The organism is Paraburkholderia sp. AV2, from assembly GCF_054968425.1.
Genome location: NZ_JBANLK010000041.1, coordinates 1 through 56,335 on the forward strand (window position 1 = coordinate 1; position 56,335 = coordinate 56,335).

A 56,335-nucleotide genomic window follows, 5' to 3' on the forward strand; every position below is an offset into this window, starting at 1 on the left:
GGAGTTCACGGTGCAGTATCAGGGCGCGTTCGACGAGCCTTCGCCGCTGTTCCGCCGCCGTCTGGCGCAGCAAGGTGCCGCAGCATGAGCACCGTCGAAAGCACGATCACGGCCGAGTTGCAGGCGAAGATCGGGCGCCTCGACGCGCTGCTCGATTCGATCGCCGCACGCCACGCCGACGTGAAGCTGGCGAGCAGCCTCGCGGCCGAGGACATGCTGCTCACGCACGCGATCCTCTCGCGCGGGGTGAAGATCGGCATCTTCTCGCTGAACACGGGTCGCCTGCATGCGGAAACGCTCGGCATGATCGACCGCGTGCGCGAGCGCTACGGTTACGAGATCGAGCAATTCCACCCGCAACAGGACGCCGTGGACGAGTACGTCGCCCAGCATGGTTTGAACGCCTTCTACGAAAGCGTCGATCTGCGCAAGCGCTGCTGCGAGATCCGCAAGGTCGAGCCGCTGAACCGCGCGCTCTCGAACGTTTCGGCCTGGGTGACCGGCCAGCGCCGCGAGCAGTCCGTCACGCGTGCGGAGCTGCATGAGGAAGAGCACGACGGCGCGCGCGACATCGCCAAGTTCAATCCGATCGCGGACTGGACCGAAGCGGAAGTGTGGGCCTATCTGCGCGCCTTCGACGTGCCCGTGAACCCGCTGCACGCACGCGGCTACCCGAGTATCGGCTGCGAGCCCTGCACGCGCGCCGTGCGCCCCGGCGAGGATAGCCGGGCAGGCCGCTGGTGGTGGGAGTCGCGCGACACGAAGGAGTGCGGCCTGCATATCAGCCCGATTTCGGCGATTCCGGTGGTCGAAGTGCAAGCCACAGGGCACGCGAGTTAAAATTGAAAGCTGGCGCGCCGCAGGGCTGGTTCCTGCAGGCGCGCTGTCGTAGAGCAAGCAAGTCGCACTGCCTTCGCGATTTTCGGCGGCGGTGTGAATCAACGAAGGATCTCAACATGAGCACGACGCTCGAACCGACCGTGAATGCACCGCTTCAAGTGACCGCGAACCGCATGGACCACCTCGACTGGCTCGAAGCCGAGTCGATTCACATCCTGCGCGAACTGGTTGCCGAGTGCAGCAAGCCTGCGCTGCTGTTCTCGGGCGGCAAGGATTCGGTGGTCGTGCTCGCGCTCGCACTGAAAGCGTTCGGCCTGGGCGCCAACCGCAAGACCTCGTTGCCGTTCCCGCTCGTGCACATCGACACGGGCCACAACTACGACGAAGTGATCGACTTCCGCGACCGCCGCGCGGCCGAAATCGGCGCCGAGCTCGTGGTCGGCCACGTCGAAGACTCGATCAAGCGCGGCACCGTGCGCCTGCGCCGCGAAACGGATTCGCGCAATGCCGCGCAGGCCGTCACGCTGCTCGAAACCATCGAGCAATACGGCTATACGGCGATGATCGGCGGCGCGCGCCGCGACGAAGAGAAGGCCCGCGCGAAGGAGCGCATCTTCTCGTTCCGCGACGAATTCGGCCAGTGGGACCCGAAGGCGCAGCGCCCCGAACTCTGGAGCCTGTACAACGCGCGCCTGCACAAGGGCGAGCACCTGCGCGTGTTCCCGATCTCGAACTGGACCGAACTCGACGTGTGGCAATACATCGAGCGCGAAAAGCTCGAACTGCCGTCGATCTACTACGCGCACCAGCGCGAGATCGTGCGCCGCAATGGCCTGCTCGTGCCGGTCACGCCGCTCACGCCGATGAAGGAAGGCGAAACGAGCGAATCGGCGCTCGTGCGCTTCCGCACGGTGGGCGACATCAGCTGCACGTGCCCCGTGGAAAGCGATGCCGACACCGTCGAGAAGATCATCGCCGAAACGGCGGTGACCGAAATCACGGAGCGCGGCGCGACGCGCATGGACGATCAGACGTCCGAAGCCGCGATGGAACAGCGCAAGAAGCAAGGTTATTTCTAAGAGCACGCAGAGGAAGAGGATCGATTCATGAGTACTACGTATCAACCTGAAGACCTCGGCGTGCTGCGCTTCATCACGGCGGGCAGCGTGGACGACGGCAAGAGCACGCTGATTGGCCGCCTGCTGTACGACAGCAAGGCGGTGTTGAGCGACCAGCTCTCGGCGCTTTCGCGTGCGAAGAACAAGCGCACGGTGGGCGACGAGATCGACCTCTCGCTCTTGACCGACGGCCTCGAAGCCGAGCGCGAGCAGGGCATCACGATCGACGTGGCGTACCGCTACTTCGCCACGGCCAAGCGCAAGTTCATCATCGCCGACACGCCGGGCCACGAGCAGTACACGCGCAACATGGTCACGGGCGCCTCCACGGCGCACGCCGCGATCATCCTGATCGACCCCACGCGCGTGACGGTCGAGAACGGCGTCACGCAACTGCTGCCGCAGACCAAGCGCCATAGCGCGATCGTCAAGCTGCTCGGCCTGCAGCACGTGATCGTCGCGATCAACAAGATGGACCTCGTCGACTACAGCGAAGCGGTCTTCAACCAGATTCGCGAGGCCTATGTCGAACTCGCGCGCCAGCTCGGCCTCGAAGACGTGCGCTTCGTGCCGGTTTCGGCGCTCAAGGGCGACAACATCGTTTCCGCGAGCGAGCGCATGCCGTGGTACGCGGATGCGCCGCTGCTCGACGTGCTCGAGGCGCTGCCGGTCGAGCAAGCCGGCGGCGACGCCCTGCGCTTCCCGGTGCAATGGGTCGCGCGCCAGGACGGTTCGAGCGCCGACGACTTCCGCGGCTACATGGGCCGCGTCGAGGCGGGCGAAGTGAAGGTTGGCGACGCCATCACGGTGCTGCCGGCTGGCCGCAGCGCGACGGTTGCCGAAATCATCGCGCCGGTGCCGGGCGGCACGGCGCAGGTGAATCGCGCGTTCGCGGGCCAGACCGTCACGATCCGTTTCGCGGAAGACGTGGACGTCTCGCGCGGCGACACTTTCGTGCCGGCCACGGATGCCGCGCAGCCCGCGAAGAAGCTCGAAGCGGACCTCTGCTGGTTCGACGAAGAGCCGCTTTCGCCGCAGCGCAAGTATCTACTCAAGCAGACCACGAACACGGTGTTCGCGAAGATCGGCGCGGTCAAGCAGGTGCTCGACGTGCATACGCTCTCGCACGCCACCGACCGGCACGACCTCGCGATGAACGACATCGGCCGCGTGGCGCTCACGCTGCAAAAGCCGCTCGTCTGCGACCTGTATGATTCGCATCCCGGCACCGGCGCGTTTGTCCTGATCGACGAAGCCACGCACCACACGGTGGCGGCGGGCATGATCCGCGCGTTCTCCGCCTGAGTGGAGCCCCGTGCCGCGCCGCCCGGGCAGCGGGGCGCGAGCGGCAACAGGATTCGGGAAAGCATATGGGCAAGGTATATCTGATCGGCGCGGGACCCGGCGCTGCGGACCTCATCACGGTGCGCGGCGCGCGCCTGCTTGGCGAGGCGGACGTGGTGCTGCACGACGCGCTCGTCGAGCCGGCCATGCTCGACTATGCGCCGAAGCACGCGAAGTTCATCGCGGTCGGCAAGCGCTGCGGGCAACGCTCGACGGCGCAGCATTTCATCAACAAGCAGCTTGTCGATGCGGCGCGCGAGCACGCCGTGGTCGTGCGCCTGAAGGGCGGCGACCCGATGCTGTTTGGCCGCGCCGACGAAGAGATGCGCGCGCTGGAAGCCGCGGGCATCGACTACGAGATCGTGCCGGGCATCACGGCGGCGCTCGCGGGCGCGGCGACGCTGCACCGCTCGCTCACGCTGCGCGGCGTGGCGCGCAGCGTCGCGCTCGCGACGCATTCGCGCGCGGCCGACTCCGCCGAAATCCGCGAGCAGGTGAAGGCGGATTCGCTCGTGTTCTACATGGGTCGCGACAGCGCGCCCGAAATCGGGCGCGAGCTGATCGAAGCGGGGCGCGCGGGCACGACGCCGGTGGCGATCGTCGAGGCATGCAGCACGGCGCGCGAGCGCACGCTCACGCTGACGCTCGCGGAACTGGCAGCAGGCCGTGCACAGGATTGGCTTGACGCGACGCAGCCGAGCCTGCTGATGATCGGCGAAGCGTTTGCCGCGCGGGCCGGTCAGCACCGCTCGGCGGATGCCGGGCCGGATGAGGCACAGGTGGCCGGTCGGCGCGCTGCTGCCTGAAACGCAAAAGAACGAAAAAGGGGCGCCCGCTGGTATCCCCCTGTCGCCCCCTTCATTTGAGCGCCATTGGCGCTTTTCCTTCGCTTCGCGCCTGGCAGTCCAGCCACTCAGTCGCGCACCACGCCCAGACAGTACTGCACCACCGCGTCGAGCACGCCATCGTCCTCGCCGACCGCGCCGGCGCAGCGCAAGCGCACGCCGGGATGCGCGGCCTGGCAGCGCGCGACGATTTCCGGCAGGTCGCGGCGCACATGCCCGCCCTGACCGAAAAACACCGGCACGACCGTGATCGTTGCGCAGCCCGCGGCGGCCTGCTCCGCCACCGCGGCCGGCAGGTCAGGCGCCATGAGTTCGAGGAAGGCGAGGCTGACCGGGCCCGCATCGCCGCGCACCGCGGCGAGCTTCGCGGCGAGCCGCGTGAACGGTTCCTGCCAGCGCGCGTCGCGTGCGCCGTGGCCGAAGAGAATCACGCCGTGCTTGCCACTCATTGCCCTCTCCCCGCTAGTGCCGGTCGACCCATTTGAGGCCCACCAACCCGAGCGCGAGATAGATGAGGCCGGGTGTGGCCGCCGTGAGCGGCGCGGGCCAGGTGTTCAGCGTCCCCATGTGCGAGAACAGCGTGTTCAGCAGCTGGAAACTCATGCCGAGCATGATCCCGCCGAACACCTTCACGCCCACCACGCCCGCGCGCGTATGCAGATACGCGAACGGCAGCGAGAGCACGAGCATCACGAACACCGCGAACGGGTAGAGCAGCTTGCGCCAGAGCGCGATGTTGTAGCGCTGCGCGTCCTGATGGTTTTCGTTCAGATGCTGGATATAGCGGAACAGGTTGAACATCGACATATTGTCCGGCGACACGAGCAGAACCGAAAGGATCTGCGGCGTGAGCTCGGAGCGCAGCGAATATTCGGGCGTCGTGGTCTGCACGGCGCGATAGACCGGGTTGAGCGCGTCCGCGGGCTGGTTTTGCGGCGGCGGCACGCCGACGAGCTCGGTGTCGGTGACGTCCTTGAGCAGCCAGTGGCCCGGCGACTGATAGCGGCCCGACTGCGCGAGCCGCACGTTCGTGAGCCGGAACAGCGAGTCGAATTCGTAGATGCGCACGTCGGTGATGGTCGCATCGGGCTGCAGCTTGCCGACGTTCACGAAGCGCGTGACCTGCTCGCCGTCCGCGCGCTGGGTGAGCGTGTCCTTCACCCAGACGCCCGACTGGAAGTCGCTGGACACCGCGGAGCCGAGCGCTTCGAGACGCACGCGCTCCGAGAGCTGGTCCGTGTACGGGCCGATCACTTCGCCGATCACGTAGGTCACGAGCACGAGCGGCACGCCGATCTTGAGCAGCGACCACAGCGCCTCGCGCGTCGCGAGGCCCGAGACGCGGAAGATCGTGTACTCGGAATTGGCGGCCATCTGCGCGAACACGTAGATCGAGCTGATGAGCGCCGCGACCGGGATGATTTCGTAGAAGCGCGAAGGCGTTTGCAGCGCGACGCGCAGCACGGCATAGCTGAACTTGTAGTTGCCGTGGCCCACCGAGTTCAGCTCGTTGATCAGGTCGAAGAAGAAGAACAGGCCCGAGAACGCGAACAGGATGAAGACGAAGGTCACGTAGACCTGGCGTGCGAAATACTTTTCGTAGATGCGCATGGGTCACCCCTGCGACGCGCGCTGGAACATGGCGCGGCTGAAGAGCGGCCGGTTGCGCACGCGCAGCCAGAAGATGAACACGACGAGCGCGAGCACGACGATATGCAGGCCGACGAGGCCGACGCCGAACGACATCTTGGCCTGCTCGATCTGCGACTGCACGACGTTCAGCAGGTTCGAATAGGTGAGGTAGATCAGCACGGCCATGACGAGGTTGATGGTGCGCCCGCGCCGCGGATTTTGATAGGCGAGCGGAATGGCGAGCAGCATCAGGTTGAGGGCGATGAGCGGCAGGCCGCAGCGCCAGGCGAACTCGCCGAGATTGTCGTTGGTCGGATGGCGCAGCAGGCCCAGCGTGGACGTGGTGCTGGCCGTGGGCACCGAGACCACGGGCTGGCTCTGGATCTTCACGCCGTAGCGCTGGAATTCCATGATGCGGAAGTCCGGCTGGCCCGGCTGCCCGTCGTAGCGGCGGCCGTTCTCCAGTACGACGAAGCGGTCGCCGCCCTTCATGGTTTCGGTGTGGCCCGTCTTCGAGACGATCACGCTGACCTTGCCGTTGTCCGTGCTCGTGACGAACACGTTCTCCACGTGCGACTGGTCGGGCGTCATGTTCTGGATGAAGAACACGCGGTGCGTGGTGGGCGACTCGCGGAACTGGCCGGGCGCGAGCAGCGACACTTCATCGCGCTGCTGGAAGCGCGCGCGGATCAGCTTGCTCTGCGCATTCGACCACGGCCAGCCGATGAACGCGAAGAACACGATCAGCGCGAAGATCGGCGCCGTGAAGAGGGCGATCGGCTTGATGAGGCGCGTGAGGCTCACCCCGGAGGCGAGCCAGACCACCATTTCCGAATCCTTGTACCAGCGCGTGAGCACGAACAGGATCGACACGAACAGGGTGACGATGAGCATCACGGCCATATAGCCGATCACGGTCAGCCCGATCAGGACGAGCACGTCCCGCGGGTCGACCTGGCCCGACGCGGCAAAACCGACGATGCGGATCATCATCGTCGTCAGCATGATCGTGAGCAGAACCATGAACACGGCGCCGGCCGTGTACGCGAGTTCGCGCTGCAGGGAACGTTCGAAGATCATTCTTGATGAGTGGGGCGGGTGGCCCGTACCGGACGCCGCGTAGCTCGCGCATCCGACCAGGAGCCGCCGCGGGAAAAATAGCGGATAATTGCGGCTTTCATCCTAAGCCCAGATTTTATCCGAGGACAAGCGCGATGGACTTTAGCATAAAAGCCTGTGACTGGAGCAAAGGCGGGGACGGCTCGTTCCTGACCGGCAAGTCGGATTGCATCGTGGTCGGCGTGTTCGAGGCCCAGACCTTGTCTGGCGCGGCGTTCGCGATCGACAACGCTATCGGCGGCACGATCGCGCGTGTCGTCAAGGCCGGCGACATCGACGGCAAGGCCGGTTCGACGCTGTTTTTGCCGGAGGTGACGGGTATCGGCGCCTCGCGCGTGCTGCTGGTCGGCCTCGGCAAGCAGGACGCCTTCGGCCAGAAGGCCTACGGCGAGGCCGTCAAGGCCGCCTGGCGCGCGATCCTCGGCACGAAAATCGCCCAGATCACGTTCACGCTCGCGCAACTGCCCATCAAGGAGCGTTCGAGCGACTGGGCCGTGCGCGCCGCCATTCTGGCGCTGCGCGGCGAGGTCTACCGCTTCACGCAGATGAAGAGCAAGCCGGACACCACGGCGCGCGCGCTCAAACGCACCGTCTTTAGCGTCGACGCCGGCGACGAGAAGGCGGCCAAGCTCGCCGCCAGGCAGGCCACCGCGATCGCCAACGGCATGGACCTCACGCGCGACCTCGGCAACCTGCCCGGCAACGTCTGCACGCCTACCTACCTTGCCGCCACCGCGAAGAAGCTCGCGCGCGACTGGAAGCTGAAGGTCGAGGTGCTGGGCCAGCGCCAGATCGAGGCGCTCAAGATGGGCTCGTTCCTTTCGGTGACGAAGGGCTCGGTCGAGCCTCCGCAGTTCATCGTGCTGCACTATCAGGGCGCGCCCGCCAAGGCCGCGCCTGTCGTGCTGGTGGGCAAGGGCATCACCTTCGACACGGGCGGCATCTCGCTCAAGCCCGGCGAGGGCATGGACGAAATGAAGTACGACATGTGCGGCGCGGGCTCGGTGCTGGGCACGCTGCGTGCTGTCGCCGAAATGGGCCTGAAGCTCAACGTGATCGGTATCATCCCGACCTGCGAGAACATGCCCGCCGGCAACGCGACCAAGCCGGGCGACATCGTCACGACGATGGCGGGCCTGACCGTGGAGGTGCTCAACACCGACGCCGAAGGGCGCCTGATCCTGTGCGACGCGCTCACCTACGCCGAACGCTTCAAGCCGGCCGCCGTGGTCGACATCGCGACGCTCACGGGCGCGTGCATCATCGCGCTCGGTCACCACAACAGCGGTCTCTTCTCGACGGACGACGCGCTGGCGGGCGAGCTGCTCGACGCCTCGCGCGAGGCGAACGACCCGGCCTGGCGCCTGCCGCTCGACGAAGAGTACCAGGAGCAATTGAAGTCGAATTTCGCCGACCTCGCCAATATCGGCGGGCGTCCGGCGGGCAGCGTGACGGCGGCGTGCTTCCTGTCGCGCTTCACGGAAAGCTATCCGTGGGCCCACCTCGACATCGCGGGCACCGCCTGGAAGAGCGGCGCGGCGAAGGGCGCGACGGGCCGCCCCGTGCCGCTCCTGTCGCAGTTCCTGATCGATCGGGCCGCGGACGGTCGCGCGGGCCAATGACGCGAGCGGCAGCGGGCACGGTTCTGGCGCAAGCGCGGAGCAGGCGATGACGCGCATCGACTTTCACACGAACGTCGGCGATTCGCTGGCGTACGCGTGCCGGCTCGTGCGCAAGGCGTACCAGGCCGGCGAGCAGGCGGTCGTGCTGGCCGAGCCGGCGCGCCTGCGCGCTTTCGACGCGATGCTGTGGACCTTTTCGGCGCTCGACTTCGTGCCGCACTGCATGGCCGAGAGCCCGCTCGCCGCGGGTACGCCTGTCGTGCTGACGGCGGACCTCGAACGGGCTCCGCATCACCGCGTGCTGCTCAATCTCGGCGCGGCGGTGCCGCCGCAATTCGCGCGCTTCGAGCGTTTGCTGGAAGTGGTCGGCGATGCGCCGGACGAACTGGCGTCTGGCCGCGAGCGCTATCGCTACTACCGCGATCGCGGCTACGCGCTGAACAACTACAAGCCCGGCGGCTAAGGCCGCGCGGGCTTTCCCGATCGCCGGAGGTTCTCATGTCGGACGTTCATGACATCAACGACGCCTCGATTCCGCTTTTGACGGATACCCTCGTGCCCGGCAATCCGCTGCGTGCCGCTGTGCCGCCGGCGCAGACCCTCGCAACGGCGGCCCTAGCGACCGCCACGATGCCGGCAGCGGAAGACGGCCTGTTCGCGCACGACGCCGACGCGCTCGTCGAGCGCCTGCGCGGACGCTGCCTGACCTGGCTCACCGGCGAAGGCCGCAATGTGATCGAGGCGCGCTGCAACGCCGCCTTGCAGGAACACACGCATTGGCTCGTGGGCCATGTATCGCGCGAGATCGGCCTCGCACTCGAAACGGAGCTCAAGGGCTGGGTGCGGGCTGCCGTGCGCGAGGAACTGGCTGCGCGCTCGGGGGTTCCGCCCGAGCCGGGCGGAAACTGATCCGCCGCCTCCGGGGGCAACGCGGGCGTAGCGCCGCAGGTTTTTACTTCAGCGTGAGGACCCAGTGCGCGAGCGTCGCCGCCTGACCGGGGCTGAGCTGCGTGTTCGCGGGCATGGGCACGGTGCCCCATACCCCGTTGCTGCCTTCCATGATCTTGTGCGAGAGATAGGTCTGCGCGTCGGGCTTCGACGCGTATTTCGACGCCACATCGCGCAACGCAGGCCCCATGAACGCGCGGTTCACCGAATGGCAGCTCATGCAGTTCTGCTGCTGGGCGAGTGCGAGGCCCGTTGGCGCGGGCGGGGCCGCTTGTGCTTCTTGTGCGCCTTGTGCCGTTTGCGGTGCCGTCTGGGCGAGCTGGGCCGCCGGCTCCGATTGCCCCGCCGGTTCGTTCTGGGCGCAGGCCATCCCCGCGGCAAGCGCCAGGGGAAGTGCGGCGGCGAGCGTCGCTGTTATCTTTCTCGCTTGCGACTTCTGGTTCATGCTGGTCTCCGCCAGCGTGAGCGCCGGCTGCTGTAGTGTGGTCGCATTATAAAAGCAAAGGGCGCACGATTTTCTGTGCGCCCTGAATCACATCGCCGATTAGGATTACCGCCGTAATCGGCCGGGACCGGCTGTAAGCATGCCGCAAGAACGGTTAGCCGTCAGCCGGTCACCGCCCCCTCGTTCGCCGGCCGCGCGAGGGCCGCGTACTTGGCCATCACGCCGCGCGTGTAACGCGGTGCGGGTTGCCGCCACGCCGCGCGGCGGCGCGCGAGTTCGGCTTCGTCCACGTTCAGTTGCAGGAGCAGCTTGTGAGCGTCGATGGTGATCGAATCGCTTTCCTGCACGAGCGCGATGAGGCCGCCTTCGAACGCCTCCGGCGCGACGTGCCCCACCACCATGCCCCAGGTGCCGCCCGAGAAACGGCCGTCGGTGATGAGGCCGACCGATTCCCCGAGTCCCTTGCCGATGATGGCCGAGGTCGGCGCGAGCATCTCCGGCATGCCCGGCCCGCCCTTCGGGCCGAGGTAGCGCAGCACGACCACGTCGCCGGCCTGGATCTTGTCCGCGAGGATCGCCTCCATCGCGCTCTGCTCGTCGTCGAACACGCGGGCGGGGCCGGTGATGACGGGATTCTTCAGGCCCGTGATCTTGGCGACGGCGCCCTGGGTCGCGAGATTGCCCTTGAGGATCGCGAGGTGGCCCTCCTTGTACAGCGCCTGCTCGATGGGGAAGATCACCTTCTGGTCCGCGCGCGGCTTCGAGGGCACGTCCTTCAGCTCTTCCGCGATCGTCTTGCCTGTGATCGTCACGCAGTCGCCGTGTAACAGGCCCGCGTCGAGCAGGATCCTTAGCACTTGGGGAATGCCGCCGGCCTGGTGCAGGTCGGTCGCGACATACTGGCCCGAGGGCTTCAGGTCGCAGATCACGGGCACTTTCTTGCGCATGCGCTCGAAATCGTCGATGGTCCAGTCGATCTCGGCGGCGTGCGCGATGGCGAGATAGTGCAGCACGGCATTGGTCGAGCCGCCCGTCGCCATGATGAGCGCCACGGCATTCTCGATCGACCGCTTCGTGATGATGTCGCGCGGCTTGAGGTCCTGCTTGACCGCATCGACGAGCACGCGCGCCGACTCCGCCGCCGAGTCGACCTTTTCCTGATCGGGGTTGGCCATCGTCGACGAATACAGGAGCGACATGCCGAGCGCCTCGAAGGACGAGCTCATCGTATTCGCCGTGTACATGCCGCCGCACGATCCCGTGGACGGGCACGCGTTCTTCTCGACCCCTTCGAAGTCCTCTTCGGACAGGCGCCCGGCCGTGAATTCGCCGACGGCCTCGAACGCGGAAACGATGGTGAGGTCCTTGCCCTTCCAGCGGCCCGGGCGGATCGTGCCGCCGTACACATAAATGCCCGGCACGTTCATGCGCGCGAGCGCCATCATGCCGCCCGGCATGTTCTTGTCGCAGCCGCCGATCACCACTACGCCGTCCATCCACTGGCCTTCCACGCAGGTTTCGATGCAGTCGGCGATCACTTCGCGCGAGACGAGCGAGTACTTCATGCCCTCGGTGCCCATCGACATGCCGTCCGAGATCGTCGGCGTGCCGAAGGTCTGCGGATTCGCGTCCGCGCCCTTGACGGCGGCGACGGCCGCGTCGGCGAGGCGCTGCAGCCCCGCATTGCAGGGCGTGATGGTGGAGTGGCCGTTGGCGATGCCGATCATCGGCTTGTCGAAGTCGGCCTTCTCGTAGCCGAGCGCGTAATACATCGAACGGTTCGGCGAGCGGGCGACGCCTTGCGTGATGTGCTTCGAACGACGGTTGTAGGGCATGGGGACCTCCTGGGGACAGTGTCTCGAATGCCGGCCTGTGCGGTGGGTTTCTGGTGTCCTGGCGAGGACGCGCCGGCATGTCTGCTGCAGATTGCAGTTTCGCGAGCCGAATGTCCAATATATTATTCAAGCCTGATTGAGTCGAAAAAAGTATCAATGACCAGCCCGAATCTTCCCGATCTGCGCCAGTTGCGCTATTTCGTGGCCGTTGCCGAGGAGCAGCACTTCGGCCGCGCGGCGGCGCGCCTTTCGATGACGCAGCCGCCGCTTTCGCAGGCAATCCGGGCGCTGGAGGACGTGCTGGGCGTCGAGCTTTTCGCGCGCACGCGCCGTTCGGTCGAGTTGACGGCAGTGGGTGCCGATCTGCTGCCCGAGGTACGGCGCCTCCTCGCGGCCGCCGAGGCGCTGCGCCCGCTCGCACAGAGCCTCGCGCGCGGCGAGGCAGGCACGCTGGCGCTCTCGTTCGTCTCGACGGCCGACTATGGCCTCCTGCCGCTTCTGCTGCGCGATTTCGGCGCACGCTATCCGCGCGTGCGCCTGCAACTGGCCGAGGCGACGAGCGACGTGCAGGTGGAGGAACTGGTGGCGGGGCGCATCGACGCGGGCCTCGTGATCGGGCCCCTGCCGCCGCGCCATGCGGCACAGCTCGCCTACCTGCCGGTGGCACGTGAGCCGCTCGTGGCCGCCATGCCGGGCGCCTTGTCGGCGCGCACGGGCGGTCCCGCCGTGGACGGCTGGAGCGACGCACCCGTGAGCCTGCGCGATCTCGCCGAGGTGCCGCTCGTCGTGTTTCCGCGCCAGCTGGCGCCAGGCTTCTACGACGCGATCATGGACTGCTACGGCGCGGCCGCGCTGGTGCCGCGCGTGGGCCAGGAGGCGATCCAGATGCAGACCATCGTGAGTCTCGTTTCGGCGGGCATGGGCATCGCGCTCGTGCCGCGCTCGCTGCGGCATCTGCGGCGCACGGGCGTGGTTTACCGGCCCCTGGCCGGAGACGTGCGCAGCATCGAAACGGGACTCGTGTGGCGCTCGGGGGACGTGAGCCCGGTGCTGGCGGCCTTCATCGACATCGTGCGCGCCCACGCGGCGAACGTGGAGGCGCCTCCCCACGCCTGAGCCGCCGCTGCGCGGCGGCGTGTCCCGACCGTCTCGTTCATGTTCGCGTGCCAGAATGCGCGTCGCGGCGCCCGCGTCGGCGATAATGTTGCGCCGCGAACCCCGCCGGCCCGCAGGCGTCCAATGCACGCGCAGCCCGCGTGGCCGCTCCCGCCCACCGGATATCTTTTTATCGCTGAAACGGAAGAACTGATCTCACGATGCTCATCCACCCGAACCTCGACCCCGTCGCCATTCACCTGGGGCCGCTCGCCGTGCGCTGGTACGGCCTCATGTACCTCGTCGGCTTCATTCTCGCGATCGTGATTGGCCGTCTGCGCCTGCGCCTGCCGTACGTGGCCGCGCAGGGCTGGACCGCGAAAGACATCGACGACATGCTGTTCTACGGCGTGCTGGGCACGATCCTGGGCGGCCGTCTCGGCTACGTGCTGTTCTACAAGGCGGACTGGTACTTCGCGCATCCGCTCGACATCTTCAAGGTGTGGGAAGGCGGCATGTCGTTTCACGGCGGCTTTCTCGGCGTGACCTTCGCGATGGTCCTGTTCGCGTGGCAGCGCGGCCGCACGTGGCTGCAGGTCACCGACTTCGTCGCGCCGATGGTGCCCACGGGGCTCGCCGCGGGGCGTCTTGGCAACTTCATCAACGGCGAACTGTGGGGCCGCGTGACGTCGCCCGACGCGCCCTGGGCCATGATGTTCCCGAGCGCATCCAGCGAGGACGCGGGATGGCTCGCAGCGCATCCGCAGCAGGCCGCCGCATGGCATCTCAACGAAGTCTTCGCGCAGTACCACATGCTGCCGCGTCATCCTTCGGAGCTCTATGAGATCGCGCTCGAAGGCATCGCGCTCTTCTTCGTGCTGATCGTCTTCTCGCGCAAGGAGCGTCCGGTGGGGGCGATCTCGGCGATGTTCCTGATCGGCTATGGTCTTGCGCGCTTCACCGTGGAATTCGCGCGCGAGCCCGACGACTTCCTCGGCCTGCTCGCGCTCGGTCTTTCGATGGGGCAGTGGCTTTCGCTGCCGATGATCATCGCGGGCGTGATCATGATGATCTGGGCCTACCGCCGCGCGGCGGGCCGCAAGGGCACGCAGACCGCCAACGCGAAAAGCTGAGCGATCCTCCTCGCCCCTATGAAAAAGCCCCGCTTCGAGCGGGGCTTTTTCGTTGCGTGCGCATCGGGTATTGCGGTGCGCTTCACGGTGACTTCACAGTCACTTCCGCAGTCACTTCATCTGCACCGACCCTGACACGGTGACGGTCACGGTCGACGTGCCGCCCTCCAGCGGCACCGGCGGCGCGGCCTTCGCATCGGCCGACATCGCACGCGCGGCCATCATCATCATCGGACGCGGCGGTACGCCCGCATGGCCCACGTTGACCTCGCGGATCGTATAGCTGCCGTAGCCGAACGCGCGCGCGGCCGCCGTGGCCTGCTCGCGGAACGAGGCAATGGCCTCGCCCGAGAGCTTCTGTTCGGCGGCGCGCTGCGCTTCGGGCGAAAGCGAGAACTGCACGTTGCCCACCTGCATGATCGACGAGATGTCGCCCGCGAGCTTCGAGGCGGCCGCGAAGTCATGCGATTCGATCACGACCTCGGTACGCCCGCGCCATGCGGAGATGCGGCCGTCGCGGTCGGTGGACGGAAAGATCGAGAACTGGCCCGAGCGCGCGCTCACGCCTGCCACGCCCTTGGCCTTCTGCAATGCGGCGTCGGCGCGCTGGTTGAGGGTCGTGGTCAGCGAGGCGGGGTCGCTGGCTTCCTGCTCGTAGAACAGCGTGATCGTGACGACGTCCTGCGGGACTTCGTCACTGGCCTGCGCGGACAGCGACAGCACGCCGGCCGGCTGGTAGCGCGCGTCGCTCTGCGCGAACGCGGCGCCGGGCGCAAGCGTGAGCGCGATGGGCGCGGCCACGGCGAGTGCGGCGGCGAGTGTCACGACAGCTTTTCTCTTCATTGTTGGCTCTCCTTGCAGAACGGGTTCGCAACCGGCGCGCGCGAATTCATGCGGTCATGCTGCGCTTTGCGCAGGATTGTGCGGCACGTGCGCCGCGCGCGTGGTTTGCGTGCCCATTAGTCGGGCTTCGCAGTGCGCGGGTTCCCTTCGGGTGTAAGGATTTTTAAATCTTTAACGCCGGCGGCTCGCCGATGCAATCGTCGCGATTACATCAGACGCTTCGTGATGAAGTTCCATTCGGCCAGCGTGACGGGCGTGATCGAAAGACGATTGCCTTTCGCCAGCACGCGCATGTCGGCAAGCGCTTCGTACTCGCGTAGCGCGGCGAGCGGAATCAGCGGGCACTTCTTTTTGAACACGACGTCGACGAGCATCCAGCGCGGATTCTCCTGCGTCGATTTCGCGTCGTAGTAGGGGCTCTTCGCGTCGAACTGCGTGGGGTCGGGATAGGCCGTCGAGGAGACTTCGGCAAGCCCCGCGATACCGGGCTCGGGGCAGCTCGAATGATAGAAGAGCACGCCGTCGCCAATCTGCATCGTGTCGCGCATGAAATTGCGCGCCTGATAGTTGCGCACGCCGGTCCACGGCAGCGTGCGATGCGCGGCGTGAGCGAGATCGTCGATGCTTGCTTCGTCGGGTTCGGACTTCATCAGCCAGTAGCGCATGAGTCGGAGATCACGAAGAAAGAGAAGGGGAGCCGCAAAGAAAAACGGCACCGGACTGGTGTCCGATGCCGTTCGAATAGGTCCCCGCCATAGCCGCTAGGCCGGCATCCTGAACCGGGGGTTCAGAATTGGTCGCAGTTAGCAGCACTTCGGGTACATCAGACAGAGTGACGCGCACGCCCGTGCTACAAATTTCCGCAACCGTGCACATGGCATTGGTTCAAGGAATATATGACCTTGGCGAACCAGGCAGGGAAGCTGATTAAACCTTTTAAAACATGTTGCTTTTAAAACCGTACTGCTGCAGGGAGCCGATAACTAACCAACAAACGTTATTGCACGTTGTGCTGCTGAATCACGGCGCCGAGCTGTTCATTCATTTGGCGCATTGTACGACGGATTTCTTCCGCTGGGAATGCTTCGCCGTGCCGCACGCTGCTCTGCAGGCGCAGCAGTTCCGAGGTGATCGAGAGCGCGGCCATCACGGCGATGCGATCGGTGCCGCGCACGTTGCTGTGCGTGCGGATCTTCAACATTTCCGAATCGACGCGCGCCACGGCTTCGAGCAGGGCCGCTTCGGTTTCCGGCGAACAGGCGAGGCGATAGGTCTGGCCGAGGATCGTCGCTTCGATCTGTTTGGTCGTCATGCATTTTCTCCGTGGCGGGTCGCGTTGCTATCGTCGCTGGCGGGGGAAGACGGTTCGAGCAGATCGAGCTGGTTGTCGGGCTCGGCATGCGCGCGCGCGCGGGGCAGTTTTTCGAGGATCGCGTTCAGACGCACCTGGGCATCGTCGATCTTCGCGGAGAGGGCATCGCGCTCCGCTTGCAGCGCATTGCGCTCTTCGCGGACCTGATCGAGTTCGGCCTGTGTCGCTTCGCACTGCGCGCGTGTCTGCACAAGTTGCTCTTCGAGCGCGAGGCGTGCTTCATGGTGGCGCTGATTGATCTCGATCAGCCGCCCGATATTCTGTGAGAGTGTTTCGAGTTCGTTGAGCATGTGCTGCGTCCTCTAAAGACAGGCATTCTAGCGCGGATTAACGGCTATTCCGACAATTGTGTCGTTTCCAGACGTAACAGCACCGCTTCTTGCCGGTAACGGTAGCGAGCGCGCCCGGCAGGAATACGTTTTGCCTGTGCGAGGCGGGCCATGCGCTGGACCTGGCGCCGGGTCATGCATTGGTCTCGCGCTGGTCTCGTGCCGGTCTCGCATGGACCGGCTTGACCGGGCCATTTCTTGACGCTCCCTCAGGTGCCTCCTACACTTGCGGCACTCTGGCACCGTGTGCTGCCCGACCGCGAAACCAGAGGGAAAACCCGGGTAAACAGGGCGCGACCTCCCGCCGCGAACCTGCGCTATCCAGCGCGCCGCCGGCACACGACCACAACGACCCGACCCATGAATTCGCCTGCCCGCATGACGCACCATGCCGCGCCGCTGCGCCCGTCGATGAGCGCTCGCCGTGCGTGCGCGATCTGGGGCGCGCTGACGCTCGCGACGCTCGTGGTGTTCGCGGCGTCGCTCGCGACCGGCAGCGTGACCGTGACGTTTCGCGAGGCGCTGGCCGCGCTGTCCCCCGCGCATATGGGCGCTGCCGATATGACGACGGAGATCGTCCGCACGCTGCGCCTGCCGCGCGCGCTGAGCGGCTTTGCGTGCGGCGCGCTGCTCGCGCTCGCCGGGGCGCTGCTTCAGGTGCTGCTGCGCAACCCGCTCGCCGAACCGTACGTGCTCGGCGTGTCCGGGGGCGCGGCTGCGTTCGCGCTCGTCGCAATGATCGTCGGCGCGGCCTGGTGGGCCGTGCAGGCGAGCGCGTGCGCCGGTGCGTTTGTCTCGATCCTGCTCGTGCTGGGACTCGCGCGCGGCGCGCTATGGCGCGGCGAGCCGCAGGATAGTTCGCCCCGTCTGCTGCTGACCGGCGCGGTGACGGCGGCGGGCTGGGGCGCGCTAATTACGCTGCTGCTCACGCTCGCGCCCGACACGCGGCTGCGCGGCATGCTTTTCTGGCTCACCGGCGATCTGAACGGCGCAGGCATGCCGTGGGCCGCGCTTGTCGCGCTGGCCGGGGTGCTTGCCGTCATGGTGCCCATGGCGCCGCAACTGAACGTGCTGCTGCGCGGCGACGCCGCCGCTCAGGCGCTCGGCGTGCCGGTGCTGCGCCTGCGTCTTGCCGTCTATCTCGCCGCCTCCGTCGCCGCCGCGGCCGCGGTCACGACAGGCGGCACGATCGGCTTCGTCGGGCTCGTCGTGCCGCATATGCTGCGTCTCGGGTTCGGCAACGATCAGCGTATGCTGATGCCGGCTGCCGCGCTTGCGGGCGGCCTCGCGGTGATGGCCGCCGACCTCGCGGCGCGCACGCTGGCCGCGCCCACGCAATTGCCGGTGGGTGTCGTGACCGCGCTCGCGGGTGTGCCCGTGTTCCTCTGGATGCTGCTGCTGCGGCGGGCGCGATGAGCGATGCGTTGCGCCCGACCCCGCTCGTTGCGGCCCATGCGCTCACGTTGCGCGCGGGTGCGCGTACGCTCGTCGAGTCGCTTACGCAGGACTTCGGCGCGGGCGAGATCTGGTGCATCGCGGGCGCGAACGGCGCGGGCAAGACCACGCTGATCGGCGCACTGGCAGGTCTCCATGCGGGCGCGGCAGGGCATGTCGAGGTCGAAGGGCGCGCGCTTGCCGCCTGGCCGGCCGCGCAGCTCGCGCGGCGCCGCGCACTGATGCCGCAGGACACGCGCGACGCCTTCAGCGCGAGCGTGCTCGACATCGTGCTGCTCAACCGCTATCCGCATCTCGCGGGCTGGGGCTGGGACCGCGACGAGGATCGCGCGGCCGCGCAGGCGGCGCTCGCGATGCTCGGCCTCGAATCGCTCGCTGCGCGCGACGTGCTTTCGCTTTCGGGTGGCGAGCGGCAGCGCGTAGGCATCGCCGCGGTGCTGTGCCAGGCGGCGCCGCTGCTGTTGCTCGACGAGCCGCTCGCGCATCTGGACCTGCATCATCAGATCGCGTGCCTCGACGCACTGGCGCACTGGGTGGACGCGGCGCCGCGCACGATCGTGTTTTCCTGTCACGATCTCAACCTGGCGCGCCGCTATGCGACGCATGCGCTGCTGCTCGACGGGCGCGGCGGCTTTCATGCGGGGCCGGTGCGCGAGGTGCTGACACCCGAACGCGCGAGCGCGGCGTTCGGCCATCCGCTCGTGCTGATACGCGATGGCCAGCACGAAGCGTTGGTGCCCGCGCTGGTGTCTCCACTAGCGGGCAAAAAGGCGTCGCTGCCCGACAATGATGTCTGACTGGGCATTGCCCGATCCCGAACTCTCTGAATGAACCGAAGATGAAGTCGCCTCTATCCGATCTGCTCGCCATCGAACCGCTGGACCTTTCGCTGCGCGACGCGCTGCAGCACCTCATCGATACCCGGACCAAGCCGCCCGGCAGCCTCGGGCGCCTCGAAGCGCTGGCGCGCCAGCTCGGCATGATCCAGCGCACCACGCGGCCCACGGTCGAGCGGCCCGCGATGATCGTCTTCGCCGGCGACCACGGTATTGCGAACGAAGGCGTGAGCCCGTATCCGCAGGCCGTGACCGCGCAGATGGTGGCGAACTTCCTTGCGGGCGGCGCCGCCATCAACGCGTTCAGCGGCGTGGCGGGCCTCGAACTGGAAGTCGTCGACGCGGGCGTCGCCATGCCGCTGCCGTCTTCGTCCTCGCTCGTGTCGGTGCCCATCGCGCGCGGCACGCGCAACTTCGCGCACGAACCGGCGATGACGCGCGACGAGGCCATCGCCGCGCTCGAAGCGGGCGCGGCGCGCGTGCGTCATCACGCGGCGCTCGGCACGAACGTGATCGGCTTCGGCGAGATGGGCATCGCGAACACGTCCTCGGCCGCGTGCCTGATGAGCCGTCTGTGCAACGTGCCGGTCGACGAATGCGTGGGGCGCGGCACGGGCCTCGACAACGCGGGCCTCGCGAGAAAGCGCAACGTGCTGGCTGCAGCGCTCGCGCGGCATCCGAACGCACGCGAACCGCTCGACGTGCTGGCGACCTTCGGCGGCTTCGAGATCGCGATGATGGCGGGCGCCTGCCTCGAAGCGGCGCGCTCGCGCATGGCGATACTCGTGGACGGCTTCATCGCGACTTCGGCGCTGCTCGTGGCCGATGCGCTCGCGCCCGAAGTGCGCGGCTACTGCGTCTTCGCGCATGCCTCGAACGAGGCAGGGCATCGCCGCATGCTCGATCACTTCGGCGCACGCGAGCTGCTTGCGCTCGATCTGCGGCTAGGCGAGGGCACGGGCGCGGCGCTCGCGGTGCCGCTCCTGCGCGCGGCCTGCGCGTTTCTGAACGAGATGGCGAGCTTCGAGTCGGCCGGCGTCGCCAACCGCGGCGAGCGCGGCGCGTGATGCGCCGGCGCAGCGTGACGTTCGCGCCGGGCGCGTGTCTGGCCAGGGTCGTCCGATGAATCCGCTCGCCGAACTGCGCTATTTTTTTACGGCGCTCGGCTACTTCACGCGCGTGCCGGTGCCGCGCTGGGTCGGCTTCGAACCCGCCTGGCTCAACGCGGCGGCGCGTTACTTCCCGCTCGTCGGCGTGCTCGTGGGCGCGCTTGCGGCGCTTGTCTATCTCGTTGCGCTGCGGGTGTTCCCGCCCGGTGTGGCCGTGCTGCTTTCGATGGCCGCGACGCTTCTTGCCACCGGTGCGTTTCACGAGGATGGGCTGGCCGATTGTTGCGATGCGTTCGGCGGCGGATACCAGCGCGAGGACGTGCTGCGCATCATGCACGACTCGCGCATCGGCGCGTTCGGCGCCATCGCGCTCGTCGTGGCGCTCGCGCTGAAGTGGCAGACGCTCGCCGCCTTGCCGCCGATGCGCGCGGCGACGCTCATGATCGCCGCGCACGCCGCAAGCCGAGCCTGCGCGATCAGCTACCTCGTCACGCTCGACTACGTGCGTGACGAAGGCAAGGCCAAACCCGTCGCGCAGCGCATGAGCGCGGCCGCGCTGCTGTGCGCCTGCGTGTCGGGTTTGCCGTGGCTCTTCTGGCCCGACTGGCGCGCGGGACTTGCGACACTCGTCGTCCTGGCGGTATTGCGTTATGGGCTTGGGCGCTATTTCGTGAAGCGCATCGGCGGCTATACCGGCGATTGTCTGGGCTTCGCCCAGCAGGTGTTCGAGCTGGCGATCTATCTGATGGGGCTTGCGTGGATCTCGTTCTGATCCGGCATCCCGCCGTGGCCGTGGAAGCGGGCGTGTGTTACGGCGCAAGCGACGTGGCGCTCGCGGGCGACGCCGCGCAGGAAGCCTCCGCACTGGCAGGCCGGCTCGACACGCTCGGCGCACGCGCGCCTGCCCGTATCGAATCGAGTCCGCTGACACGTTGCGCGCACGTTGCAAACGCGCTGGGGACGACGCATGGCGTTGTGCCCAGGATCGACGCGCGGCTCGCGGAGATGGATTTCGGCGCATGGGAATTGCAGCGCTGGGATGCGATCGGGCGCGAGCAGATCGACGCCTGGGCCGCCGATTTCGACCATGCGCGGCCGCATGGCGGCGAGAGTGTCGCGCAGTTCGAGGCGCGCGTGCGCGCGTGGTTCGATGAGGGCGCTAGCGTGGCGGCGCCCGGCAGACCGCTGCCATTGGAAGACGTGGCCTGGGTCGTGACGCATGCGGGGGTGATCCGCGCCATGACGGCGTGTGCGCTCGGGCTGTCGCTGTCGCGCTGCGTGCGCTGGCGGCTGGAGTACGGCGCGCTCGTTTGGCTACGAAGAGAAGCGCGCGGCGGTCCATGGTTATTGGTCCGCTGGAACGCCTGAGCGCCTGATTCGGATAACGAATCAACGGGCCGGGGCGGCGTCGCGCGTACGGGCGAGATCCAGATCCTTGCAAAGCTCCGCGGCGCCTTGCGCGATGCGCGGGGCGGGCCGCGTGAGCAGGTCGCCGTCGATGGCGAAGAGGTTGTCGTGCGCCACCGCCGTCAACGAGGGCCACGCGCGCCAGCGGTCGAGCCCGGGGAGCGGCTTGTCCGGCGCCGTCGCGCCTTGCGACGACGTGACGATCGCGTCGGGATTCGCGGCGAGGACGGCTTCCGTGGAGACGGTCGGCACGAGCGGCTGCAGCGCCGCGAACACGTTGCGCCCGCCGCATAACGCGATCACGTCGCTGATCATGTGCTCGCCGTTGAGCGTCATCAGCGGTTGATCCCAGACCTGGAAGAACACGCTGACCGGCGTGCGCCCCGCGTAGCGCTCGCGCAGTTGCGCGATGTCGTGGCGATACGCGCTGGCGGCGCGTTGCGCGACGCTCGACGTATCGAGCAGCACGCCGAGGCGCGTGAGCGAGGTCGCGACATCGTCGAGGTGATGTGGTTCGCTGAAGAAAAGCGGGATGTGCAGTTCGCGCAGCCGGTCGAGCTGCTGCTGGGCATTGCCGTGCCGCCAGACGACGATCAGGTCGGGCTTGAGCGCGACGATGCGTTCGAGGTCGAGCGCGCGGTTGTCGCCCACGCGCGGGACGTGCTGTGCGGCCGGTGGGTAATCGCTGTAGCTCACGGTGCCCACGAGCTTGTCACCGCCGCCCGCAGCGTAGATCAGTTCGGTGATGTGCGGCGAGAGGCTGATGACGCGCTGCGCCGGTGCGGCCAGCGTGACGGTGTTGCCGGCGTCGTCCACGGCGCTCACGGTGGCGTGTGCCGTAGGCGCGCAAAGCAATGCTTGTGCGCAGAGCACGAAGGCAGCGAGTGTGCGTGCGTTCATGAGGCGCCGCCGTTTTGTCCGCCGATCTCGCGCACGGCTTCGCGCAGCGCGGTTTCGAAGCGTTGCCATTCGCCTTCCGATGCGGGCAGGCCGATGCGCAGGCTGGCCGGCGCTTCGAAGCGGCGTGTCCAGACGGCGCGCCGCGCGAGCGCATCCTGGAGCGCGTGGGCGCGGGTGTCGGCTATCCAGGCGAAGAGCGGCGTCGTGTGTGGTGTGAAGCCATGCGCGCGCAAGAGCGCGTCGAGGCGCTCGCTTTCGTGTGCAAGCTGCGCGCGCATGGCGGTCTGCCATGCCGTGTCGCCAAAGGCGTGCGCGACGGCGTGCCGCGCCGGGCCGCTCACCGTCCACGCGCCGAGGCTCGCGCGCAGTGCCTCCAGCAGCGGCGGCTGTGCGAGCGCGAAACCGCAGCGCGCGCCTGCCAGCCCGAAGAACTTGCCGGGAGAACGGAGCACGACGAGTCCTTCGCGCGCGACTTCACCCGCGAGCGAAGCGGTGCGGGCCGGCGCGAAGGCATCGGCGAACGCTTCGTCCACGATCAGCGTGCCCCCGCGCATGGCCAGTTGCGCATACCAGCGCAGCAGTGTGACTGTGTCGAGATGCCCCGCCGTCGGATTGTTCGGATTCACGACGACCGCATGCGTGACGTTCTCGGGCAGCGTATCGTGCGCGACGTCGAGCGTGACCGTTTCATGCCCCGCCTGGACGAACGCGGGCGCGTATTCGCCGTACGTGAGCGGCGCAATTGCCACGTGCGCGCGCGGCAGCAGCGCAGGCAGCGCGCGGATCGCGGCCTGGCTGCCCGCCACGGGCAATACGTGTCGCTCGTCCGGGGCGCCGTAATAGCGGGCGGCGCAGGCGGCAAAGCCGTCGCCGTCCTCGGGCAGGCGGCGCCAGGCACTGGCCGGGACCGGCGGCACTGGATAGCCGTGCGGGTTGATGCCGGTGGACAGATCGATCCACGCCTCCCACGCGATACCGTAACGGCGCGCGGCCTCGTGCAGGTTGCCGCCGTGCGCGACAGGGCGCGGCAGCGCGTCGACGCGCTTAGACATGGCTCGCCACGCTCACGAAAGCCAGGGCGATCAACACGGCGAGCCACAGGATCGTCGCGCGTTCGACGAGACGCAGCGCGGCGTCCACATCCTGCGCGCGCGGCGGCGTGCCCGCGCCGAGCGTCGGCCGTTGCTCGATCGCACCGTGATAGACGGCCGCGCCGCCCAGCAGCACGTTCAGCGCGCCCGCGCCCGCGGCCATCACCGGGCCGGCATTCGGACTGTCCCAGCGGCGCGCCTGCTCGCGCCAGCAGCGCAGCGCCACGCGCGTGTCGCCGAGCAGCGCATAGCTCGTGGCCGTGAGGCGCGCGGGAATCCAGTTGAGCACGTCGTCGATGCGCGCCGCCGCCCAGCCGAAGCGCAGATAACGTGGCGTGCGATAGCCCCACATCGCATCGAGCGTATTGGCGAGACGAAACGCGAGCGCCCCCGGGCCGCCCGCGACGGCGAACCAGAACAGCGCGCCGAAGATGGCATCGTTGCCGTTCTCCAGCGCCGATTCGACGGCGGCGCGCGAGAGGGCGGTGGCGTCGGCCTGGGCGGTGTCGCGCGAGACGATGCGCGACGTGAGCTCGCGGGCGCGCGCGAGGTCGCGTTGCGCGAGCGCGGCGCCGATGGGCGCGATGTGATCGGCGAGACTGCGTGCGCCCAGCGCGAACCACAGCAGCGCGACATGCAGCGCCGCGGCGAGCGGCCACGGCAGGATGGCGACGAGGAACGCGGCGGCGAGGACGGGCGGCGCCACGGCGGCGAGCCAGGCGACGAGACCGAGCGGGCGGCCGCGCCGTCCGGTGTTCAGACGTTCTTCGAGGCGATTCGCCAGCTTGCCGAACGCAATGAGCGGATGGGCGCGGCGCGGCTCGCCGAGCCAGTGGTCGACGACGACGCCTGCAACGGCGAGCGCGGCGGTGACGGGCAGGGTCAGCATGAAAGCGGCATCAGGATGTCTTCAAGCGGTCTTCACGGTGTCTTGAGCGCGAGCGGCAGGCCGGCGGCGACGAGCGTGGCGCGGTCGGCGAGCGCGGCGATGCGCTGGTTCAGCCGCCCGAGTTCGTCGACGAACAGTCGCGTGGCCGCGCCGAGCGGCACCACCCCCATGCCGATCTCGTTGCTCACGACGAGCACGGTGCCCCGCGCGCGTTCGCAGGCGGCGGCGAAGGCGTCGATGCGCGCGGCCCAGTCGTCGCGCGGTGCTTGCGCATCCGGCGGGCAGAGCAGATTGGCGAGCCAGAGCGTGAGGCAGTCGATCAGCACGCACTGGCCGGGCGCCGCGGCGGCTTCGAGCGCGCCGGCGAGATCGAGCGGCGCCTCGACGAGCCCCCACTGAGCGGGCCGGCGCGCGCGATGATGCTCGACGCGCTGCGCGAACTCGCTGTCCCCCACGCGCGCGGTGGCGATATAGGTGACGGGCAAGCCGCTCTCGCGGGCGAGGCGCTCGGCATACGCGCTCTTGCCCGAGCGTGCACCGCCGACGATGAAGGTGAGGTCGCGCGAAATCATCGCGTGATTGTACCGGCTTGTTCCTGCCTCACTCACTGCCCGGGTGCCTCGCCGCTTCGTTGCCGTGCTGCCTGGGCGCGCGCGATGGGATAATGCGCGCTCGCCCGCCAGAGAGTTTTTTTCGAACGATGACCGCACCGATTCCCGCCGTGCCGCGCGGCACGCTGATGATCCAGGGCACGACCTCCGACGCCGGCAAGAGCACGCTCGTCGCGGGGCTGTGCCGGCTCGCGCGGCGCGCGGGCGCGCGCGTGGCGCCGTTCAAGCCGCAGAACATGGCGCTCAACAGCGCGGTGACCGTCGACGGCGGGGAAATCGGGCGCGCGCAGGCGCTGCAGGCGCTCGCCGCGGGCATCGACGCCCACACGGATCTCAACCCCGTGCTGCTCAAGCCGAACAGCGACCTCGGCTCGCAGGTCATCATCCACGGCAAGGCGCGCATGAACCTCAACGCGCGCGCTTACCAGGACTACAAGCCGCTCGCGCGCGAGGCCGTGCTCGAATCGTATGCACGGCTGCGCGAGCGCTACGACACGGTGTTCGTGGAAGGGGCGGGCAGTCCCGCGGAGGTGAACCTGCGCGCCAACGACATCGCGAATATGGGCTTTGCCGAGGCCGTGGACTGTCCGGTGCTGCTCGTCGCGGACATCGACCGCGGCGGCGTGTTCGCGCATCTGATCGGCACGCTCGCGTGTCTTTCGGAGAGCGAACGAACGCGCGTGAAGGGTTTCGTCATCAACCGCTTTCGCGGCGATCCCGCGTTGCTCGCGCCGGGCCTCGAATGGCTCGAAGCGCAGACGGGCAAGCCCGTGCTGGGCGTCGTGCCGTATCTGCACGGCCTCACGCTCGACGCGGAGGACATGCTGCCGACCGCCCCGCATAGCCACGCCGACGCCCCGGGCGCGACGCTGCGCGTGGTGGTCCCGGCGCTGCCGCACATCAGCAATCACACCGACTTCGATGCGCTGCGCGCGCATCCCCAGGTCGAATTCAGCTACGTGCGTACGGGCAGCGCGCCGCCGCCGGCCGATCTCGTGATCCTGCCGGGCTCGAAGAACGTCCGCGACGACCTGGCCTGGCTGCGCGAGCAGGGCTGGGAAGCGGCGCTCGCGAGGCATCTGCGTTACGGCGGGCGCGTGATCGGCATCTGCGGCGGCATGCAGATGCTGGGCCGCGCGATTGCCGATCCGCACGGCGTGGAGGGCGAGCCCGGCGCGGTGGCGGGCTTCGGCTGGCTCGACTACGAAACGGAACTCACACGCGAGAAGACGCTGAAGAACGTGACGGGCGCGCTCGTGCTGGACGGTGCGGCGGCTGCCGTGAAGGGCTACGAGATCCACATGGGCGAGACGCGCGGCCCGGCGCTCGATCTGCCCACGCTGCGGCTCGATGCCGACGGGCGCACGCGGCCCGACGGCGCGCAGTCGGCGGACGGCCAGATTCTCGCCACTTACGTGCACGGCCTCTTCGACGCGCCCGAAGCCTGCGCCGCGCTGCTGCGCTGGGCCGGGCTGGCGACGGCGCGCACGGTGGACTATCCGGCGCTGCGCGAGGCGTCGCTGGAGCGTCTTGCCGATACGCTGGCCGGCAGTCTCGATCTGGAACGCGTGTTCGCGGCGATCGGCTAAGTCAGTACGGCGTCAGTACAGCACCATCTGCGTGCAGCGGAAGAGGGCGATGGTCTTGCCGTCCGGGCCGCTCACCGTCGCGTCCCAGACCTGGGTGCTGCGGCCCAGATGGACTCCCGTCGCCACGGCCGTGAGCGTGCCTTCGCGCGCGGTGCCGAGGAAGTTGCTCTTGAGCTCGATGGTCGTGAAGTTCTTCGCCGTGGGCGGCAGGTGGGCGAAGCAGGCATAACCGCAGGCCGTGTCCGCGAGGCCGATCACCGTGGCGGCATGCAGGAAGCCATTGGGCGCGAGCAGATTGCTGCGCACGTCGAGTTCGGCGCGCAGCAGGCCCTGCCCGATGGCCACGGCGCGAAAGCCGAGCAGTTCGGGCAGGCGGCCGCGCTGGCGTTCATGCAGGGCTTCGGGGGTGATGTCGGGACGCAGCGTGCTCATGGGAAACGTTTCCTCTCACAGGAGATCAATAACGAGGGACTATGATCGCGGCCGTACGCCCGGGACTTCGGCGCCGGCGGATTTGCCGATATTATCGGACGGTTGCGCGAACCAAAGACGCATAGGAACACATCGGCAATCCGGCTGGCCCGCGTGCCAGCCATCCTGACGGGAGTATTCATGACGGTAATCGTGGTGGCGAATCCCAAGGGCGGCGTCGGCAAGAGCACGCTGTCCACCAATCTGGCCGGCTATTTTGCCGCGCAGGGCGAGTGGGTGGCGCTCGCCGACCTCGACCGGCAGCAGTCCGCCCATGCCTGGCTCGACCTGCGGCCCGCGACGCTGCCGCCCATCGAGAGCTGGAACGTCGATCTGGACGATCCGCAGAAGCCGCCGAAGGGCCTGGAGCGCGCGATCATCGACACCCCGGCCGGCCTGCACGGCAACCGGCTCGCGGCGATCGTGGCGCTGGCGGACAAGGTGATCGTGCCGTTGCAGCCCTCGATGTTCGACATCCTCGCCACCCAGGACTTCCTCGACCGCCTCGCGAAGGAAAAGTCCGTGCGCAAGGGCTCGATCGAGGTGGGCGTGGTGGGCATGCGCGTGGACGCGCGCACGCGCTCGGCGGATCAGCTACAGCGTTTCGTGGAGGGGTTGAAGCTGCCGGTCCTCGGCTATCTGCGCGACACGCAGAACTACGTGCAGCTTGCCGCGCACGGCCTCACGCTGTGGGATGTCGCGAAAAGCCGGGTGGAAAAGGATCTGGAGCAGTGGCAGTCGATTCTTGCCTGGGTGAACAAGAAAAACGGGCAGAAAGTGAGCGATCACTAACTTTGGAGCGGGGATTGCCCTGCGGCACGGCTGCGTGCCGCAGGTGAAGGGGACCTCAGGTCCAGTTCTGCGTCGGCACGTGGTCGCGGCTGCCCTTGATGCGGTTGTTCTCGTCCACGAACACGAGGTCCGGCTTCCAGCCCGCCTTCAGTTCTTCCTCTTCCACGTTCGCGAAGGCTGCGATGATCACGAGGTCGCCCAACTGCGCGCGCCGCGCCGCCGAGCCGTTCAGCGAAATCATGCCGCTGCCGCGCTCGCCCTTGATCGCATAGGTCGAAAAGCGCTCGCCGTTGTTGATGTTCCAGATATCGATACGTTCGTTTTCGACGATGTTCGCGGCTTCGAGCAGATTTTCGTCGATGGCGCACGATCCTTCGTAGTGCAGCTCGCAGTGCGTGACGGCGGCGCGGTGGATCTTCGACTTGAGCATATGGCGTTGCATGGTGCGTCTCCTCATGCGAGCGGGCGCGGCCCGTCGCAGGTCAGGCTGGGGCGGCCGGCTGCGCGGCCGCCGCGTGGAACGTGGGCGGAGCCCGGGATCAGATTTCGAGGTTGTCGATCAGGCGCGTGGCGCCGAGCTTCGCGGCGGCGAGCACGACGAGCGGCGCCGCATTAACGTCCTGCGCGTCCTGCGCCGTGGGCGGCAGCAGGTCGATGCGCTTGCGGATCGCGATGTAATCGGGCTTCCAGCCACGCGCGGCGAGCGTCGCCATGGCGTCGAGTTCGAGCTGCTGGAAGTCGCGGCGCCCCGACAGCACCGATTCGCGGATCGCGCGCAGAACGCTCGCGAGCTGTGGCGCCTCGGCGCGCTCGGTCGGCGTGAGGTAGCGGTTGCGCGAGCTGAGCGCGAGGCCGTCGGTGTCGCGGATGGTTTCGGCGGCGATGATCTCGGTCGGCAGCGCGAACTGGCGGCACATCGCGCGCACGATCATCAACTGCTGGTAGTCCTTCTTGCCGAACACGGCCACGCGCGGCTGCACGCACGACATCAGCTTCATCACGACCGTGCAGACGCCTTCGAAGAAGCCCGGGCGGAACTCGCCTTCGAGGATGTCCCCGAGGTTGTGCGGCGGGTGGACGCGGTACTCCTGCGGCTGCGGGTACATGTCCACCTCGGTCGGCGCGAACAGCACATACACGTTCTCTTTCTGCAGCTTCTCGATGTCGTCCTGGAGCGTGCGCGGGTATTTGTCGAAGTCCTCGTTCGGACCGAACTGCAGGCGGTTGACGAAGATGCTCGCCACGACCGGATCGCCGTGCTGGCGCGCAAGCCGCATCAGCGACAGATGGCCTTCGTGAAGATTGCCCATGGTCGGCACGAAGGCGGTGCGGTTTTGGCCGCGCAACTGGTCGCGCAGTTCCTGAATCGAGCTGATGACTTTCATGGTCGGATGCGTTGTGCCTCGCACGGGGCAAGACGGGGTTGCAGCCACCGGCAGCCGGTGGCGGCGGGCCGGTTACGGAGAGCCGTCGATGCGGCAGCGTGTGCCCGGCCGAAAGGGGGCAGGGCAGGCGCGGGCGATTGTAGAGGATTTGTGCCCGCAGCGCAGCCGCCCTGGAAGGGGGGGCTTTCCCGCAGAACGCCGCGAGTTGACGGCCAGTAAATTGGGGTCGGGTAAAAGAAAAGCCGGGCTCAGGCCGGCAGGTAGGCGAGGCGCACGTAGATCGGCGCGAACGGTTCGGCCTGGGTGATCTCGATCAGCGACTCGCGCGCGAGTTCGAGCATGGCGATGAAGTTCACGACCACGACCGGCACGCCGCGCGCGACGTCGAACAGCTCCGAGAATTCCATGAAGCGCGCGTTCTGCAGCTTGCGCAGGATCACGCTCATGTGCTCGCGCACGGACAGTTCCTCGCGCGAGATCTTGTGGTGCTGCACGAGCTTCGCGCGCTTGATGACGTCGGCCCACGCGGCGCGCAGGTCGTTGCTGTCCACGTCGGGAAAGCGCGGCGTGATGCTCTGCTCGATGTAGACCTCGGCGCGCATGAAGTCGCGCCCGAGCTGCGGCAGCCGGTCGATGCGCTGGGCGGCGAGCTTCATCTGCTCGTACTCCAGCAGCCGGCGCACGAGTTCGGCGCGCGGGTCCTCGGCTTCCTCGCCGGTATCGGCCTTCTTGACCGGCAGCAGCATGCGCGACTTGATCTCGATGAGCATGGCGGCCATCAGCAGATACTCGGACGCCAGTTCCAGATTGGTCTTGCGCAACTGCTCGACGTAGCCGAGATACTGCGTCGTGACCTCGGCCATCGGGATGTCCAGAACGTTGAAGTTCTGCTTGCGGATCAGGTAGAGCAGCAGGTCCAGCGGTCCTTCGAAGGTTTCGAGGAAAACTTCGAGGGCATCCGGCGGGATGTACAGGTCCTGCGGCAGCTTGAAGAGCGGCTCGCCGTACAGGCGCGCGAATGCGACGCCGTCGACCGTGTCGGGCGTCGAGTCGGTTGCGGGGGCGGTCAGCGCGTCGCTAGCCGCGCCGGTGGGTCCGCTGGTGGGCGCGGCGCCGGCGCCGTGGTGCGGCTCGGGTGCGCCGGCCCCGTCGGCCTCGGCCATCAGAAGTTCTGGTAGTAGACGTACGACGTCTGCTTGACGCGCGAGGCCTGCTGGCGCTCGCGTTCGTCGAGATCGACCGGTTGTTTGTCCCACAGGAGCGCACGGCCCTTGCGCTGCTGGTCCTCGAGCTGCGGCTTCTGCTGCTTGAGCTGGGTCAGGAACTGCGTGATGTCCGACTGATACATGGTCGACGTCCGTCAAAAAAGGCGGGCCGCATCGGTGCGGGGCCGCCGTTGTTCGTGTCGGCCGCAATTTTACCGCAAGCGCACGGCGCGGAACATCCGGGCGGGCCGTGCGTCGGCGGCATGGAGGTGCCAGAACAAACTCACCGCGCCGCGCGCTGGGGTAATCCCGTGCCGATGTGTTCAAATAACGCGTTTGCGCCCCGCGTGATGCCGCAATCGGGCTGGCGGCCCGGCCTGACCAGGCGTGGTCAGGTATAAGCGCAGGCGCAAGCAGAGGCGCAGCAACTCAAGCGTGGCTACGAGGCGTGGCAGTCTGTTCTACAAAAGGCCGGAGGTCTCGTTTGGCGGGATGGATGATCGAAGCGTGGCGCGCATGGCGGCGTCTCCCGGTGGAGGCGCGGCGCACGCACGCCGCCGCCGGACGTTTCCCGGTGCGCTGCCTCGTCTGTCCGTCCTTGCGCTCCCATGCGTGGCTCGTTGCCGGCCTGATCGCCGCCGTTCTGTTCCCGGCCGAATCCGCGCAAGCCGCGCTGACCGACCTGCTGCCCTGGTCGCACAAACCCACCGTCTACGACGTCAAGATCGACGCGTCGCCGCGCGAGCTGCGCAAGCTGCTCGAAGCGCATCTCGACATCGCGCGATTTTCGACCCGCAAGGACGTGAGCGACGACCAGTTCGGCTTTCTCGTTACCGCGACGCCCCAGCAGGTGCGCGATCTCGCCTCTACCGACGGCTACTTTTCGCCCGTCGTCCGCACGGACGTGCGCACCGTGAACGGCAAGCGGACGGTGCTCGTGAGCGTGGATCCGGGGCCGCGCACGACGATCTCGTCGGTCGAGCTGACATTCCGAGGCCCGGTGCTGACCGAGGACAAGCGCCAGGAAAACGCCGCGCGCTTCGCGTTCTCGCTGCACGACGGCGACCCGTTCACGCAGTCGGGCTGGAACGACGCGAAGAACGCCGCGCTCAAGGCCCTGCAGTCGAAGCGCTACATCGGCGCGAAGATCGTGCATTCCGAGGCGCGTATCGATCCGCTCACGCACGACGCGAAGCTCGCCGTCCTGTTCGACAGCGGGCCCACCTTCACGATGGGGCAGCTCGACGTCTCGGGGCCGAGCCGCTATCCGGCGTACATCATCGGCAACGTCAATCCGATCGCGCCTGGAGAGATCTACGACGTGAACCGCATCACGGAACTGCAGCGGCAACTGCAGAACACGCCCTACTACGCGAGCGTTGCGATCGACGTGGACGACAACACCCAGAAGCCGCTCGATACGCCCGTGCACGTGAAGGTGAGCGAGTATCCGTACAACAGCTTTCGCGGCGGGGTGGGCTACTCGACCGACACCGGCGCGCACGTGCAGGGTTCGTACACCTACCTCGACACCTTCGGCGCGGCGTGGCCCCTTCAGCTCCAGGGGCGGATCGACCAGATCCAGCAGTACGGCCAGATCCAGCTTTCGATGCCGCCCGGCTACCGGGCGTGGACCAATAGCGCGCTCGCGTCCTACACGACGACCGACGTGTCCGATACGCGCATCTACAGCCTGCGCGCCGGCCTGCAGCGCACGCGCACCTCGCAGAACATCGACTTCGCCTATTCGCTGTTCTACGTCCAGGACCGGCTCGACCAGAACGCGGCCGCCCCCACCATCGCCCGGGCGCTCATGCCGCAGTGGTCGTGGACGCGTCGCGACGTCGACGACCCGTTGTTTCCGCGCTCGGGCAACGTGATTCGCGTCGAGGCTGGCTTTGCGGTAAAGGACGTGCTTTCCGACGCCACTTTCGGGCGCGCCTACATGCGCGGCCAGCAATACCTGCCCATCGGCCGCACCGATCTCGTGCTGTTCCGCGCCGAGCTGGGCGGGGTGTTCACGGGCGCGAGCTCGACCGACGTGCCGGCCTCGCTGCTGTTCCGCGCGGGCGGCTCGAATTCGGTGCGTGGCTATGCCTTCGACAGCCTCGGCAACAACGTCGACGGCTCGATCCTGCCGACCAAGTACCTCGTGACGGCGTCGTCGGAGTACCAGCACTGGTTCACCCGCGACTGGGGCGCCGCGGCGTTCTTCGACATCGGCACCGCCACGGACACCTGGGGCGAGAAGGTCTTCTTTCCGGGTGCCGGCGTGGGCGCGCGCTGGCGCAGCCCGGTGGGCCCGGTCAACCTCGACGTTGCCTACGGGTTCCGCACCCGCAGCGTGCGGCCTTACCTGACGCTCGGGATCGCTTTCTGATGATGACGCCCGCCACGCTCCGCTCCGTTTTGCCGCCGCTGCCGGGCGCGGGGAAGGCTGCCACATGAGCGCGCGCCTGCTCGCACGCTGGCTGGCGCCAACGGCTGCGGCGCACCACGCGCTCGCCGTGGGCGGCGGGGTGCCGCCTGAAGGGCCACCCGAAGGACCGCCGCCAGGCGGCCCCAGGGAACCGGGCGATCCCTCCGGCGCAAGCGGCGCGGCCGGCGGCGGCGCCGAGCCGCCCGCGCCGCCGCCGCGACGTAAACGCCACCTGTGGAGGGCCTTGGCGTGGGCGATCGTGGTGCCGGTGCTGATCGTTTCGCTGGCGGCGGGATTGCTCTACGGCGCGGCGACGACCGAGCGCGGCACGGCTTATGTCTGGCGCGCGGCCGTGAAGCTGCTGGGCGGCCAGCTAGGGGGAACGCTCGAAGGCGGCACGATCGCGACGGGCTTGCGCCTGCGCGACGTGAGCTGGCACGGCGCCGACGGCACGACGCTCTCCGTCGACCGGGCCGGCGGCCAGTGGACCCTTTCCGGCAAGCCATGGCACTTCGTCCTGAGCTATCTGCACATCGGCGACGTGGATCTGCGCATCGTGCCTTCCACGGAGCCTGCTTCGCCGATGACGCTGCCGAAGGACCTGCGGTTGCCGCTCGCGCTGGAGATCGACGACCTGCGCGTGGCGAAGCTCACCCTGCACGAAGGCGCGACGACCACGGAGTTTTCGCATTTCGTGTTCCATGCGCGCAGCGACGGGCGTCATCACGAGGCCGCCGTCGAGCAGCTCGACACGCCCTACGGCGCGGTGAGCGCCGAGGCCAGGCTCGACGGCGTACGGCCGTTCGCGCTCTCGGGCGACTTCGGCTATTCGGGCAAGGTGAACGACGAGGCGGTGCAGGTGAGCGGCCGCGTGGGCGGCTCGCTCGAGTTGCTCGCCGCCGACCTCGATGCGAGCGGCATGAAGCTCGCCGGGCGCGCGCACGTCGAGGCGATGCCGTTCGCCCCCGTGCCGCTCAAGCGCGCGACGCTCGCGTTCGACCATGTGAACCCGCAGGCATTCGCACCCGGCGCGCCGTTCGCCGATCTCGCGCTGCGCGCCGACCTGCAGCCGGTCGCGGGCGCCGTCGCTGCCGGGGTGATTGCCCCGGTCGCTTCGGGTGCTTCCGAGGCCCATCCGCAAGCGAAGTCCGGCGCCGCGGGTTTCACCGTCGCGGGCAGCGTATCGATCGTCAACGCGAAGCCGGGTTCGATCGACGCGCATCTGCTGCCGCTCGTGGATGCCCATACCGACGTCGTCCTCGACGCCCGCACGCAGCGCCTCTCGAACCTCGCCGTGCGGCTCGTGAAAGACGCGACGGTGACGGGCGGCGGCACGCTCAGCGGGCGCAACGGGCATTTCGACCTCAAGGTGGCCGCCCTCGACCTGAATGCGATCGAAGCGAGCGTGCGGCCGACGCGGCTCGTCGGCCCGATCACGGTGCGCCTCGCCGACGACGTGCAAAGCGTCACGCTCGACCTCGCCGACCCGAAAGCCGCGTTGCGTGCCCAAGGCAAGGTGACGTTCGACCCGGCGCACCTGTCGTTGAGCGACGTGCGCGTGAGTTCGGGCGCGGGGCATCTCGACCTCTCGGGCGAAATCAAGCACGACGCGCATTCGAGCTATGCGCTCAAGGCCGCGCTCTCCAACTTCGATCCGCTCTCGCTCACCTCGCAGGCCCCGTCCTCCCATGCCCCGGCGAAGGCCGAGGCGGGTGCGCCGCGCGGCAAGAGCAAGGCGCCGCCCGCGCGCCGCATCGAGGCGCGCGTGAACGGCACGCTCAACGCGAGCGGCGCGCTCGCGCCCGCGTTCACGACGAAGGCCGAGTTCAAGCTGGGCCAAAGCGTCTACGACGACCTGCCGCTCACGGGCGAGGGCGTCGTCCAACTGGCGGGCTCGCGCATCCTGCCGAGCCGCGCGACGCTTTCGGTGGCGGGCAACGATGTGGCGCTGCAGGGCAGCTTCGGCGCGGCCGGCGACCGCCTGCGCTTCACGGTGGACGCGCCGCAGCTCGATCGCCTTGGCTTCGGCGTGGCGGGACAGGTCGCGGCAAGCGGCGACCTCACGGGCACCTTTGCGCATCCCAATGTCGCGCTCGACTACAAGGCCGACGGCGTCGCGTTCGGCGAGAACCGGGTCGGCCATGCGCAGGGCCATGCCGACGTGCGCGACGGCGCGAACGGCGCGCTCGCATTCAGCACCGACGCGAGCGATATCGCCGCCGCGGGTGTCGAAATCGCCACGCTTTCGGCCCATCTTGCCGGCACGCGCGCGCAGCACACGCTCACGGCGAGCGCGAAGGGCAAGCTGCAGGGCCAGCCGCTCGACGTGCAAATGGCGGCCAACGGCAAGCTCTCCGATACGCGCGACGGCACGCGCTGGGACGGCACCGTCACGCAGTTGCAGAACCGCGGCTTGCCCGACCTCAATCTCGAAAGGCCGCTCACGATCAGCGCGGGGGCGGGCAAGGTGACGCTCGGCTCGACGCGTCTTGCGATGGAAGGCGCGCTGCTCGACCTCAAGTCGTTCGATCTCGACCACGGCCGCATCCGCTCGGCGGGCTCGCTCACGGGTGTCTCGCTCGCGCGCGTGCTGCAGATCCAGCAGAAGATCACCGGCACGGCGTCCAACCTCAAGACCGACCTGATCTTCGACGGCGACTGGGACTTCTCGGTCGGCCCGACGGCGACAGGCTACGTTCAGATCAAGCGCCGTTCGGGCGACGTCACGGTGGAGATCGGGCGCGGCGTCGCCTCGCTCGGCGTCGGCGACCTCGATGCGCGTGCCGGGTTTTCCGGCGGCAGCCGGCTCGACCTGACGGCGCATGCCCAGGCAAGCCGCATCGGCGCGCTCGACGTCGATGCGCACGCCACGCTCGCGCCGCGCGACGGCGTTCTCACGCTCGACGACGAGTCCGTGCTGAGCGGCACGATCAAGGCGAACGTGCCGTCGCTGAAGACGACGGGCGGACTCTTCGGCCCGAACTACGTGCTCGACGGCCGCCTCGCCTTGCAGCTCGCGCTGGCGGGGACGGTCGCGCGGCCGAACGTGTCGGGCTCGCTGACCGGCGACGAGCTTTCCGCCACGCTCGTCGATCAGGGCATTCAGCTCAAGGACGGCGTGGTCCGCGTGATGCTGTCGCAAAACCTCGTGGACTTCCAGCAGGTGGAGTTCCACGGCGCGAGCGGCACGCTGCGCGCGACGGGCCGAGTGGGGCTCGACAATGCGGAGCCCGATCTCAAGGCCAGCATCGTCGCCGACAAGCTCGAACTATTCGCCTCGCCGGACCGGCAGCTTTCGCTGTCGGGCAGCGCGGACATCGCGAACGGCGGGCACCTGGGCGCGATGCAGATCAACGGCAAGTTCACGGTCGATCACGCACTCTTCGACATGCCCGAGTCGGCGGCGCCCGAACTTGGCGACGACGTCGTGATCGTGCGTCCGGACGGCACGACGCGCGGCGGCACGCCCCCGCCCGAGGAGCAGGCCCAGCAGGCGGCGAGCAAGCCGGCGCCGCGCTTCTCGCCGCGCGCGAACATCGAGATCGATCTGGGCCGCAACTTCCGTTTCAAGGGGCAGGGCGCGGACCTCGGGCTCGCCGGTGCGATCACGGTGGTGAGCGCGCCGGCCGTGCCGCTGCGCGCCGTGGGCAACGTGCGCGTGACGGAAGGGTCCAGCTACACGGCCTTCGGGACCAAGCTCAACATCGAGAACGGCTTCTTCACGTTCAACGGGCCGGTGGCGAATCCCGGCATCAACATTCTCGCGATGCGCCGCAACCAGGAGGTCGAGGCGGGCGTGCAGGTCACGGGCACGGTGGAGGCGCCGGTGGCGAAGCTCGTCTCCGAGCCCAACGTGCCCGACAACGAGAAGCTGTCCTGGCTGCTGTTCGGCCACGGCACCGACCAGGGCAACGACCTCGGCCAGCAGAATTCGATGACGACGGCGCTCGCGCTGCTGGGCAGCGCGAGCGGCAAGCGGATTGCGGAGTCGGTGGGGCTCGACGAATTCACGATCGGGCGCAGCGACGTGGGCCTTACCGACCCCGAAGTGGTAAAGATCGCCAAAGCCCTCAACACATGGCTCGTGATCGGCTACGAGCAGGGGCTGCAGTCGGCCTCGAACGCGATCAAGGCGACCGTCAACTTCTCGCGCTACTGGTCGGTGGCCGCGTATGGCGGGACCTTCTATGGCGCCGACGTGCTCTATACGCGGCGCTTCGACCGGGTCAAGTGGTAGGTCAAGTGTCAGGCCGGCGCGGCGCAAAGCAAAACGCCCCGGGCAAAGGTGCCTGGGGCGTTCGATCTGCTGTTGCGCGGAACCGCGAGACCTTTATCGCACGCGCATGCCGGGCTTCGCGCCGCTATGCGGTTCGAGGATGTAAAGCCCCGGCTCGGCCTTCTCGTCGGCGGACGAGGCCGCGAGCACCATGCCTTCCGAAAGCCCGAACTTCATCTTGCGCGGCGCGAGGTTCGCGACCATCACCGTGAGCTTGCCCTTGAGGTCTTCCGGCCGGTACGCCGAGCGGATACCCGAGAACACGTTGCGCGTCTTGCCTTCGCCCACGTCGAGCGTGAGCTGCAGCAGCTTGTCCGAGCCCTCCACGACGTTGCAGTCGACGATCAGCGCCACGCGCAGGTCGATCTTCGCGAAGTCGTCGATCGAGATGACGTCCGGCGTTTCGCTTTCCGTGGATGCCTTCTTCGCTTCCTTGGCCTTCTTGCCGGCATCGGCCGAAGCGGCAGGGGCTCCGGCGGCCTGCAGCGAATCGCGGTTGGCCGCGAGCAGCGCTTCGATCTGCTTCGGATCGACGCGCGTCATCAGGTGCTGGTACGCGTTGATCGGCTGAGCCGACGTGAGCGCCTTCGTCGCATCGGCCCACGTGAGCGGCGCGATCGAGAGGAAGCTTTCCACGTTTTCGGCGAGCGTCGGCAGCACGGGCTTGAGCGCGAGCGACAGCAGGCGGAACGCTTCGAGGCTCACGCTGCAGGTTTCATGCAGCGCCACGGCGTTGGCCGGGTCCTTGGCCTGCTCCCACGGCTTGGCCGTATCGACATAGCCGTTCACGGCGTCGGCCAGTTCCATCGTGTGGCGCAGCGCACGGCCGTATTCGCGCGCCTCGTAGTTCGCGGCGATCTGCGGGATCGCTTCGCGCAGCTGCACGAGGAGCGGATGCTGCATCGCGCTGTCCTGCACGCGGCCGTCGAAACGCTTGATGAGGAAACCCGCCGCGCGGCTGGCGATGTTGATGTACTTGCCGACGAGGTCGCTGTTCACGCGCGCCTGGAAGTCCTCGAGGTTCAGGTCGAGGTCTTCCATCGTGCTGTTGAGCTTCGCGGCGAAGTAGTAGCGCAGCCACTCGGGGTTCAGGCCCGTGGTGATATAGCTCTCCGCCGTGATGAAGGTGCCGCGCGACTTCGACATCTTCGCGCCGTCCACGGTCAGGAAGCCGTGCGCGAACACGTTGGTCGGCGTGCGATGGCCCGAGAACTGCAGCATGGCCGGCCAGAACAGCGTGTGGAAGTACAGGATGTCCTTGCCGATGAAGTGGTACTGCTCGGTCTTCGAACCGGGCGCCACCCACGCGCCGAAGTCGATGCCGCGCTTCTCGCAAAGGTTCTTGAAGCTCGCGTAATAGCCTACTGGCGCGTCGAGCCACACGTAGAAGTACTTGCCGGGCGCGCCTGGAATTTCGAAGCCGAAGTACGGCGCGTCGCGCGAGATGTCCCAGTCCGCGAGCTTTGACTCGCCCGCTTCGCCCAGCCATTCGCGCATCTTGTTCGTGGCTTCCGGCTGCGCGAGGCCGCTCACCCAGCCGCGCAGGAAGTCTTCGCAGCGCGGATCCGAGAGGCGGAAGAAGTAGTGCGTCGAGGTCTTGCGCACGGGCGTCGCGCCCGAGACGACCGAGTACGGATTCTTCAGGTCGGTCGGCGCATAGGTCGAGCCGCACACTTCGCAACTGTCGCCGTACTGGTCCTTCGCGCCGCACTTCGGGCATTCGCCCTTGATGAAACGGTCCGGCAGGAACATGTTCTTGACCGGGTCGTAGGCCTGCTCGATGTCGCGCGTTTCGATGAAGCCCGCTTCCTTGAGCGCGAGATAGACCGACTCGGAGAGCACACGGTTCTCTTCGGAGTCCGTCGAGTAGTAGTTGTCGAACGAGACGCCGAAGCTGTCGAAATCGCGCTTGTGCTCCTGCCAGACGCGCGCGATCAACTGCTGCGGCGTGAGGCCTTCCGCCTCGGCGCGCAGCATGACCGGCGTGCCGTGCGTGTCGTCGGCACCGACGTAATAGATCTCGTGGCCGTGCATTCGCAGCGTGCGAACCCAGATGTCCGTCTGGATGTACTCGACCAGATGGCCGATGTGGATTTGCCCGTTGGCATAGGGCAGGGCAGACGTGACGAGAATCTGGCGGCGGCCGCTGGGTGTGGCAGGCGCGCCGGCGGCACTGAGGTCGGTGGCGGGTGCTGACATATTGGGGAGGTTCCGGTGTTGCGGGAGGGGGAAACCGCGATTTTAGCAGGGCGGGCCGCGTACGCGGTCGGGGCGGGAAGCGGCACGCAGAGGCGGTGCAGCCTGCGGGCTGCAGACCGGGCAGCGATCACGCCCCCGGCTGCGCGCGGCGCGCTGGCCCGGCTTGTTTATGTTGCGACGCACAATCCGCAGACAAAAAAAACCGGGGCAGAATGGCCCCGGAGCAACAACGACAAGAGGAGAATGGTGACGCGGCGGCAACGCCAGTCGCGTACCGTAAAGAGAGACAGCGGGGTTCGGGCAGAGTTCGAAAAAATTTTCGAAACTTTAATGGGTGCCCTGAAAGGTGCGCCCGCGGCCGCCCCGCAAGCTTCGGCCTGCCCCGCCGGTCCCCCGTTTCCCCTTACTGGCCCTGATGTTGCGCCGTCGCGCGCAGGAAGATTTCCACGCGGCGGTTCGCGGCGCGGCCGGCTTCCGTGCTGTTGTCCGCGATCGGCTGGGTGTCGCCGCGGCCTTCCGCCGAGAGGCGCTGCATCTGGATGCCGCGCGACGCCAGGTAGTTGACCACGCTCTGCGCGCGGTTGACCGAGAGGGTCTGGTTATACGCGGGCTGGCCCGTGTTGTCCGTGTGACCCACCACCTGGGCCACCACTTCCGGATTCTGCTGCAGCGTCTGCGCGACCTGGTCGAGCACCGGCGCGAACGACGGCTTGATCGCGTAGCTGTTCGTGTCGAAGGTCACGTTGCTCGGAATGTTGAGCTTGAGCGAGCCGTCCGGCTGCTCGGTGATCTGCGTGCCCGTGCCCTTGGTCGCGCCCGAAAGCTTGTTGTGGATGTTGGTCCAGTTGTAGCCCACCACGCCGCCCACCAGCGCGCCCGCGCCGGCGCCGATCGCCGCACCCTTGCCGCCGCCGAAGATCGCGCCGATCGCCGCGCCCGTGCCCGCGCCCACACCGGTGCCGACGGCCGTGTTGGTGCCCTGCTGCGTGGCGCAGCCGGCGACGAGCGCGCCGGCAATGGCGAAGACGGACAGGCGGGTCATGATTCTTGTGTTCATTTTCTTTCCTCGTTGGAATGGAACAGGATGGCTGCCGCGGGCCGCTCGCAGCCCCCGACAGCGGTCAGGGTCTTCGGGCGGCCCATGGCGTCAGCTACTACAATGACGGCTTGAAGGCGGGTATCGCGAGCTTGGTCCGCTGAATGGGCGAGACCCACGAACGCTAACAATACCTGTTGCCGCGAAGCGTGCCTCGCCGCCGTGAAATTCGCAATCCAGCTTAACAATTTCTTTCTTTTTCCGGCGCCAGAGCGATCAGCGGATTCGCGCCCGGCGCCGGTGTTTCCCCACGGAGTATCAATGAGCATAGATCGGGCTTTGGTCGACGCCGCGCTCGCGGCCCTCACGGATCCGAATACGGGCCGGCCGTATGCGACAGGCAAGGGCGTGCGCAACGTGGCGGTCGAGGGCGATGCGGTGAGCGTCGAGATCGTGCTCGGCTATCCGGCGAAGAGCCAGTTCGACGCGGTCCGCGCCCAGGTCGAAGCGGCGCTCGCCGCGGTGCCGGGCGTGCGTACCGGCCGTGTCGCGGTGAAGAGCGAGATCGTTTCCCATACCGTCCAGCGCGGCGTGAAGCTGCTGCCGAACGTGAAGAACATCGTCGCCGTCGCTTCGGGCAAGGGCGGCGTCGGCAAGAGCACGACGGCCGTGAACCTCGCGCTCGCGCTCGCCGCCGAAGGCGCCGCGGTGGGCGTGCTCGACGCGGATATCTACGGCCCCTCGCTGCCGATGATGCTCGGCATCCAGGGCCGGCCCGAGTCGCCCGACGGCCAGTCGATGAATCCGCTCGAAGGCCACGGCCTGCAGGCAAATTCGATCGGCTTTCTCGTCGAGCAGGACAATCCGATGGTCTGGCGCGGCCCGATGGCCACGTCTGCGCTCGAGCAGTTGCTGCGGCAGACGAACTGGCGCGAGCTCGACTATCTCGTGGTCGACATGCCGCCCGGCACCGGCGACATTCAGCTCACGCTCGCGCAGCGCGTGCCGGTGACGGGCGCCGTGATCGTCACGACGCCGCAGGACATCGCGCTCATCGACGCGAAGAAGGGCCTCAAGATGTTCGAGAAGGTGGGCATTCCGATCCTCGGCATCGTCGAGAACATGGCCGTGCACGTCTGCTCGCACTGCGGCCATGCCGAGCACATTTTCGGCGCGGGCGGCGGCGAGCGCATGGCGCAGGAGTACGGCGTGGAAGTGCTCGGCAGCCTGCCGCTCGACATCGCGATCCGCGAGCAGGCCGATTCGGGCCGCCCCACCGTGGTCGCCGATCCCTCGGGCCAGGTGGCACAGGCGTACCGTGCGATTGCCCGGCGCGTTGCGATCCAGATCGCCGAACGTGCGCGCGACATGACCTCGAAGTTTCCCAGCATCGTCGTGCAAAACACCTGAACGGCCGGCATGAATTTGCCCGGGACCGGGCCCCTGCGGCGCGGTCCGCATGGTGCGGCCCCGCACGCGCGCAGACGCATGGGTGCGCGGTATGATGTGGGCTTGGTCGGGTCCGGTTCGATGGCTGCAGGGGCAGCACGCGGCCCTAGAGGATCGCATGGGTAAAGGAAACGAGACGCAAGCAGCGTATGGCTACGTCGTACTGGCAGTTGCCGGGTGCATGCTGCTCGGCGGCTGCACGGGTTTCATGGGGCAGCAGGACAAGCGCGCGGTTGCGCAGTTGCTGCCCACGATGGGCAATCAGGTGCGCGGCTCCGTGTCGTTCGTCGAGCGTGCGGACGGCGTCCAGGTGTCCTACAACCTCATGGGTCTGCCACCCGATAGCGATCATGCATTGCAGGTTCACGAGCGCGGCGACTGCAACGCCACCGATGCCTCGAGCGCCGGCGTCGTCTTCGCGCCCGCCGCCGACCGGCTCAAGGCCGGCGCACGCGTGGAAGGCGATCTCGGCAACATCCACGCCGATTCGAACGGCGTCGCCACCGGCTTCATCGTCGCGCCTGACGTGTCGCTCGACGGCGTGCGATCGGTGGTCCAGCGCGCCGTGCTGCTCCACCGCGACGCCATCGACCCCTATGCCTACCTGCAGCGCGGCACCGGCCCGGCGCTCGCGTGCGGCGTGATCCACTCCCAGTGACGAAGCGCGCACGCGTTTTCCCGTGCGTTTCTGCGAATTTCTTGCATATCGCTTTCATGATGCGCGGCGCCGTACCCTGCCGGTTGCACCCGTCACATCGCCCGACATACGTCTCGCGGATGTCCCCCAGGCGTCTCGCACGCGCTTTCCAGCACGTCGATCCACATCGCGTAAAATAAGCGCCTTTCGTACGTGGCGGCACTCGGCACCCGCGGGCACGGCCTGCGCCCGGGCGTATTTCCCGCCTTTTCGTCATACACCTGGCACGCAGCGACTTATATGGCAATCAAATCCGACAAGTGGATCCGGCGCATGGCCGAAGAGCACAAGATGATCGAGCCGTTCGTGCGCGATCAGGTCCGCACGTCGGAGGACGGGCGCAAGATCGTGAGCTACGGCACTTCGAGCTACGGCTACGACATCCGGTGCGCCGACGAATTCAAGATCTTCACGAACATCAACTCGACCATCGTCGACCCGAAAAACTTCGACGAAAAGTCGTTCGTGGACTTCAAGGGCGACGTCTGCATCATCCCGCCGAACTCGTTCGCGCTCGCCCGCACGGTGGAGTATTTCCGCATTCCGCGCAACGTGCTGACCGTGTGCCTCGGCAAGTCCACTTATGCGCGTTGCGGGATCATCGTGAACGTCACGCCGTTCGAGCCGGAATGGGAGGGCTACGTGACGCTCGAATTCTCAAATACGACACCTTTGCCTGCGAAAATCTACGCGAACGAGGGCGTCGCGCAGGTGCTCTTCTTCGAAAGCGACGAGGTCTGCGAAGTGTCTTACGCGGACCGCGGCGGCAAGTACCAGGGGCAGCACGGCGTCACGCTGCCGAAGACCTGATCCGGCTTCCCGGCGGCGCGGGCCCATAAGACTCACCGAGGCTCACCGCCCAAACGATATGCGGGGACCGCTGCGCAACACATGCAGCGGTCGTTTCTTTTGGAGATTCGCCCATGAAGTTTCGCTTTCCCGTCGTCATCATCGACGAAGACTTTCGCTCCGAGAACATCTCCGGTTCCGGCATCCGTGCGCTCGCCGAAGCCATCGAGAAGGAGGGGGCGGAAGTCCTCGGGCTGACGAGCTACGGCGACCTCACGTCGTTCGCGCAGCAGTCGAGCCGCGCCGCGTGCTTCATTCTCTCGATCGACGACGACGAACTGCTCACGTATGTCGAAGGCGGCGACGAAGAGGCGCCCGAGCATGCACCGGCGATCATCGCGCTGCGCGCGTTCATGGAAGCGGTGCGCAAGCGCAACGCCGACATCCCGATCTTCCTGTACGGCGAAACGCGCACCTCGCGCCATCTGCCCAACGACATCCTGCGCGAGCTGCACGGCTTCATTCACATGTTCGAGGACACGCCGGAATTCGTGGCGCGCCACGTCATTCGCGAAGCGCGGGTGTACCTCGACGCGCTCGCGCCGCCGTTCTTCAAGGAACTGGTGAAGTACGCGGACGAAGGCTCGTACTCGTGGCACTGTCCGGGACACTCGGGCGGCGTGGCGTTCCTGAAGAACCCGCTTGGCCAGATGTTCCACCAGTTCTTCGGCGAGAACATGCTGCGCGCCGACGTCTGCAATGCGGTCGAAGAACTCGGCCAGCTTCTGGATCACACGGGCCCGGTCGCGGCCTCGGAGCGCAATGCGGCGCGCATCTTCAGCGCGGACCACGTGTTCTTCGTGACCAACGGCACGTCGACCTCGAACAAGATCGTCTGGCACGCCACCGTGGCGCCGGGCGACATCGTGCTGGTGGACCGCAACTGTCACAAGTCGATCCTGCATTCGATCATGATGACGGGTGCGATTCCGGTGTTCCTCACGCCGACGCGCAACAACTTCGGCATCATCGGCCCGATTCCGCGCGACGAGTTCAAGCTGGAGAACATCCGCAAGAAGATCGAGGCCAACCCGTTCGCACGCGAAGCGCTCGCGAAGAACCCGAACGCGAAGCCGCGCATTCTCACGATCACGCAGAGCACCTACGACGGCGTGATCTACAACGTCGAGATGATCAAGGATCTGCTGGGCGACCTGCTCGACACGCTGCACTTCGACGAAGCGTGGCTGCCGCACGCCGAGTTCCACGAGTTCTACCAGGACATGCACGCGATCGGCGCGGGCCGTCCGCGCACGGGCGCGCTGGTGTTCGCCACGCACTCTACGCACAAGCTGCTCGCCGGTATCTCGCAGGCTTCGCAGATCGTCGTGCAGGATTCGGAGAACAGCACGTTCGACCGCCATCGCTTCAATGAAGCCTATCTGATGCACACGTCCACGAGCCCGCAGTACGCGATCATCGCGTCGTGCGACGTGGCCGCCGCGATGATGGAGGCGCCGGGCGGCACCGCGCTCGTGGAAGAGTCGATCGCGGAAGCGCTCGATTTCCGCCGCGCCATGCGCAAGGTGGACGCCGAATACGGCGACGACTGGTTCTTCCAGGTCTGGGGCCCGGATGAGCTCGCGGAAGAAGGCATCGGCTCGCGCGAAGACTGGATGCTGCGCCCGAACGACCACTGGCACGGCTTCGGCGCGCTGGCGGAAGGCTTCAACATGCTCGACCCGATCAAGGCGACCATCGTCACGCCGGGTCTGGACGTGGACGGCGACTTCGGCGACGCCGGCATTCCGGCCGCCATCGTGACGAAGTACCTGGCCGAGCACGGCATCATCGTCGAGAAGACGGGGCTCTACTCGTTCTTCATCATGTTCACCATCGGCATCACGAAGGGCCGCTGGAACTCGATGGTCACCGAACTCCAGCAGTTCAAGGACGACTACGACAACAACCAGCCGCTCTGGCGCGTGCTGCCCGAGTTCGTGGCGCAGCACCCGATGTACGAGCGCGTGGGCCTGCGCGATCTGTGCCAGCAGATCCACAGCGTCTACCGTGCCAACGACATCGCGCGCCTCACGACCGAGATGTACCTCTCGGACATGGAGCCGGCCATGAAGCCTTCCGACGCGTTCGCGAAGCTCGCGCACCGCGAGGTGGACCGCGTGGCCATCGACGAGCTCGAAGGCCGCGTCACGTCGATCCTGCTCACGCCGTACCCGCCGGGCATTCCGCTGTTGATTCCGGGCGAGCGCTTCAACAAGACGATCGTGAACTACCTGAAGTTCGCGCGCGAATTCAACGAGCGTTTCCCGGGCTTCCATACGGATATCCACGGTCTGGTGGGCGAGATGATCAATGGGCGCATCGAGTACTTCGTCGATTGCGTGCGCGACTGAGTCCGATGAAGAGCGGTAACACGATGCGCACCTGGCCACGTTGGCCATGCCGGAAATCGGGCGTCGCGTCGCTGCTGGCGGCGTGGCTGCTGCTGGCGGGGCCGGCGCATGCGGAAGTGGCGGCGGCCGATCCGATCGACGCGGGAATGCGCGCGTGTCTTGCGCGCGCGGACCGGTCGTCGACGGCCGGGCAGGTGCAGTGCATGGACGACGCGCGCACCGCCTGGCGCAGCGCGGCCGACAACGCGCTCAACGCCTTGATCGCGAAGGTGCCGCCCGCGCAGCAAAAGGGCTGGCAACTAAGCCAGCAGCGCTGGGCGGCGTGGCGCGACGCCGAGGACACGATGCTCGCGGCCGCGTTCGCGACCACGAGCGGCTCGTCCTATCAGCTCTACGACGCGGACATGCGCCTGCAGCCCGTGCGCGACCGCGCGCTCTCGCTGCGGCGCCAGGCCGCGGCCGCCGGGCCGCAGGATGCGCCGGGCGCGTGGGTGTGTTCGGCGGATGCGAGCTGCGAGCACGTCAGCTACGACCTCAATCGCTATTACCGCAAGCTCTATGCGCGCATGCCGGCGCATTCGCGGCCCGTCCTTACGCGCGCGCAGGCCGCATGGCGCGCGTACCGCGACGCCACCCTGCCGCTCGTCGACGAGCACGCGCGGCTCGATCTGCTGGGTGCGCGTCTTGCCACGCTCAAGCGGCTCTCGGAGACGGTGGGCAACCGCTGACGCCCGAACGCGGCATGCGCCGCGCCACGACGGCCGCGGCGCGCGTCAGTCGACGATGAAATCTTCGGGCAGGCGCGTGGGCAGCGTCGTCGGCTCGCCGAGCAGGTCGCGCAGCGCGGCCTCGATATAGACGGACATTGCCGTGAGCGCGAGGTCGTTGTCCTCGGTGCCGAACGGGTCTTCGATTTGCGAGGCGATGGCCTCGTGCGCCATGAACGTGTACGCGACGAACACCGCGAAGACCGGCGTGAGCGCCCCGATGCTGTCGACGAGGCCGAACGGCAGCAGCGCGCAGAAGAAGTAGACCGTGCGGTGGATCATCACCGTGTAGGCGAACGGCAGCGGCGTCGAGGCGATGCGTTCGCAGCCGCCTATCACATCCGAAATCCCGTTCAGATTGTGCTCGAACGCGAGCACCGCGAAGCCGTCGAGGCGGCCTTCGCGCGCCTCGTTGCGCACCCACTCCGAAGCGCAGAGGAGCAGCGTCATCGGCCTGAAGCGCGAGGCCAGCACGCGTTCGAGCAGCGCGGGCGAGAGCCGCTGCGCGAGGTCGGCTTGCGGGTCGGTGTGGCGCAACTGGTGGCGCAGCGCGTGCGGCAGCGCACAAAGGATGCCGACAAGCTCGCGTGCGCGCGCGGCGCCGCCGTTGCCGCTTTCGTTGCCGCTCGGCAGGGTCAGCGCTTCGCGCGTAAGCGAACGCGTTTCGTTGAGCAACTGCCCCCAGAGCTTACGTCCTTCCCAGTAGCGGTCGTAGCTCGCGTTGTTGCGAAAGCCGAGGAACACCGCGAGCGCAATGCCGATCAGCGAGAACGGCACCGTGCTCAGATTGACGGTGACCTTGAGGATGTGATCGTGCGACGCCACGGCGATGATCGACAGGCATAGCACGATAAAGAGCCGCGGCAGCAGTTGCGGCAGTACGGAGCCGCGCCACGCGAGCAGCATCCAGAACCAGTTGAGGCGAGGGCGGACGATCATCGGCGAACGAGAGGCGGGGCGCGGTCGGGCGCGCCCCGAAACGTGGTTTGAGTTACTGGATCGCTGCGCGTGCTGCCGCAATGGCTGCGCGCACCTGTTCGGGCGCGGTGCCGCCTGGATGGTTGCGCGAGGCAACCGAGCCGTCGAGCGTCAGCACCTCGAACACGTCTTCGCCCAGCAGGTGCGAGACCGCCGGCAGATCCCGGCGCATTTCGTCGAGCGTGAGGTCGGCGAGGTCGCAGTTGCGGTCCACGCAGATGCGCACGGCGTGCGCCACGGCTTCGTGCGCGTCGCGGAACGGCAGACCCTTCTTCACGAGGTAGTCGGCGAGGTCGGTGGCTGTCGAGAAGCCTTGCAGCGCCGCCGCGCGCATCGCCTCGGCCTTGACCGTGATGCCCGCGACCATCTCCGCGAAGATGCGCAGCGTGTCGGCGACGGTATCGACCGTGTCGAACAGCGGCTCCTTGTCTTCCTGGTTGTCCTTGTTATAGGCGAGCGGCTGGCCCTTCATCAGCGTGAGGAGGCCCATCAGATGGCCGTTCACGCGGCCGGTCTTGCCGCGCGCCAGTTCGGGCACGTCCGGGTTCTTCTTCTGCGGCATGATCGACGAGCCCGTGCAGAAGCGGTCGGCCAGATCGATGAAGCCCACGCGCGGGCTCATCCACAGCACGAGCTCTTCCGAGAAGCGCGAAACGTGCGTCATGACGAGCGCCGAGGCGGCCGTGAATTCGATCGCGAAGTCGCGGTCGGAAACGGCGTCGAGCGAGTTCGCGCAGATGCCGTCGAAGCCGAGCGTCTTCGCCACGGCGTGGCGGTCGATCGGATAGCTCGTGCCCGCGAGCGCTGCCGCGCCCAGCGGCAGGCGGTTCACGCGCTTGCGGCAGTCCACCATGCGCTCGGCGTCGCGCGTGAACATTTCCACGTAGGCGAGCAGGTGATGGCCGAACGTGACGGGCTGCGCCACCTGCAGGTGGGTGAAGCCCGGCATGATTGTGCCGGCGTGCTGGTCCGCGAGGTCGAGCAGCGCGCGGCGCAGGTCGCCGAGCAGGCCGCCGATGCGGTCGATTTCGCCGCGCAGCCACAGGCGGATGTCGGTGGCGACCTGGTCGTTGCGCGAGCGGCCCGTGTGCAGGCGCTTGCCGGCGTCGCCGATCAGGGCGGTCAGGCGCGCCTCGATGTTCAGGTGCACGTCTTCGAGATCGAGCAGCCACTCGAACTCGCCGCGCTCGATCTCGCCCTTGATCTGCGCCATGCCCTTCTGGATGGCGGCGAGGTCGTCGGCGGAGATGATCTTCTGCGCGGCCAGCATCGACGCGTGCGCGAGCGAGCCCTCGATGTCCACGAGCGCGAGGCGCTTGTCGAAGAAGACCGACGACGTGTAGCGTTTGACCAGCTCCGACATGGGTTCGGAGAAGCGAGCCGACCAGGCTTCGCCTTTTTTGTGCAGTTGGGACGTCATGGTGATGGGCGCAAACGACGTGAGAAGGAGGTGGGAAGGCTGCCCGCGCGGTGGCCGCTTCGCGTAAAGGCGGCGCGCGGCGCGAAAGAGCCCGATTTTACCATCGACGGACACCGCGGCCCCTGCCGCAGGGCTGCTCAGAGCCGCACCAGCACCACCAGCTTCAAGTCTTCGCGGTGCGCGGGTTTGAACGTGATCTGGTCGTAGGCGATGCGGCCGTGCCGCGGGTGATTGAACTCGCGCCGGCCGCCCTCGCGCTCGAACACGTCCTGCGAGGCCCAGAAGCGCGCGAACGCGTCGCTCGACGCCATCAGCGAGTCGATCAGCGCGCGGGTCGGCGCGTCGTTCAGGTGGCGGATCGAGTCGGCGCGGAACTCGGCGGCGAGGCGCCGCGCGCGCGTTTCCCAGTCGACGATCAGCTCGCGCCCAAGCGGCTCCGTGAACGTGAAGCGCAGCAGGTTGCGGTCGTGCGCGCCGTCCAGCCAGCCCGTGAACAGGTCCGTCGCGCGCGCGTTCCAGGCGAGCGCCGTCCACTGGCGGTCGAGCACGTAGGCGGGCGCATCCACGAGCTGCACCGTTTGCAGCAGCGTGGAGGGCGCGTCGGCGGCGCCTGCCACGTCGGGCTCGGCAGGGTCGCGCTGGGCGGCCAGTTCGAACAGATAGGCGCGTTCGGCGCGCGAGAGCTGCAGCGCGACGGCGATGCGCGCGAGCGCGTCCGCCGAGGCCGAGACGGGCCGCCCCTGCTCGATCCACGTGTACCAGGTCGGGCTCACGCCGCAGAGCTGGGCCACTTCCTCGCGCCGCAAGCCGGGCGTGCGGCGGCGCGGGCCGGGCGGCAGGCCCACGGCCTGCGGGGAAAGCCGCTCGCGATGGGCGCGGATGAAATCGCCCAGCGCCTGCGCGGGCGTGGTGTCGAGAACGCGGGCGGCGCCGGAGTCGGGCGTGCCGGCGGGGGTATCTGGCTTCATGGGCGTGGGACGGGTGCTGGCGATACCAGAATATCTGCTTAACTTGTACTGGTACCAAACGGGCTCTATTGTAGCGGCAGGACGAACCGGAAAAGGAGCATTCGATGAAGCATCACGACCAGGTGGCCGACGCTTTCGGCTCGACAGCCGCCGCCTACCTCACGAGCCAGGTCCATGCGAGCGGGGCGGATCTGGAAAGCCTTGCTGCGACGCTCGCGGCCACCGGCGGCCACGCGACGGTGCTGGACATGGGCTGCGGCGCGGGGCATGCGAGCTTCGCAGTGGCGCCGCATGTGCGCGAGGTGGTGGCGTACGACATTGCCCCGCCCATGCTCGCCACGGTCGAAGCCGCCGCGAAAGAGCGCGGCCTGACCACGATCCGCACGCAGCAGGGCGCGGCCGAGACGCTGCCGTTTTCCGACGGCTCGTTCGACTGGGCCGTGAGCCGCATGAGCGCGCACCATTGGCGCGACGTGCCGAAGGCGCTCGCCGAGGTGCATCGCGTGCTCAAGCCGGGCGGCCGCCTGAAGTTCATCGACATCGCGGGCATCGACGATCCGCTTTACGACACGCATATTCAGGCCATCGAAATTTTGCGCGATGCCTCGCATATCCGCGACTATCGCGCCGACGAATGGATCGCGATGCTCGACGCCGCCGGCTTCGATGCGCAGGTGAGCGAGCGCTGGCGCATCGGCATCGACTTCGATTCGTGGGTGGCGCGCATGCGCACGCCGGCCGGGCGAATCACGGCCATCCGTTCGATGTGGGAGAGCGCGCCGGACGAGGTCCGGCAATATTTCGATGTGCAGAGCGATGGCTCGTTCAAGCTCGATGCGCTGATGATTGAGGCGAAGCGGCGCGGCTGAGCCCCATGAAAAAACGGCGTCGTGCCCCTGAGAGCACAACGCCGTTGGTGTTTAGCGAGATGGCGCGAAGCGCGCCGCCTCAACCCGTATTGCGCAACCCCGCCGCAATCCCGTTGATGGTCAGATGAATACCGCGCCGCACGCGCGGGCTCGGGTCGCCGGCGCGATAGCGCTTGATCAGCTCGACCTGCAAGTGATTGAGCGGATCGAGATACGGGAAGCGGTTCTTGATCGAACGCGCGAGCAGCGGGTTGTCGGCGAGACGTTCGCCCGAGCCCGTGATCTCGCCCAGCACCTTCGTCGTGCGCTCCCATTCCGCCACGATGCGCTCGAATACGTGCTTGCGCAGCTTCTTGTCCGCGACGAGCTGCGCGTAGCGCGAGGCCACTGCGAGGTCGGTCTTCGCGAGCGTCATGTCCATGTTCGAGAGCAGGTTCGAGAAGAACGGCCAGCTCTTGTACATCTTCCTGAAGAGGGCGAGGCGCCGCGCGCGCTCGGCCTCGCTGCCCGCTTCGTCGAGGTACGCGGCCACCGCGCTGCCGAAGCCGTACCAGCCCGTGAGCAGCAGGCGGCACTGGCCCCACGAGAAGCCCCAGGGAATCGCGCGCAGATCGTCGATCTTGCGGTTCTTCGGGTCCTGCAGCTTGCGCGAGGCCGGGCGGCTGCCGATGTTCAGCTCGGCGATCTCGGTGATCGGCGTCGAGGCGAAGAAGTAGTCGGTGAAGCCCGGCGTCTCGTAGACGAGCGAGCGGTACGCGGCCATCGCCGCGTCCGAGAGCTCCTGCATCGTCTCTTCGTAGGCGGCCAACTGCTGCGGCGAGTTGCCCGCGTGGTCCTGCGGCAGGAGCGTGGCTTCGAGCGTCGCGGCGATCACGGTTTCCAGGTTGCGCCGGCCGATCTCCGGGTTGCCGAACTTGCTCGCAATCACCTCGCCCTGCTCGGTGAGGCGGATCTGTCCTTCCACGGTGCCGGGCGGCTGCGAGAGGATGGCGTTGTAGGTCGGGCCGCCGCCGCGGCCCACCGTGCCGCCGCGGCCGTGGAAGAGGCGCAGCGTGATGCCGCGCTCGCGGCACAGCGCCACGAGCGCAAGCTCGGCGCGATAGAGTTCCCAGTTCGAGGTGAGGAAGCCGCCGTCCTTGTTGCTGTCCGAGTAGCCGAGCATGATCTCCTGCTCGTTGCCCTGGTGTTCGACGATACCGTCGATGCCCGGCAGCGCGAGCAGGTCGCGCATGATGTTCGGCGCGTTGCGCAGGTCGGGGATCGTCTCGAAGAGCGGGATCACCATGAGGCCGGCCTTCGCCGGGTCGTCCGCGTGGCCGAGGCGGCCCTTGAAGAGTCCCGTCTCCTTCTGCAGCAGCATCACTTCGAGCAGGTCGGAAACCGTTTCGGTGTGCGAGATGATGTAGTTGCGCACCGAGCGTGCGCCGAATTTTTCGCGCGTCACGCGCGCCATTTCCAGCACGCCGAGCTCGCTCTTCACGAGGTCGGAGTACTCCAGATACGGCGTGCGCAGCATGCGCGGGTCCGCGAGCTGGGCGAGCAGGACGATCTGCTTGTCTTCCTCGGAGAGCGCGGCGTAATCGGCCTCGACGCCCGCGCGCGCGAGCAGTTCGGCGATCACCGCCTCGTGGATGTCCGAGCTCTGGCGCAAGTCGATGCTCGCGAGGTGGAAGCCGAACACTTCCACGGCGCGCAGGAGCGGCGCGAGGCGCGGCGTGGCGAGCGAGGCGCCGTGATGCTCGGCGAGCGAGTCCATGAGGACGTGCAGGTCGCGCGAGAATTCGGCGGCGTCGTCATAGGGCTGCGCACGCACCGGCGCCGCGCCGCGGTCGGCGCGGCCCGCGCGGCGCACGGTGACGACGCCTTCGCCCAGACGCACGCGCGCGCTCGCGGCAAGGCGCGTGTACACGCCGATCAGCGCGCGGCGATACGGCTCGTCCACGCGGTGCGGCGAGGTGTCGGGCGACGCCTCGGCCAGCGCCCTCAGCTCCTCGCTGCCGCCCGAGAGCAGGTTCGACACCGAAAGCTCCGCGCCGAGCTTATGCACTTCTTCGAGGTAGTGCTCGAAGATCACGATGGCCTGGCGCTCGATCGCGGCTTCGAGCGTTTCCGCGGTGACGTTCGGGTTGCCGTCGCGGTCGCCGCCGATCCAGCTGCCCATCTGCAGGAACGCGGGCAGGCGCGCCGCGAGACCGTGCTCCTTGAGCACCGTTTCGATCTCGCCGTAGAGCGCGGGGATCTCGCTGAGGAAGGTCGTGTGGTAGTACGAAAGCGCGTTCTCGATTTCGTCGGCGACCGTGAGGCGCGAGTCGCGCAGCATGCGGGTCTGCCAGAGCGAGGTCACGCGCGCGGCCAGCAGCGCTTCGTTCTGCGCGCGCTCGCGCTGCGTGAGCGGCTGGTCGCGCTCGGCGAGCAGGCGCGCGATGTCGTGCTGCGCGTCGAGAATGCTCTTGCGCTGCACTTCGGTGGGGTGGGCCGTGAGCACCGGCACGATCAGCGCCTCGTTGAAGAACTGCTGGAGCACGGGCGTTGCCGCCGCGCCGGCTTGCGCGAGGCGTTCGAGCGAGTGCGAGATGGTGCCGGCCTGCGGCACCGAGCCGGCGAGGTCGTGGATGCGGTGGCGGCGGTTGCGGTGACGGTCTTCGGCGATGTTCGCGAGATGCGAGAAATAACTGAACGCGCGCACGACGCTCACGGTCTGCTCGGGCGAGAGCGCGCGCAACTGCTTTTCGAGCGCGAGCGCCGCCGCGTTGTCGTCCTCGCGGCGAAAGCGCACGGCGGTCTGGCGGATCGTTTCCACGACATCGAACACGGCGTCGCCTTCCTGCTCGCGCAGCACGCCGCCGAGCAGGCGGCCGAGGAAGCGGATGTCGTCGAAGAGCGGCTGGTCCTTGTCGTCGCGCGTGCGCGCGCTGCGCGCCGGAGTCTTCGCCGCGCCGGCGCCGGCGGTCTTCGGGGCCGGGGTCTTCGGAGTCTTCGCTGCCGCTTTCGCGTTCACCGCTTTCTTCGTCGTGCTCGCCGTGCCGGCCGTTGCCGCTTTCGCAGCCTTTGCGGTTTTCGAGGTTTTGGCCGGCCTGGCGGTTTGCGTGGCCGTCGTGTTCGAGGCCGGTGAAGAAGCGTTCTGCGATGCGTTGTTGCGGCGCTCTGCTCGCGCCGATCCGGAAGACTTCACGATGGGTTCCTTAAGGCTTGCCAGGGGATGAGTCGGTTGATCCAAAGACTACCTGATACATGAGCCGCGGCGCCTCGCCGGGCTCGCTACTGCGGGTGCAACCTGGAACGGGGGGTGGGTATAACCCGGCGCCACGCCAGCAAAGCCCCATGGGGCCAGCCGGAAAAGGGGCGCGTGCTAACATTGCCTGTTATCCGATTCTGTTCTTCGATCCCGTCATTCGATGTCCTTGCCATGAACTCCGAGATCTTATCCGCGCCCATGTCGGCCACACCGCGCACGCTGGTGATCGCTTCGCGGGAGAGCCGCCTCGCGATGTGGCAGGCCGAGCATGTGCAAGCTGCGCTGCACAAATTATATCCATCCTGCGACGTGAAAATCGTTGGAATGACGACACGCGGCGATCAAATTCTCGACCGCACGCTCTCGAAGGTGGGCGGCAAGGGGCTCTTCGTGAAGGAGCTCGAGCAGGCCCTGGCCGAAGGGCGTGCCGATCTTGCCGTGCACTCGCTCAAGGACGTGCCGATGGAGCTGCCCGAAGGCTTCGTGCTCACGGCCGTCATGGAGCGCGAGGATCCGCGCGACGCGTTCGTTTCGAACGACCATGGTTCCCTCGCCGAGCTGCCGCCCGGCAGCGTGGTGGGCACGTCAAGCCTGCGCCGCGAAGCGATGATCCGCGCGCATTACCCGCATCTGGACGTGAAGCCGCTACGCGGCAACCTCGATACGCGTCTCGCCAAGCTCGACCGTGGCGACTATGCGGCCATCATCCTCGCGGCGGCGGGCCTCAAGCGACTTGGCCTCGGCGCGCGCATCCGCGCCCTCATCGAGCCCGAGAGCAGCCTGCCGGCGGCGGGCCAGGGGGCGCTCGGCATCGAGATCCGCGCCGATCGCGCCGACATTGCCGCGTGGCTCGCGCCGCTGCACGACGAGGCGACTGCGAAGGCCGTCGAGGCCGAGCGCATGGTGTCGCGCGCACTGGGCGGCAGTTGCTCGGTGCCGCTCGCGGCCTACGCGCAATGGCACGACGGCGCGTTGCAGTTGCGCGGCACCATCGCCACGCCCGACGCGAGCCGCGTGCTGGCCGCCGAGGGCGCCTCGCGGGCCGCGAGCGTGGACGAAGCCGTCGCGCTGGGCCGCGACGTTGCCGATGCGCTGATCGCGCAGGGCGCGCTCGATATCGTGCGCGCGCTCGCCGATGCGGCTCAGGCCGATGCCCCGAACACGCCGCCGGGCGCCGGCCCGGCAGACCCGCAATGACCGGCGCCGCGAACCCCGGCGCCGGCCGCCCGCGCCAACCCGACGAATGGGGCAGCCCGAGCGATCGCGGCGCGCCCACGCCGTCCACGCCACTCGCGTCGTTCACGGCCGTCATTACCCGTCCGGCCGGTCAGTCCGCCGCGCTTGCGGCGCGACTCGTCGCACGCGGCCTCCGCACGCTCGAATTTCCGCTGATCTCGATCGAGCCGGTCCGCGACGACGCCCCGCTGCGCGAGGCGCTCGCGGCCCTCGACCGCTACGCGCTCGTCGTGTTCGTCTCGCCGAACGCCGTCGATTGCGCGTTCGCCGCCTACGCCTCGATCTCGTCGATCTGGCCGCATGCCTTGCCGGTGGCCGTGGTCGGCCCGGCCAGCGTCGCGGCGCTGGCGCGCCATGGCGTCGCGGCGCCCGGGCATCGCGTGATCAGCCCCACGGGCACCGGCGACGAAGAGCCCGCGCGCTTCGACTCCGAATCGCTCTACGCGGCGCTCGAAGCGCAGTTGGGCGCCGACGCGCTCGCCGGCCGGCGTGTGCTGATCGTGCGCGGCGACGGCGGCCGCGAGTGGCTGGCCGAGCGCCTGCGCGAAGCGGGCGCCGAGGTGGAGGCTGTCGCGGCCTACCGGCGCGTCGTGCCCGAGCCGTCCATCGCCGCCTGGGCGCAGGTGCACGCGCTGCTGGCGGGCGTGCCGCATGCCTGGCTCGTGACGAGTTCCGAGGGCGCGCGCAACCTCGCCGAGCTCGCGCGCGAGCATCTCACGGCGGGCGAGATCGTCGAGCTGTACCACGCGCCGCTCGTCGCGCCGCATCCGCGCATCGCTGACACGGCCCGCGGAATGGGTTTTGATAGGATTACGGTGTCCGGCGCCGGTGACGACCGCATCGTCGAGACGCTGCTAGGCCTCGCTTCTTCCGTTGTACAACCGGTTCAGAACAATCCGGCCCAGGCGCCGGCACAACCACGCATGACTGATTCGAACGATTCCAGCAACGTGACCCATCAGAACAGCGCGTCCGCGGGCGCGTCATCCGCGCCCACGCGGCCCGTCTGGTCCGCCGCACCGGTTGCGGCGAGCGGCGGGCGGCGCGGCGGCAGCTCCGCGCTGCTGTGGCTCGTCCTCGTGCTGGTGGCGGGCGGGGCGGGCGCGGGCGGCTACGCGCTGAACCGCAAGCTCGACCGCGTCGATCAGCAACTCGTGCAGCGCCAGCAGGCCGCCGATCAGCAGACCGCCGCGCTGCGCGCGCAGGCCAACGCGGCGATCGCGGGCGCGCAGCAGCTCGACAAGCAGATCGCGCAGCTCGAAGGCAAGATCGCCGACGCGCAGACTTCGCAGCAGGCGCTCGCGCAGCAGTATGCGGACCTCG

The 56,335-nt window shown here is 67.7% G+C and carries 50 protein-coding genes, 1 other RNA gene and 1 pseudogene (1 of these 52 cut by a window edge); 27 read left to right on the forward strand and 25 right to left on the reverse strand.

Going from position 1 to position 56,335, the window contains the following annotated elements; translation table 11 throughout:
- The 5 genes and pseudogenes from V8683_RS23670 to cobA all read left to right on the forward strand — a co-directional run.
- Positions 1-88, forward strand: a pseudogene (locus V8683_RS23670) (DUF934 domain-containing protein); the annotation flags it as partial.
- A complete protein-coding gene (locus tag V8683_RS23675) occupies positions 85-840 on the forward strand; it encodes a phosphoadenylyl-sulfate reductase (RefSeq protein WP_411190352.1) in 756 nt (251 codons plus the stop codon). The pseudogene V8683_RS23670 and the gene V8683_RS23675, both read left to right, overlap by 4 nt.
- Positions 841-956: 116 nt before the next feature.
- Complete coding sequence (gene cysD, locus V8683_RS23680) at positions 957-1,919, forward strand: sulfate adenylyltransferase subunit CysD (RefSeq protein WP_411190351.1); 963 nt, start codon at positions 957-959, stop codon at positions 1,917-1,919.
- Between the two features lie 27 nt (positions 1,920-1,946).
- Complete coding sequence (locus tag V8683_RS23685; RefSeq protein WP_411190350.1) at positions 1,947-3,263, forward strand: sulfate adenylyltransferase subunit 1; 1,317 nt, start codon at positions 1,947-1,949, stop codon at positions 3,261-3,263.
- A gap of 65 nt (positions 3,264-3,328) precedes the next feature.
- The gene (gene cobA / locus V8683_RS23690) at positions 3,329-4,108 is read left to right on the forward strand and encodes a uroporphyrinogen-III C-methyltransferase (protein ID WP_411190349.1); all 780 of its coding nucleotides are present in this window, start codon (positions 3,329-3,331) and stop codon (positions 4,106-4,108) included.
- A 107-nt stretch (positions 4,109-4,215) separates the two neighbouring features.
- Here the strand turns inward: cobA and V8683_RS23695 are convergent, their stop codons facing one another.
- Genes V8683_RS23695 through lptF form a run of 3 tightly spaced genes read right to left on the reverse strand, consistent with a single transcriptional unit; the run spans position 4,216 to position 6,859 of the window.
- Complete coding sequence (locus tag V8683_RS23695; RefSeq protein WP_411190348.1) at positions 4,216-4,596, reverse strand: sirohydrochlorin chelatase; 381 nt, start codon at positions 4,594-4,596, stop codon at positions 4,216-4,218.
- Positions 4,597-4,609: 13 nt separating this feature from the next.
- Complete coding sequence (gene lptG / locus V8683_RS23700) at positions 4,610-5,758, reverse strand: LPS export ABC transporter permease LptG (RefSeq protein ID WP_411190347.1); 1,149 nt, start codon at positions 5,756-5,758, stop codon at positions 4,610-4,612.
- A 3-nt stretch (positions 5,759-5,761) separates the two neighbouring features.
- The gene (lptF, locus tag V8683_RS23705; RefSeq protein WP_411190346.1) at positions 5,762-6,859 is read right to left on the reverse strand and encodes an LPS export ABC transporter permease LptF; all 1,098 of its coding nucleotides are present in this window, start codon (positions 6,857-6,859) and stop codon (positions 5,762-5,764) included.
- A 134-nt stretch (positions 6,860-6,993) separates the two neighbouring features.
- On the opposite strand from lptF, the gene V8683_RS23710 reads away from it, so the two are divergent.
- Genes V8683_RS23710 through V8683_RS23720 form a run of 3 tightly spaced genes read left to right on the forward strand, consistent with a single transcriptional unit; the run spans position 6,994 to position 9,429 of the window.
- Positions 6,994-8,520: a leucyl aminopeptidase gene (locus tag V8683_RS23710; protein ID WP_411190345.1), complete on the forward strand. Its 1,527-nt coding sequence runs from the start codon at positions 6,994-6,996 to the stop codon at positions 8,518-8,520.
- A 46-nt stretch (positions 8,521-8,566) separates the two neighbouring features.
- Positions 8,567-8,983: a DNA polymerase III subunit chi gene (locus V8683_RS23715; protein WP_411190344.1), complete on the forward strand. Its 417-nt coding sequence runs from the start codon at positions 8,567-8,569 to the stop codon at positions 8,981-8,983.
- A gap of 35 nt (positions 8,984-9,018) precedes the next feature.
- Positions 9,019-9,429 carry a DUF2486 family protein gene (locus V8683_RS23720; RefSeq protein ID WP_411190343.1) on the forward strand — a complete coding sequence of 137 codons (411 nt, stop codon included), beginning with the start codon at positions 9,019-9,021 and terminating at the stop codon, positions 9,427-9,429.
- A 43-nt stretch (positions 9,430-9,472) separates the two neighbouring features.
- Here the strand turns inward: V8683_RS23720 and V8683_RS23725 are convergent, their stop codons facing one another.
- On the reverse strand, positions 9,473-9,838 hold the full coding sequence (locus tag V8683_RS23725; protein ID WP_411190593.1) for a c-type cytochrome: 366 nt from the start codon (positions 9,836-9,838) through the stop codon (positions 9,473-9,475).
- Between the two features lie 236 nt (positions 9,839-10,074).
- Positions 10,075-11,748, reverse strand: a complete 1,674-nt coding sequence (ilvD, locus tag V8683_RS23730) for a dihydroxy-acid dehydratase (protein ID WP_411190342.1) — start codon at positions 11,746-11,748, stop codon at positions 10,075-10,077.
- A 156-nt stretch (positions 11,749-11,904) separates the two neighbouring features.
- Here ilvD and V8683_RS23735 point away from each other — a divergent pair, with 156 nt between their 5' ends.
- A complete protein-coding gene (locus V8683_RS23735; RefSeq protein WP_411190341.1) occupies positions 11,905-12,864 on the forward strand; it encodes a LysR family transcriptional regulator in 960 nt (319 codons plus the stop codon).
- A gap of 200 nt (positions 12,865-13,064) precedes the next feature.
- Complete coding sequence (gene lgt, locus V8683_RS23740) at positions 13,065-13,976, forward strand: prolipoprotein diacylglyceryl transferase (RefSeq protein WP_411190340.1); 912 nt, start codon at positions 13,065-13,067, stop codon at positions 13,974-13,976.
- A gap of 111 nt (positions 13,977-14,087) precedes the next feature.
- Here lgt and V8683_RS23745 read toward each other — a convergent pair whose 3' ends face one another.
- The 5 genes from V8683_RS23745 to V8683_RS23765 form a co-directional block, all read right to left on the reverse strand.
- Entirely contained in the window at positions 14,088-14,819 is a 732-nt protein-coding gene (locus V8683_RS23745; protein ID WP_027795642.1) for an SIMPL domain-containing protein, read from the reverse strand.
- Between the two features lie 206 nt (positions 14,820-15,025).
- Positions 15,026-15,484 (reverse strand): EVE domain-containing protein, encoded by a 459-nt coding sequence (locus V8683_RS23750; protein WP_411190339.1) that lies wholly within the window; start codon positions 15,482-15,484, stop codon positions 15,026-15,028.
- A gap of 77 nt (positions 15,485-15,561) precedes the next feature.
- A non-coding RNA gene (ssrS, locus tag V8683_RS23755) (6S RNA) lies at positions 15,562-15,743 on the reverse strand.
- A 73-nt stretch (positions 15,744-15,816) separates the two neighbouring features.
- Entirely contained in the window at positions 15,817-16,131 is a 315-nt protein-coding gene (locus V8683_RS23760) for a cell division protein ZapA (protein WP_411190338.1), read from the reverse strand.
- Positions 16,128-16,481: an ATPase gene (locus tag V8683_RS23765; RefSeq protein WP_411190337.1), complete on the reverse strand. Its 354-nt coding sequence runs from the start codon at positions 16,479-16,481 to the stop codon at positions 16,128-16,130. Before V8683_RS23765 ends, V8683_RS23760 begins: the two co-directional genes overlap by 4 nt.
- 399 nt (positions 16,482-16,880) lie before the next feature.
- Between V8683_RS23765 and V8683_RS23770 the strand changes: the two genes are divergently transcribed.
- The 5 genes from V8683_RS23770 to cobC are packed head-to-tail and all read left to right on the forward strand — an operon-like array spanning position 16,881 to position 21,288.
- Positions 16,881-17,936, forward strand: coding sequence for a FecCD family ABC transporter permease (locus V8683_RS23770; RefSeq protein ID WP_411190336.1), 1,056 nt, complete (start codon positions 16,881-16,883; stop codon positions 17,934-17,936).
- Positions 17,933-18,772, forward strand: coding sequence for an ABC transporter ATP-binding protein (locus tag V8683_RS23775; RefSeq protein ID WP_411190335.1), 840 nt, complete (start codon positions 17,933-17,935; stop codon positions 18,770-18,772). The genes V8683_RS23770 and V8683_RS23775 overlap by 4 nt, the downstream gene beginning before the upstream one ends.
- A gap of 41 nt (positions 18,773-18,813) precedes the next feature.
- Positions 18,814-19,878, forward strand: a complete 1,065-nt coding sequence (gene cobT / locus V8683_RS23780) for a nicotinate-nucleotide--dimethylbenzimidazole phosphoribosyltransferase (protein WP_411190334.1) — start codon at positions 18,814-18,816, stop codon at positions 19,876-19,878.
- A gap of 55 nt (positions 19,879-19,933) precedes the next feature.
- A complete protein-coding gene (locus V8683_RS23785; protein WP_411190333.1) occupies positions 19,934-20,692 on the forward strand; it encodes an adenosylcobinamide-GDP ribazoletransferase in 759 nt (252 codons plus the stop codon).
- Complete coding sequence (gene cobC / locus V8683_RS23790; protein WP_411190332.1) at positions 20,677-21,288, forward strand: alpha-ribazole phosphatase; 612 nt, start codon at positions 20,677-20,679, stop codon at positions 21,286-21,288. Before V8683_RS23785 ends, cobC begins: the two co-directional genes overlap by 16 nt.
- Positions 21,289-21,309: 21 nt before the next feature.
- Here the strand turns inward: cobC and V8683_RS23795 are convergent, their stop codons facing one another.
- From V8683_RS23795 to cobU, 4 genes are read right to left on the reverse strand one after another with little or no spacing between them, the layout of a single operon-like run.
- The gene (locus V8683_RS23795) at positions 21,310-22,227 is read right to left on the reverse strand and encodes a cobalamin-binding protein (RefSeq protein WP_411190331.1); all 918 of its coding nucleotides are present in this window, start codon (positions 22,225-22,227) and stop codon (positions 21,310-21,312) included.
- A complete protein-coding gene (cobD, locus tag V8683_RS23800) occupies positions 22,224-23,279 on the reverse strand; it encodes a threonine-phosphate decarboxylase CobD (RefSeq protein WP_411190330.1) in 1,056 nt (351 codons plus the stop codon). Before cobD ends, V8683_RS23795 begins: the two co-directional genes overlap by 4 nt.
- The gene (cbiB, locus tag V8683_RS23805) at positions 23,272-24,207 is read right to left on the reverse strand and encodes an adenosylcobinamide-phosphate synthase CbiB (RefSeq protein ID WP_411190329.1); all 936 of its coding nucleotides are present in this window, start codon (positions 24,205-24,207) and stop codon (positions 23,272-23,274) included. The genes cobD and cbiB overlap by 8 nt, the downstream gene beginning before the upstream one ends.
- 32 nt (positions 24,208-24,239) lie before the next feature.
- Complete coding sequence (gene cobU / locus V8683_RS23810) at positions 24,240-24,779, reverse strand: bifunctional adenosylcobinamide kinase/adenosylcobinamide-phosphate guanylyltransferase (RefSeq protein WP_411190328.1); 540 nt, start codon at positions 24,777-24,779, stop codon at positions 24,240-24,242.
- Between the two features lie 128 nt (positions 24,780-24,907).
- Here cobU and V8683_RS23815 point away from each other — a divergent pair, with 128 nt between their 5' ends.
- Entirely contained in the window at positions 24,908-26,407 is a 1,500-nt protein-coding gene (locus V8683_RS23815; protein WP_411190327.1) for a cobyric acid synthase, read from the forward strand.
- A 12-nt stretch (positions 26,408-26,419) separates the two neighbouring features.
- On the opposite strand, the gene V8683_RS23820 is transcribed toward V8683_RS23815, so the two are convergent.
- Positions 26,420-26,839: a PaaI family thioesterase gene (locus V8683_RS23820; protein ID WP_411190326.1), complete on the reverse strand. Its 420-nt coding sequence runs from the start codon at positions 26,837-26,839 to the stop codon at positions 26,420-26,422.
- Between the two features lie 180 nt (positions 26,840-27,019).
- On the opposite strand from V8683_RS23820, the gene V8683_RS23825 reads away from it, so the two are divergent.
- Positions 27,020-27,670 (forward strand): ParA family protein, encoded by a 651-nt coding sequence (locus V8683_RS23825; protein WP_411190325.1) that lies wholly within the window; start codon positions 27,020-27,022, stop codon positions 27,668-27,670.
- 55 nt (positions 27,671-27,725) lie between these two features.
- Here the strand turns inward: V8683_RS23825 and panD are convergent, their stop codons facing one another.
- From panD to V8683_RS23845, 4 genes are all read right to left on the reverse strand, one after another.
- Positions 27,726-28,112, reverse strand: a complete 387-nt coding sequence (panD, locus tag V8683_RS23830) for an aspartate 1-decarboxylase (RefSeq protein WP_411190324.1) — start codon at positions 28,110-28,112, stop codon at positions 27,726-27,728.
- Positions 28,113-28,209: 97 nt separating this feature from the next.
- Entirely contained in the window at positions 28,210-29,055 is an 846-nt protein-coding gene (gene panC, locus V8683_RS23835) for a pantoate--beta-alanine ligase (protein WP_411190323.1), read from the reverse strand.
- Positions 29,056-29,303: 248 nt separating this feature from the next.
- Positions 29,304-30,218: a segregation and condensation protein A gene (locus V8683_RS23840; RefSeq protein WP_411190322.1), complete on the reverse strand. Its 915-nt coding sequence runs from the start codon at positions 30,216-30,218 to the stop codon at positions 29,304-29,306.
- A complete protein-coding gene (locus V8683_RS23845; RefSeq protein ID WP_027795624.1) occupies positions 30,218-30,403 on the reverse strand; it encodes a DUF3460 family protein in 186 nt (61 codons plus the stop codon). Before V8683_RS23845 ends, V8683_RS23840 begins: the two co-directional genes overlap by 1 nt.
- A 353-nt stretch (positions 30,404-30,756) precedes the next feature.
- Here V8683_RS23845 and V8683_RS23850 point away from each other — a divergent pair, with 353 nt between their 5' ends.
- Together V8683_RS23850 and V8683_RS23855 are read left to right on the forward strand one after the other, a co-directional pair.
- Positions 30,757-32,640: an autotransporter assembly complex protein TamA gene (locus tag V8683_RS23850; protein ID WP_411190321.1), complete on the forward strand. Its 1,884-nt coding sequence runs from the start codon at positions 30,757-30,759 to the stop codon at positions 32,638-32,640.
- A gap of 64 nt (positions 32,641-32,704) precedes the next feature.
- Positions 32,705-36,916, forward strand: coding sequence for a translocation/assembly module TamB domain-containing protein (locus V8683_RS23855; protein WP_411190320.1), 4,212 nt, complete (start codon positions 32,705-32,707; stop codon positions 36,914-36,916).
- A gap of 93 nt (positions 36,917-37,009) precedes the next feature.
- On the opposite strand, the gene metG is transcribed toward V8683_RS23855, so the two are convergent.
- Together metG and V8683_RS23865 are read right to left on the reverse strand one after the other, a co-directional pair.
- Positions 37,010-39,154 carry a methionine--tRNA ligase gene (gene metG / locus V8683_RS23860; RefSeq protein WP_411190319.1) on the reverse strand — a complete coding sequence of 715 codons (2,145 nt, stop codon included), beginning with the start codon at positions 39,152-39,154 and terminating at the stop codon, positions 37,010-37,012.
- A gap of 403 nt (positions 39,155-39,557) precedes the next feature.
- Positions 39,558-40,211: an OmpA family protein gene (locus V8683_RS23865; RefSeq protein ID WP_411190318.1), complete on the reverse strand. Its 654-nt coding sequence runs from the start codon at positions 40,209-40,211 to the stop codon at positions 39,558-39,560.
- A 300-nt stretch (positions 40,212-40,511) separates the two neighbouring features.
- Here V8683_RS23865 and apbC point away from each other — a divergent pair, with 300 nt between their 5' ends.
- The 5 genes from apbC to V8683_RS23890 all read left to right on the forward strand — a co-directional run bounded on the left by apbC (position 40,512) and on the right by V8683_RS23890 (position 46,267).
- Positions 40,512-41,600 (forward strand): iron-sulfur cluster carrier protein ApbC, encoded by a 1,089-nt coding sequence (gene apbC, locus V8683_RS23870; RefSeq protein ID WP_411190317.1) that lies wholly within the window; start codon positions 40,512-40,514, stop codon positions 41,598-41,600.
- Between the two features lie 157 nt (positions 41,601-41,757).
- Positions 41,758-42,297 (forward strand): superoxide dismutase family protein, encoded by a 540-nt coding sequence (locus tag V8683_RS23875; RefSeq protein ID WP_411190316.1) that lies wholly within the window; start codon positions 41,758-41,760, stop codon positions 42,295-42,297.
- A 279-nt stretch (positions 42,298-42,576) separates the two neighbouring features.
- A complete protein-coding gene (gene dcd / locus V8683_RS23880) occupies positions 42,577-43,146 on the forward strand; it encodes a dCTP deaminase (RefSeq protein ID WP_325621399.1) in 570 nt (189 codons plus the stop codon).
- A gap of 113 nt (positions 43,147-43,259) precedes the next feature.
- Positions 43,260-45,539 (forward strand): Orn/Lys/Arg family decarboxylase, encoded by a 2,280-nt coding sequence (locus tag V8683_RS23885; RefSeq protein WP_411190315.1) that lies wholly within the window; start codon positions 43,260-43,262, stop codon positions 45,537-45,539.
- A 5-nt stretch (positions 45,540-45,544) separates the two neighbouring features.
- Positions 45,545-46,267, forward strand: coding sequence for a lysozyme inhibitor LprI family protein (locus V8683_RS23890; protein ID WP_411190314.1), 723 nt, complete (start codon positions 45,545-45,547; stop codon positions 46,265-46,267).
- Between the two features lie 45 nt (positions 46,268-46,312).
- Here the strand turns inward: V8683_RS23890 and V8683_RS23895 are convergent, their stop codons facing one another.
- From V8683_RS23895 to V8683_RS23905, 3 genes are all read right to left on the reverse strand, one after another.
- Positions 46,313-47,245, reverse strand: coding sequence for a bestrophin family protein (locus tag V8683_RS23895; RefSeq protein ID WP_411190313.1), 933 nt, complete (start codon positions 47,243-47,245; stop codon positions 46,313-46,315).
- Positions 47,246-47,297: 52 nt separating this feature from the next.
- A complete protein-coding gene (gene argH / locus V8683_RS23900; protein WP_411190312.1) occupies positions 47,298-48,704 on the reverse strand; it encodes an argininosuccinate lyase in 1,407 nt (468 codons plus the stop codon).
- Positions 48,705-48,841: 137 nt separating this feature from the next.
- Positions 48,842-49,672: a helix-turn-helix transcriptional regulator gene (locus tag V8683_RS23905; protein WP_411190311.1), complete on the reverse strand. Its 831-nt coding sequence runs from the start codon at positions 49,670-49,672 to the stop codon at positions 48,842-48,844.
- 104 nt (positions 49,673-49,776) lie between these two features.
- On the opposite strand from V8683_RS23905, the gene V8683_RS23910 reads away from it, so the two are divergent.
- Positions 49,777-50,541 (forward strand): class I SAM-dependent methyltransferase, encoded by a 765-nt coding sequence (locus V8683_RS23910; RefSeq protein WP_411190310.1) that lies wholly within the window; start codon positions 49,777-49,779, stop codon positions 50,539-50,541.
- A 79-nt stretch (positions 50,542-50,620) separates the two neighbouring features.
- Here V8683_RS23910 and ppc read toward each other — a convergent pair whose 3' ends face one another.
- Positions 50,621-53,713, reverse strand: coding sequence for a phosphoenolpyruvate carboxylase (ppc, locus tag V8683_RS23915; RefSeq protein ID WP_411190309.1), 3,093 nt, complete (start codon positions 53,711-53,713; stop codon positions 50,621-50,623).
- 234 nt (positions 53,714-53,947) lie between these two features.
- Between ppc and hemC the strand changes: the two genes are divergently transcribed.
- Entirely contained in the window at positions 53,948-54,973 is a 1,026-nt protein-coding gene (hemC, locus tag V8683_RS23920; RefSeq protein WP_411190308.1) for a hydroxymethylbilane synthase, read from the forward strand.
- Positions 54,970-56,335 carry the 5' portion of a fused uroporphyrinogen-III synthase HemD/membrane protein HemX gene (hemDX, locus tag V8683_RS23925; RefSeq protein WP_411190307.1) on the forward strand. It continues 734 nt past the right edge of the window, so 1,366 of the gene's 2,100 nt are visible here — the first part of the coding sequence; the start codon lies at positions 54,970-54,972; its stop codon lies off the right edge, out of view. The genes hemC and hemDX overlap by 4 nt, the downstream gene beginning before the upstream one ends.

Bases quoted from the DNA above. Each gene is read 5' to 3' on its own strand.
- V8683_RS23675 (WP_411190352.1), top strand. From the start codon at position 85: ATGAGCACCGTCGAAAGCACGATCACGGCCGAGTTGCAGGCGAAGATC.
- cysD (WP_411190351.1), top strand. From the start codon at position 957: ATGAGCACGACGCTCGAACCGACCGTGAATGCACCGCTTCAAGTGACC.
- V8683_RS23685 (WP_411190350.1), top strand. From the start codon at position 1,947: ATGAGTACTACGTATCAACCTGAAGACCTCGGCGTGCTGCGCTTCATC.
- cobA (WP_411190349.1), top strand. From the start codon at position 3,329: ATGGGCAAGGTATATCTGATCGGCGCGGGACCCGGCGCTGCGGACCTC.
- V8683_RS23695 (WP_411190348.1), bottom strand. From the start codon at position 4,596: ATGAGTGGCAAGCACGGCGTGATTCTCTTCGGCCACGGCGCACGCGAC.
- lptG (WP_411190347.1), bottom strand. From the start codon at position 5,758: ATGCGCATCTACGAAAAGTATTTCGCACGCCAGGTCTACGTGACCTTC.
- lptF (WP_411190346.1), bottom strand. From the start codon at position 6,859: ATGATCTTCGAACGTTCCCTGCAGCGCGAACTCGCGTACACGGCCGGC.
- V8683_RS23710 (WP_411190345.1), top strand. From the start codon at position 6,994: ATGGACTTTAGCATAAAAGCCTGTGACTGGAGCAAAGGCGGGGACGGC.
- V8683_RS23715 (WP_411190344.1), top strand. From the start codon at position 8,567: ATGACGCGCATCGACTTTCACACGAACGTCGGCGATTCGCTGGCGTAC.
- V8683_RS23720 (WP_411190343.1), top strand. From the start codon at position 9,019: ATGTCGGACGTTCATGACATCAACGACGCCTCGATTCCGCTTTTGACG.
- V8683_RS23725 (WP_411190593.1), bottom strand. From the start codon at position 9,838: ATGGCCTGCGCCCAGAACGAACCGGCGGGGCAATCGGAGCCGGCGGCC.
- ilvD (WP_411190342.1), bottom strand. From the start codon at position 11,748: ATGCCCTACAACCGTCGTTCGAAGCACATCACGCAAGGCGTCGCCCGC.
- V8683_RS23735 (WP_411190341.1), top strand. From the start codon at position 11,905: ATGACCAGCCCGAATCTTCCCGATCTGCGCCAGTTGCGCTATTTCGTG.
- lgt (WP_411190340.1), top strand. From the start codon at position 13,065: ATGCTCATCCACCCGAACCTCGACCCCGTCGCCATTCACCTGGGGCCG.
- V8683_RS23745 (WP_027795642.1), bottom strand. From the start codon at position 14,819: ATGAAGAGAAAAGCTGTCGTGACACTCGCCGCCGCACTCGCCGTGGCC.
- V8683_RS23750 (WP_411190339.1), bottom strand. From the start codon at position 15,484: ATGCGCTACTGGCTGATGAAGTCCGAACCCGACGAAGCAAGCATCGAC.
- V8683_RS23760 (WP_411190338.1), bottom strand. From the start codon at position 16,131: ATGACGACCAAACAGATCGAAGCGACGATCCTCGGCCAGACCTATCGC.
- V8683_RS23765 (WP_411190337.1), bottom strand. From the start codon at position 16,481: ATGCTCAACGAACTCGAAACACTCTCACAGAATATCGGGCGGCTGATC.
- V8683_RS23770 (WP_411190336.1), top strand. From the start codon at position 16,881: ATGAATTCGCCTGCCCGCATGACGCACCATGCCGCGCCGCTGCGCCCG.
- V8683_RS23775 (WP_411190335.1), top strand. From the start codon at position 17,933: ATGAGCGATGCGTTGCGCCCGACCCCGCTCGTTGCGGCCCATGCGCTC.
- cobT (WP_411190334.1), top strand. From the start codon at position 18,814: ATGAAGTCGCCTCTATCCGATCTGCTCGCCATCGAACCGCTGGACCTT.
- V8683_RS23785 (WP_411190333.1), top strand. From the start codon at position 19,934: ATGAATCCGCTCGCCGAACTGCGCTATTTTTTTACGGCGCTCGGCTAC.
- V8683_RS23795 (WP_411190331.1), bottom strand. From the start codon at position 22,227: ATGAACGCACGCACACTCGCTGCCTTCGTGCTCTGCGCACAAGCATTG.
- cobD (WP_411190330.1), bottom strand. From the start codon at position 23,279: ATGTCTAAGCGCGTCGACGCGCTGCCGCGCCCTGTCGCGCACGGCGGC.
- cbiB (WP_411190329.1), bottom strand. From the start codon at position 24,207: ATGCTGACCCTGCCCGTCACCGCCGCGCTCGCCGTTGCAGGCGTCGTC.
- cobU (WP_411190328.1), bottom strand. From the start codon at position 24,779: ATGATTTCGCGCGACCTCACCTTCATCGTCGGCGGTGCACGCTCGGGC.
- V8683_RS23815 (WP_411190327.1), top strand. From the start codon at position 24,908: ATGACCGCACCGATTCCCGCCGTGCCGCGCGGCACGCTGATGATCCAG.
- V8683_RS23820 (WP_411190326.1), bottom strand. From the start codon at position 26,839: ATGAGCACGCTGCGTCCCGACATCACCCCCGAAGCCCTGCATGAACGC.
- V8683_RS23825 (WP_411190325.1), top strand. From the start codon at position 27,020: ATGACGGTAATCGTGGTGGCGAATCCCAAGGGCGGCGTCGGCAAGAGC.
- panD (WP_411190324.1), bottom strand. From the start codon at position 28,112: ATGCAACGCCATATGCTCAAGTCGAAGATCCACCGCGCCGCCGTCACG.
- panC (WP_411190323.1), bottom strand. From the start codon at position 29,055: ATGAAAGTCATCAGCTCGATTCAGGAACTGCGCGACCAGTTGCGCGGC.
- V8683_RS23840 (WP_411190322.1), bottom strand. From the start codon at position 30,218: ATGGCCGAGGCCGACGGGGCCGGCGCACCCGAGCCGCACCACGGCGCC.
- V8683_RS23845 (WP_027795624.1), bottom strand. From the start codon at position 30,403: ATGTATCAGTCGGACATCACGCAGTTCCTGACCCAGCTCAAGCAGCAG.
- V8683_RS23850 (WP_411190321.1), top strand. From the start codon at position 30,757: ATGATCGAAGCGTGGCGCGCATGGCGGCGTCTCCCGGTGGAGGCGCGG.
- V8683_RS23855 (WP_411190320.1), top strand. From the start codon at position 32,705: ATGAGCGCGCGCCTGCTCGCACGCTGGCTGGCGCCAACGGCTGCGGCG.
- metG (WP_411190319.1), bottom strand. From the start codon at position 39,154: ATGTCAGCACCCGCCACCGACCTCAGTGCCGCCGGCGCGCCTGCCACA.
- V8683_RS23865 (WP_411190318.1), bottom strand. From the start codon at position 40,211: ATGAACACAAGAATCATGACCCGCCTGTCCGTCTTCGCCATTGCCGGC.
- apbC (WP_411190317.1), top strand. From the start codon at position 40,512: ATGAGCATAGATCGGGCTTTGGTCGACGCCGCGCTCGCGGCCCTCACG.
- V8683_RS23875 (WP_411190316.1), top strand. From the start codon at position 41,758: ATGGGTAAAGGAAACGAGACGCAAGCAGCGTATGGCTACGTCGTACTG.
- dcd (WP_325621399.1), top strand. From the start codon at position 42,577: ATGGCAATCAAATCCGACAAGTGGATCCGGCGCATGGCCGAAGAGCAC.
- V8683_RS23885 (WP_411190315.1), top strand. From the start codon at position 43,260: ATGAAGTTTCGCTTTCCCGTCGTCATCATCGACGAAGACTTTCGCTCC.
- V8683_RS23890 (WP_411190314.1), top strand. From the start codon at position 45,545: ATGAAGAGCGGTAACACGATGCGCACCTGGCCACGTTGGCCATGCCGG.
- V8683_RS23895 (WP_411190313.1), bottom strand. From the start codon at position 47,245: ATGATCGTCCGCCCTCGCCTCAACTGGTTCTGGATGCTGCTCGCGTGG.
- argH (WP_411190312.1), bottom strand. From the start codon at position 48,704: ATGACGTCCCAACTGCACAAAAAAGGCGAAGCCTGGTCGGCTCGCTTC.
- V8683_RS23905 (WP_411190311.1), bottom strand. From the start codon at position 49,672: ATGAAGCCAGATACCCCCGCCGGCACGCCCGACTCCGGCGCCGCCCGC.
- V8683_RS23910 (WP_411190310.1), top strand. From the start codon at position 49,777: ATGAAGCATCACGACCAGGTGGCCGACGCTTTCGGCTCGACAGCCGCC.
- hemC (WP_411190308.1), top strand. From the start codon at position 53,948: ATGAACTCCGAGATCTTATCCGCGCCCATGTCGGCCACACCGCGCACG.